The 56455-nt window shown below is 70.3% G+C and carries 53 protein-coding genes and 2 rRNA genes (1 of these 55 cut by a window edge); 20 read left to right on the top strand and 35 right to left on the bottom strand.

The genetic code is table 11. The annotated features are described in order from the left end of the window. From QSK21_RS16020 to QSK21_RS15955, 14 genes are all read right to left on the bottom strand, one after another. Nucleotides 1-908, bottom strand: partial view of a DUF4192 domain-containing protein gene (locus QSK21_RS16020; RefSeq protein WP_285696625.1) — the 5' portion only. 889 nt of this gene lie to the left of the window's left edge; 908 of the gene's 1797 nt are visible here — the first part of the coding sequence; its start codon is at nt 906-908; its stop codon lies beyond the left edge, outside the window. Between the two features lie 72 nt (nt 909-980). Further along, nucleotides 981-1514: a hypothetical protein gene (locus QSK21_RS16015; RefSeq protein WP_285696624.1), complete on the bottom strand. Its 534-nt coding sequence runs from the start codon at nt 1512-1514 to the stop codon at nt 981-983. Nucleotides 1515-1528: 14 nt separating this feature from the next. Continuing rightward, nucleotides 1529-2260 carry an Rv1363c family protein gene (locus tag QSK21_RS16010; protein WP_285696622.1) on the bottom strand — a complete coding sequence of 244 codons (732 nt, stop codon included), beginning with the start codon at nt 2258-2260 and terminating at the stop codon, nt 1529-1531. A gap of 10 nt (nt 2261-2270) precedes the next feature. Next, nucleotides 2271-2768, bottom strand: coding sequence for a hypothetical protein (locus tag QSK21_RS16005; protein ID WP_285696620.1), 498 nt, complete (start codon nt 2766-2768; stop codon nt 2271-2273). Nucleotides 2769-2776: 8 nt separating this feature from the next. Continuing rightward, nucleotides 2777-3361, bottom strand: coding sequence for an Rv1363c family protein (locus QSK21_RS16000; protein ID WP_285696619.1), 585 nt, complete (start codon nt 3359-3361; stop codon nt 2777-2779). After that, entirely contained in the window at nt 3358-4608 is a 1251-nt protein-coding gene (locus QSK21_RS15995; protein ID WP_285696617.1) for an MCE family protein, read from the bottom strand. The genes QSK21_RS16000 and QSK21_RS15995 overlap by 4 nt, the downstream gene beginning before the upstream one ends. Then, nucleotides 4608-5861 (bottom strand): MCE family protein, encoded by a 1254-nt coding sequence (locus QSK21_RS15990; RefSeq protein ID WP_285696615.1) that lies wholly within the window; start codon nt 5859-5861, stop codon nt 4608-4610. The genes QSK21_RS15995 and QSK21_RS15990 overlap by 1 nt, the downstream gene beginning before the upstream one ends. Further along, entirely contained in the window at nt 5858-7078 is a 1221-nt protein-coding gene (locus tag QSK21_RS15985) for an MCE family protein (RefSeq protein WP_285696614.1), read from the bottom strand. Before QSK21_RS15985 ends, QSK21_RS15990 begins: the two co-directional genes overlap by 4 nt. Nucleotides 7079-7089: 11 nt before the next feature. Next, nucleotides 7090-8214 (bottom strand): MCE family protein, encoded by a 1125-nt coding sequence (locus QSK21_RS15980; RefSeq protein ID WP_285696612.1) that lies wholly within the window; start codon nt 8212-8214, stop codon nt 7090-7092. Next, nucleotides 8211-9257 carry an MCE family protein gene (locus QSK21_RS15975; protein WP_285696804.1) on the bottom strand — a complete coding sequence of 349 codons (1047 nt, stop codon included), beginning with the start codon at nt 9255-9257 and terminating at the stop codon, nt 8211-8213. The genes QSK21_RS15980 and QSK21_RS15975 overlap by 4 nt, the downstream gene beginning before the upstream one ends. 2 nt (nt 9258-9259) lie before the next feature. After that, a complete protein-coding gene (locus QSK21_RS15970) occupies nt 9260-10519 on the bottom strand; it encodes an MCE family protein (RefSeq protein WP_285696611.1) in 1260 nt (419 codons plus the stop codon). Nucleotides 10520-10544: 25 nt separating this feature from the next. Beyond that, the gene (locus QSK21_RS15965) at nt 10545-11381 is read right to left on the bottom strand and encodes an MlaE family ABC transporter permease (protein ID WP_285696609.1); all 837 of its coding nucleotides are present in this window, start codon (nt 11379-11381) and stop codon (nt 10545-10547) included. Nucleotides 11382-11385: 4 nt separating this feature from the next. Then, nucleotides 11386-12177 (bottom strand): MlaE family ABC transporter permease, encoded by a 792-nt coding sequence (locus QSK21_RS15960; protein ID WP_502871567.1) that lies wholly within the window; start codon nt 12175-12177, stop codon nt 11386-11388. Beyond that, a complete protein-coding gene (locus QSK21_RS15955) occupies nt 12174-13154 on the bottom strand; it encodes an ABC transporter ATP-binding protein (RefSeq protein WP_285696607.1) in 981 nt (326 codons plus the stop codon). Before QSK21_RS15955 ends, QSK21_RS15960 begins: the two co-directional genes overlap by 4 nt. 528 nt (nt 13155-13682) lie before the next feature. Here QSK21_RS15955 and QSK21_RS15950 point away from each other — a divergent pair. After that, the gene (locus QSK21_RS15950) at nt 13683-14702 is read left to right on the top strand and encodes a methyltransferase domain-containing protein (protein ID WP_285696606.1); all 1020 of its coding nucleotides are present in this window, start codon (nt 13683-13685) and stop codon (nt 14700-14702) included. Here QSK21_RS15950 and QSK21_RS15945 read toward each other — a convergent pair. Beyond that, a complete protein-coding gene (locus QSK21_RS15945; protein ID WP_285696605.1) occupies nt 14673-15188 on the bottom strand; it encodes a GNAT family N-acetyltransferase in 516 nt (171 codons plus the stop codon). The two genes, QSK21_RS15950 and QSK21_RS15945, sit on opposite strands and share 30 nt — an antisense overlap. Next, nucleotides 15160-15387 (bottom strand): hypothetical protein, encoded by a 228-nt coding sequence (locus tag QSK21_RS15940; RefSeq protein ID WP_285696604.1) that lies wholly within the window; start codon nt 15385-15387, stop codon nt 15160-15162. Before QSK21_RS15940 ends, QSK21_RS15945 begins: the two co-directional genes overlap by 29 nt. A gap of 437 nt (nt 15388-15824) precedes the next feature. Here QSK21_RS15940 and QSK21_RS15935 point away from each other — a divergent pair, with 437 nt between their 5' ends. Next, nucleotides 15825-17234, top strand: coding sequence for a B12-binding domain-containing radical SAM protein (locus tag QSK21_RS15935; protein ID WP_285696603.1), 1410 nt, complete (start codon nt 15825-15827; stop codon nt 17232-17234). A gap of 62 nt (nt 17235-17296) precedes the next feature. After that, nucleotides 17297-17539: a hypothetical protein gene (locus tag QSK21_RS15930; protein ID WP_285696602.1), complete on the top strand. Its 243-nt coding sequence runs from the start codon at nt 17297-17299 to the stop codon at nt 17537-17539. Nucleotides 17540-17595: 56 nt separating this feature from the next. On the opposite strand, the gene QSK21_RS15925 is transcribed toward QSK21_RS15930, so the two are convergent. After that, on the bottom strand, nt 17596-18033 hold the full coding sequence (locus QSK21_RS15925) for a hypothetical protein (protein WP_285696601.1): 438 nt from the start codon (nt 18031-18033) through the stop codon (nt 17596-17598). Nucleotides 18034-18130: 97 nt separating this feature from the next. Then, entirely contained in the window at nt 18131-18577 is a 447-nt protein-coding gene (locus QSK21_RS15920) for an ATP-binding protein (protein WP_285696600.1), read from the bottom strand. 98 nt (nt 18578-18675) lie between these two features. Between QSK21_RS15920 and QSK21_RS15915 the strand changes: the two genes are divergently transcribed. The 8 genes from QSK21_RS15915 to QSK21_RS15880 all read left to right on the top strand — a co-directional run bounded on the left by QSK21_RS15915 (nt 18676) and on the right by QSK21_RS15880 (nt 22992). After that, nucleotides 18676-19491 (top strand): helix-turn-helix domain-containing protein, encoded by an 816-nt coding sequence (locus tag QSK21_RS15915; RefSeq protein WP_285696599.1) that lies wholly within the window; start codon nt 18676-18678, stop codon nt 19489-19491. Continuing rightward, a complete protein-coding gene (locus QSK21_RS15910; protein WP_285696598.1) occupies nt 19488-19679 on the top strand; it encodes a DUF397 domain-containing protein in 192 nt (63 codons plus the stop codon). The genes QSK21_RS15915 and QSK21_RS15910 overlap by 4 nt, the downstream gene beginning before the upstream one ends. Beyond that, nucleotides 19679-19864, top strand: coding sequence for a DUF397 domain-containing protein (locus QSK21_RS15905; protein WP_285696597.1), 186 nt, complete (start codon nt 19679-19681; stop codon nt 19862-19864). Before QSK21_RS15910 ends, QSK21_RS15905 begins: the two co-directional genes overlap by 1 nt. A 2-nt stretch (nt 19865-19866) precedes the next feature. Further along, entirely contained in the window at nt 19867-20061 is a 195-nt protein-coding gene (locus QSK21_RS15900) for a DUF397 domain-containing protein (RefSeq protein ID WP_285696596.1), read from the top strand. Beyond that, complete coding sequence (locus tag QSK21_RS15895) at nt 20058-20246, top strand: DUF397 domain-containing protein (protein ID WP_285696595.1); 189 nt, start codon at nt 20058-20060, stop codon at nt 20244-20246. Before QSK21_RS15900 ends, QSK21_RS15895 begins: the two co-directional genes overlap by 4 nt. Before the next feature lie 280 nt (nt 20247-20526). Continuing rightward, a complete protein-coding gene (locus tag QSK21_RS15890; RefSeq protein WP_285696594.1) occupies nt 20527-20826 on the top strand; it encodes a hypothetical protein in 300 nt (99 codons plus the stop codon). 946 nt (nt 20827-21772) lie between these two features. After that, nucleotides 21773-22189, top strand: a complete 417-nt coding sequence (locus QSK21_RS15885) for a hypothetical protein (protein ID WP_285696593.1) — start codon at nt 21773-21775, stop codon at nt 22187-22189. A 329-nt stretch (nt 22190-22518) separates the two neighbouring features. Continuing rightward, on the top strand, nt 22519-22992 hold the full coding sequence (locus QSK21_RS15880; RefSeq protein WP_285696592.1) for an SRPBCC family protein: 474 nt from the start codon (nt 22519-22521) through the stop codon (nt 22990-22992). An 18-nt stretch (nt 22993-23010) separates the two neighbouring features. On the opposite strand, the gene QSK21_RS15875 is transcribed toward QSK21_RS15880, so the two are convergent. Then, nucleotides 23011-23538: a DinB family protein gene (locus tag QSK21_RS15875; RefSeq protein ID WP_285696591.1), complete on the bottom strand. Its 528-nt coding sequence runs from the start codon at nt 23536-23538 to the stop codon at nt 23011-23013. Between the two features lie 557 nt (nt 23539-24095). Here QSK21_RS15875 and QSK21_RS15870 point away from each other — a divergent pair. Beyond that, nucleotides 24096-24737, top strand: a complete 642-nt coding sequence (locus QSK21_RS15870; RefSeq protein WP_285696589.1) for a hypothetical protein — start codon at nt 24096-24098, stop codon at nt 24735-24737. Nucleotides 24738-25143: 406 nt separating this feature from the next. Here QSK21_RS15870 and QSK21_RS15865 read toward each other — a convergent pair whose 3' ends face one another. The 5 genes from QSK21_RS15865 to QSK21_RS15845 all read right to left on the bottom strand — a co-directional run bounded on the left by QSK21_RS15865 (nt 25144) and on the right by QSK21_RS15845 (nt 32051). Beyond that, nucleotides 25144-25908: a sulfotransferase gene (locus tag QSK21_RS15865; protein WP_285696588.1), complete on the bottom strand. Its 765-nt coding sequence runs from the start codon at nt 25906-25908 to the stop codon at nt 25144-25146. Between the two features lie 122 nt (nt 25909-26030). Then, nucleotides 26031-27494, bottom strand: a complete 1464-nt coding sequence (locus tag QSK21_RS15860) for a sulfotransferase family protein (protein WP_285696587.1) — start codon at nt 27492-27494, stop codon at nt 26031-26033. A gap of 107 nt (nt 27495-27601) precedes the next feature. After that, nucleotides 27602-29695, bottom strand: a complete 2094-nt coding sequence (locus QSK21_RS15855) for a DUF6801 domain-containing protein (protein ID WP_285696585.1) — start codon at nt 29693-29695, stop codon at nt 27602-27604. Between the two features lie 453 nt (nt 29696-30148). Further along, nucleotides 30149-30595, bottom strand: a complete 447-nt coding sequence (locus QSK21_RS15850) for a hypothetical protein (RefSeq protein ID WP_285696583.1) — start codon at nt 30593-30595, stop codon at nt 30149-30151. An 802-nt stretch (nt 30596-31397) separates the two neighbouring features. Then, on the bottom strand, nt 31398-32051 hold the full coding sequence (locus tag QSK21_RS15845) for a hypothetical protein (RefSeq protein ID WP_285696581.1): 654 nt from the start codon (nt 32049-32051) through the stop codon (nt 31398-31400). A 778-nt stretch (nt 32052-32829) separates the two neighbouring features. Between QSK21_RS15845 and QSK21_RS15840 the strand changes: the two genes are divergently transcribed. From QSK21_RS15840 to QSK21_RS15825, 4 genes are all read left to right on the top strand, one after another. Continuing rightward, complete coding sequence (locus QSK21_RS15840; protein ID WP_285696580.1) at nt 32830-34074, top strand: PucR family transcriptional regulator; 1245 nt, start codon at nt 32830-32832, stop codon at nt 34072-34074. A gap of 217 nt (nt 34075-34291) precedes the next feature. Then, nucleotides 34292-35806, top strand: coding sequence for a PucR family transcriptional regulator (locus QSK21_RS15835; RefSeq protein ID WP_285696579.1), 1515 nt, complete (start codon nt 34292-34294; stop codon nt 35804-35806). A gap of 173 nt (nt 35807-35979) precedes the next feature. Next, nucleotides 35980-37092 (top strand): hypothetical protein, encoded by a 1113-nt coding sequence (locus tag QSK21_RS15830; protein ID WP_285696577.1) that lies wholly within the window; start codon nt 35980-35982, stop codon nt 37090-37092. 84 nt (nt 37093-37176) lie between these two features. Beyond that, nucleotides 37177-39306, top strand: a complete 2130-nt coding sequence (locus QSK21_RS15825) for an ATP-dependent DNA helicase (RefSeq protein ID WP_285696575.1) — start codon at nt 37177-37179, stop codon at nt 39304-39306. On the opposite strand, the gene QSK21_RS15820 is transcribed toward QSK21_RS15825, so the two are convergent. The 4 genes from QSK21_RS15820 to QSK21_RS15805 all read right to left on the bottom strand — a co-directional run bounded on the left by QSK21_RS15820 (nt 39303) and on the right by QSK21_RS15805 (nt 44514). After that, on the bottom strand, nt 39303-39761 hold the full coding sequence (locus QSK21_RS15820; protein WP_285696573.1) for a pyridoxamine 5'-phosphate oxidase family protein: 459 nt from the start codon (nt 39759-39761) through the stop codon (nt 39303-39305). The two genes, QSK21_RS15825 and QSK21_RS15820, sit on opposite strands and share 4 nt — an antisense overlap. 93 nt (nt 39762-39854) lie before the next feature. Next, entirely contained in the window at nt 39855-41066 is a 1212-nt protein-coding gene (locus tag QSK21_RS15815; protein WP_285696572.1) for a pyridoxal phosphate-dependent aminotransferase, read from the bottom strand. Nucleotides 41067-41185: 119 nt separating this feature from the next. Further along, the gene (locus QSK21_RS15810; protein WP_285696570.1) at nt 41186-43693 is read right to left on the bottom strand and encodes an ABC transporter permease; all 2508 of its coding nucleotides are present in this window, start codon (nt 43691-43693) and stop codon (nt 41186-41188) included. Beyond that, nucleotides 43690-44514 carry an ABC transporter ATP-binding protein gene (locus QSK21_RS15805; protein WP_285696568.1) on the bottom strand — a complete coding sequence of 275 codons (825 nt, stop codon included), beginning with the start codon at nt 44512-44514 and terminating at the stop codon, nt 43690-43692. The genes QSK21_RS15810 and QSK21_RS15805 overlap by 4 nt, the downstream gene beginning before the upstream one ends. 205 nt (nt 44515-44719) lie before the next feature. On the opposite strand from QSK21_RS15805, the gene QSK21_RS15800 reads away from it, so the two are divergent. Genes QSK21_RS15800 through QSK21_RS15790 form a run of 3 tightly spaced genes read left to right on the top strand, consistent with a single transcriptional unit; the run spans nt 44720 to nt 47294 of the window. Further along, nucleotides 44720-45436, top strand: coding sequence for a TetR/AcrR family transcriptional regulator (locus QSK21_RS15800; RefSeq protein ID WP_285696566.1), 717 nt, complete (start codon nt 44720-44722; stop codon nt 45434-45436). Next, nucleotides 45433-46470 (top strand): AurF N-oxygenase family protein, encoded by a 1038-nt coding sequence (locus tag QSK21_RS15795; protein WP_285696565.1) that lies wholly within the window; start codon nt 45433-45435, stop codon nt 46468-46470. Before QSK21_RS15800 ends, QSK21_RS15795 begins: the two co-directional genes overlap by 4 nt. After that, the gene (locus QSK21_RS15790; RefSeq protein WP_285696564.1) at nt 46467-47294 is read left to right on the top strand and encodes an SDR family NAD(P)-dependent oxidoreductase; all 828 of its coding nucleotides are present in this window, start codon (nt 46467-46469) and stop codon (nt 47292-47294) included. Before QSK21_RS15795 ends, QSK21_RS15790 begins: the two co-directional genes overlap by 4 nt. Here QSK21_RS15790 and QSK21_RS15785 read toward each other — a convergent pair. The 5 genes from QSK21_RS15785 to ctaD form a co-directional block, all read right to left on the bottom strand. Beyond that, nucleotides 47279-48604 carry an ABC transporter substrate-binding protein gene (locus QSK21_RS15785; protein WP_285696563.1) on the bottom strand — a complete coding sequence of 442 codons (1326 nt, stop codon included), beginning with the start codon at nt 48602-48604 and terminating at the stop codon, nt 47279-47281. The genes QSK21_RS15790 and QSK21_RS15785 overlap by 16 nt on opposite strands. Continuing rightward, entirely contained in the window at nt 48585-49007 is a 423-nt protein-coding gene (locus tag QSK21_RS15780) for a DUF742 domain-containing protein (protein ID WP_285696562.1), read from the bottom strand. Before QSK21_RS15780 ends, QSK21_RS15785 begins: the two co-directional genes overlap by 20 nt. After that, nucleotides 49007-51697: a sensor histidine kinase gene (locus QSK21_RS15775; protein ID WP_285696560.1), complete on the bottom strand. Its 2691-nt coding sequence runs from the start codon at nt 51695-51697 to the stop codon at nt 49007-49009. The genes QSK21_RS15780 and QSK21_RS15775 overlap by 1 nt, the downstream gene beginning before the upstream one ends. Nucleotides 51698-51932: 235 nt before the next feature. Continuing rightward, nucleotides 51933-53057, bottom strand: coding sequence for a PP2C family protein-serine/threonine phosphatase (locus tag QSK21_RS15770; RefSeq protein WP_285696559.1), 1125 nt, complete (start codon nt 53055-53057; stop codon nt 51933-51935). A gap of 532 nt (nt 53058-53589) precedes the next feature. Beyond that, nucleotides 53590-55233: an aa3-type cytochrome oxidase subunit I gene (ctaD, locus tag QSK21_RS15765; RefSeq protein WP_285696558.1), complete on the bottom strand. Its 1644-nt coding sequence runs from the start codon at nt 55231-55233 to the stop codon at nt 53590-53592. Between the two features lie 114 nt (nt 55234-55347). Here ctaD and QSK21_RS15760 point away from each other — a divergent pair, with 114 nt between their 5' ends. Continuing rightward, nucleotides 55348-55839: a 2-thiouracil desulfurase family protein gene (locus tag QSK21_RS15760; protein ID WP_285696556.1), complete on the top strand. Its 492-nt coding sequence runs from the start codon at nt 55348-55350 to the stop codon at nt 55837-55839. Between the two features lie 103 nt (nt 55840-55942). Here the strand turns inward: QSK21_RS15760 and rrf are convergent. Both rrf and QSK21_RS15750 read right to left on the bottom strand, forming a co-directional pair. Beyond that, nucleotides 55943-56059: ribosomal RNA gene (rrf, locus tag QSK21_RS15755) — 5S ribosomal RNA — on the bottom strand. Between the two features lie 162 nt (nt 56060-56221). Further along, nucleotides 56222-56455 (bottom strand): 23S ribosomal RNA (locus QSK21_RS15750); the annotation flags it as partial.

The raw sequence follows: 56455 nt of genomic DNA, 5'->3' as shown, positions 1-56455 counted from the left end.
TCACCGGCGCGGACCGACGGAGCGCCCGCAGGACCCGCGGTCGTTGCCGTGGCCGGGCGCTTCCCACCTGACTTCGCGATCTCCTGAGAATGCGCCTCAGCGGAATCGTTGGGCTCGGCGGCGCCCTCCAGGGCGGCCCCCGCGGCATCGACAGGATGCCGGTCGACAGGTACTACCTGAGCCGCCGCGTCAATGGCGCGGGCCGACGGAGGACTCGCGGTTGTTGTGTTGGTGGGGTGTTCTTGGGTGGGTTCGGTGGTGTGGGTTTGTGGGGGGTAGTTCAGCAGGGTGGCGAGGAGGGTTAGGCCTTTGTGGATGAGGTGGTGGCGGTATTGGGAGGTGGGGAGGGTTTCTTTCCAGGTTTTCAGGTGGTCCTCTATTTTTTGGGTGGCTTGTTGCATTGTGGTGTGGGGTGGGCCGGTTTGGGGGGCTACCGTTCGGCGGAGTTCGGAGCGGTCGGCCAGGGCCACGTGGCCTGAGTAGGTGGCCTGGGCGGCTACGACACTGGTGGAGATGTCGCAGGGGCGGCCGTCGGCGTCCGGGGCGGTGAGGGACCACCAGTGGCCGTCGGTCACCCGGGCCGCGTCCGTCACCGCCATGCCGTGGTGAAGGAGGCGGGCGCCTGTGGTGGCGGCGGCCCTGTCCACTCGATCTTTGGGGCCGTAGCCGACTATCAGGGATTGGCGGAAGTGGTTGTCGGCCAGCATGGCGGCCACCCGTTCCGCGGGCTCGTGCGGGTCTTCGGATGGGAGGTCGATGCGGATGGCGCAGGTGTTGTGCGGGCCGTCGTAGCCGATCACGACGAGGCTCTCGACCGGGTGGAAGCCGAAGAGGTAGGGAATGGCGGCGATGGCGTCGGCGATGTTGCGGATGACCATGGGGGTCCGGCCAGGCGGCAGTTCGTTCATGTGTTCGACTGTGGCGGGCCGGGCGTCCGGTCGAAAGGGGGGTGGGAGCCTGTGGATAAACGGGGCCGAGGGTTACCTCTGAAATGTATCGATATTTTCGATTTGCCAGCGGCCGTTGCGGTGGACGGCGCCCACGGAGAACATCGTGGCCGAGTAGGCGGTCTGGTTCTTGTCCGTGCGGGTGCTGCGCTGGTCCGCGAAGATCAGCAGGCGGGCCCTGTCGCCGGTCAGCATGCGCACGCCGCTGTCGGTGACCGTGGTGGTGAGGATGAGGCGCTGCTCCGGCGCCTGCTTGCGCACCAGGGCGATCATCTCGTTGTACTGCTTGACGGCCTTGCCGGTCAGGAGCGTCTGCGCGGCCCGCTCGGTCTTGCCGACATCGGTGTAGTTGTACGAGAAGACCGTGTTGATGATGTCGGTGACCTGGCCTTTGAGCTCACTGGTGCGGGCGGTGTCGGTCAGGGCGGTGTTGCGTGCGCTCGCGGAGTCGTTCAGCGTGTGCGCCTGGCGGGCCGACCAGGCGGCCACGCAGCCGAGGATGATGGTGAGGACGGCCAGGGCGGCGGGGAGCCGTGGGTGCCGCCACACCGTGCCGAGCTTGGTCATCGTCGTCCCGCCTTTCACCCGGTCGCCCCTGCCGGTGCCTGTGCCAGCGCGCTCAGCTTCCAGCCCGTCGCGGTACGGGTGAGCTCTCCCATCAGCCGCGTCTTCTTGACGACCGGCTCCCCCTTGGGCGGGGTGACGGTGATCTGGACGCCCACGATCACGCTCGCCTTGCCCGCGTGCTGGTCCAGTTCGGTCACGGCCGCGTCCAGCACCTTGGCGGACGTGATGGTCTTGGCCTTCTTGACCTCCCGCTCGAACGCCGCCCGGCCCTGCACGATCTGCTGGTACAGCTCGCTGGTGGACGAGTCCTGCCACAGCTTGAGCCCCGTGTTCAGGTCCCGGTAGTCGAGGGTGTTGAGGTTCAGGACGGCCTGCTCCCCGGCGCGGAGGACCTCGTCGCGGGTCTCGGAGAAGCGGAGTGACTCGTCGTGCGCCGCCCCGTACCACGACCAGCCGAACCACGCGGCGCTCAGCAGCGCCAGCACCGCCAGGACGAGCGCGGCGGTCCGTCTGCTCGTGGGTTGCTCCTCCGGCTCCGCCGCCTCAGGTTCTTCCGGTTCCGCCTCCTCCTCCGTGTCGGCGGTCTCGGACTTCTCACTGTCCTCGGTCTCGTCCGGGGCTTCGTCCTCGGATTCGCCCAAGGTTTCGTCCGGGGTTTCGCTCGGCGCCTCGGGGGTCTCGGAGTCTTCGGGTTCATGCGGCTCGTCGGCCGGGGCTTCGGGAGCGTTCACGGTGGTGGGTTCCATTGGGCGCCTCTCAGCTCGACCGGATCTCGGCGATGCGCCATTGGCCGTCGCGGAGGTGGGCGGTCACGACAAGCTGGGCGGCGGCGGTGCCGCCCGCGGGCCGGCCGTTGCGGGTGCTCTGCTGGTCCAGGAAGGCCAGGAGGGTCGCGCTGTCGCCGGTCAGGCGGGTGACGCCGATCCGGACGACGCGGGTGGACAGGTCCAGCTTCTGATTCGGGGCCTGCTGTTTGACCTGGGGGAACAGGCCGCGGTACTGCTGGGCGGCGCGGCCTTCCAGCAGTTGGGCCGCGGTCCGTTCGGTGGTGGCGACGTCGCCGTGCCGGTACGAGAAGATCTTCACCAGCGCGTTGCTGACATCGCCGGTGACCTTGGTGGTGGCCTCGGCGTCCAGGAGGGCGCGGTTGGCGGACGGGACGGTGTCCCGCTGCTGCGTGGTCAGGGCCAGGACGGCGGCGCCCGCGAGCGCGAGGACCACGGCGAGGACGAGGGGGCGCCGGTGCGCTGCCATGGAACTCCTCACCTGGTGCCCGCCGGGAGTGAGGTCAGCGACTTGAGCTTCCAGCCCTCGGCGGTACGGGTCAAGGCGGCATCGTAGCGCCGTCTCTGGACGGTCGCCGCGGCTCCGGGACGGGTGATCTCGATCCGGACGGTGGCGATGACCCGGGCGGTGCCGGCGCGGCGGTCCAGGGCGGTGAGGGCGGCGTCGGAGACGGTGCCGGTGGCGCTGGTGCCGGAGCGCTGCACGGTCCGGCGGCTCTCGTCACGGGTGCGTCTCAGCTCGTCGTGCAGCGGACCGGTGGACGCGTCGAGCCAGCTTTGCAGTCCCTGGTCGATGCGCTTGGCGTCCATGGTGTTGAGCGCCGCGATCTGCTGCTTGGCGGCGATCACGACGCGGTCGCGGTCGCGGGCCATGTCCTGGGTCTCGCCCTGACGCAGGTCCCAGTACGTCCAGCAGGACCAGCCGAGGAAGACCGCGGCGGCCAGCACCAGGGCCCAGGCGAGCCGTGTGCCCCGGCGGCTCGGCTCGGCGGCCTCCTGTTCCGGCTGTTCTGAACGCTCTTCGTCCACCTTGACGGGGGCTTCCGTGGAGTTGCCGGTCATCGGTCCGCTCCCAGGCCGAGAAGGTCGCCCATGTCGGGTTGCCGCGCGTCCACGCCGGGGAGGCCGAGCGCACCGGGGAGGCCGGTGTCCGGGGCGGAGGTGAGGCCCACCAAGCCGGGGCGGGCCGGCTCGGGGACGCCGCCGCGCGGGGCGTTGGCCGCGCCACGGACGTTGACGCCGCTGCTCGCCGGCATGGTACACCGCGCACCGGTGTTGAGCGGCGGCCCGGCGGAGGTGTTGAGCCCGTTTCGGTACGTGGTGCCGCCGTACCCCTGGGTGCAGGGCAGCGGGTCGAAGAAGGTGGTGACGAGCCCGAAGCGGATCTTGCCGTCGTTCACCACGGTGGAGCCGATGGCCGTCACCTGCGGTAGCCGCACCATCAGTTCCTCCAGTCCGTTCACCCGGGTGACGGTGAGGTCGGACACGGTGAGGAGGTTGGCGATGACGACGGCGAAGCTGGGGTCGAGGTCGCGCAGCAGTCCTGCGATCTCCGAGCTCGCCTGGGGGGAGACCGCGATGAGCCTGCGCAGGTCGGCGTCGGAGGTGCGCAGTTGTTGCGCGAGGAGCCTGGAGCCGTCGGCGAACGCCTTGAGCGCGGCGGCCTCCTGGTTCTGCGTGCGCAGGGCGAGTTCGCCGTCGTGGATGAGCGTGCTGGTGGGACGGATGTTGGCGTCGGCGGCGCGGATGAAGATGTTCTGCGCGTCCATCAGCGCCTGAAGGTACGGCCCTTGCCCGTTGAACGCCCGGTAGAACTCATCTACGACGATCCGCAGCGACTCCAGCGGTACGGAGCCGGTGAAGTCCTTGGCGGACTTGAGCAGGTCGGTGACGGGCGCGGGCGTGGTGGTGACCGAGCGCGGTATCACCGTTCCGTCGCGGAGGTACGGGCCGCGGTTGTGCGAGGGACGCAGGTCCACGTACTGCTCGCCGACGGCGGAGAGGTTGGCGACGACCGCGCGCAGGTTCGACGGGATGGGCGGCGCCGAGTCGTTGATCTTCAGGTCGGCGACCACGCCGTCGTCGGTGAGATGCAGGTCGCCGACCCGGCCGACGGAGACGCCCCGGTAGGTGATGTTGGAGCCGGGGAACAGCCCGCCGGTCTCGGCGAGTTCGAGCTTGGCGACGTAGTAGCCGCGCAGGCCGATGTACCGGCCGAGGTCGGCGTACCGGGACCCGATGAACGCGATCACCGTCACCGAGATGACGAGGAACGCGAGGGTCCTGAGCCGCGTGCCGAGGGTGATCATCAGCCGCCTCCCTGTCCCGGGGTGAGCTCCGGCAGGATCCCCGCGCCGCCGGACGGGGTGCCCGAGTCGGGCGCGGTCGGGCTCGCGGACGGCGAGGGCGTGCCGGGGACGATCGGCGGTTCCACGACCGACGGCGTGTCGGCCGGTGGCAGCGGCAGCGTCGGGACGCCCCGCGCGTTGGACGCCGCCTCCGGGGGAGGCTCCTCGGCGTCCGTGAGCGACGGGATGAGCTGGGTGCCGGGCACGGCCGTCACCGACAGGTACACGTTGAGGTAGTCACCCTTGACCGCGTTCAGCACCTCGTCGGTGAACGGGTAGGTGAACAGCACTTCGAGCGACCGCGGCAGGTCCTTTCCGGCGTCGGCGAGCTTGCGCAGGATGGGGGCGAGGGCGCGCAGGTCGGCGACGAAGTCCTCCTTGGACGCGTTGATGGTGCGCACCGCGACGTCCGACAGTTCGTCGAACTGGCGCAGCAGCCGGATGAGGGCGCCGCGCTGTTCCTCCAGCACCTTGAGCCCCGGGCTGAGGTCGGTCAGCACCGTGTTGATCTTCTGGCGGCGGGTGGACAGGGTGGCCGACAGCCGGTTGAGGCCGTCCAGCGCGGCGACGATGTCGCTCTTCCCGGCGTCCAGGCTGGAGGTCAGCTCGTTGAGGCGGGAGAGCAGCGACTTGATCTGGGGCTCGTTGCCGGCGAGCGCCGCGTTGATCTCCCGGGAGATGGTCCGCAACTGCGGCAGCCCTCCGCCGTTGAGCAGCAGCGACAGCGCGCCGAGCACCTCTTCGACCTCGACGTTGCGGCCGGTCCGGGACGCGGGGATGCGCGACCCGTCGCGCAGCGTGCCGACGGCGCCCTGGGACGGCGCGGCGAGCTGAATGTACTTCTCGCCGAGCAGGCTGGACTGCTCCAGCCGTGCCGTGGCGTTGGCGGGCAGCCGCACCTTCCCGTTGAGGACGATGGTGACCTGCGCGGTCCAGCTGTTCACGGGCAGCGACACCTTGGACACCCGTCCCACCGCGACGTCGTTCACCTTCACGGCGGCCTGCGGGACGAGGTCGAGCACGTTGGTGAACTCGGCGGTGACGGTGTACGGGTCGTCGCCGAGGTCGGCGCCGCCGGGGAGGGGAAGGTCCTGGATCCCGGTGAACCCGCCCCCGCACCCGCTGAGGAACACGGTGGCGGCCGTGGCGACCGCCATCGCCGACGCCACGGAACGCCGCGAACGGAAAACCTGCCCGCGCTCGCGATGGCTCATGACCGGTCCCCCTTCCCCTTGGCGGGGGGCGTCCCGAACGTGTCGCCGGAGGCCGGCAGGGGCAGCGGCGGCAGGATCCCGGTGGCCGACCCTTCCTCGACCGGGGCGAGCGTCCCGGCCCGCTGCTTGTCGCACAGCGCGCCGATCGTCGGGTCGGTCCTGGCGGCGGTGCCGCACACGGGGTTGCCGGTGCCCTGGGTGATCGCGTCCAGGGCCGAGCGCGCCGCGGACACCCCGGAGTCCGGGAACATGCTGATCTCGTTGAGGTTGCCGCGTCCCATCAGCGTGCGGGTGGCGGGGTCGTAGCTGTTGACGAGGTTGGTGGCGGTGAGCGGCAGCACGTCGAACGCCTCGGCCAGCGAGTGCCGCTGGTCGACCAGCACCTGGGTGATGGACGCGAGCCTGTCGATGTCGGTCTTGAGCAGCGTCCTGTGGTCCCGGATGAACGTGCGGACCTGGGCGAGCGCCGCGGCCAGCTCGCGCAGCGCGGCGCCCAGCTCGTCGCGGTCGGCGGCCAGGAACCCGGTGACGTCGGCGAGCTGCCGTTCGGCCATCCGCACCTGCGCGTCGTTGTTCTTGATCATTGTGGTGAACTTCTGCAGGTTGGAGATGGTCGCGAACAGGTCGTCGCTGGAGTCCGCCAGCGTCCGGCCGGCCTGGCCGAACTGCGCGATCGTGTCGTTGAGCGCTTCACCGTTGCCCTGCAAGTTGTCCGCCCCGACCTGCAACGCGCGGGACAGGGCGCCCTGGCGGTTGACCCCCTTGGGGCCGAGGTCCCCTGCGATGCGTTTGAGGCTGTCGTAGAGCTGGTCGAGTTCGACGGGCGTCTGCGTGCGCTCCACCGGGATCACGGCTCCGTCCCGCATCTGCGCTCCGCCGGTGTAGGCGGGGGCGAGCTGGACGTAGCGGTCGGCGACCACGCTGGGCGCGATCACGACGGCCCGCGCGTCGGCCGGCACGGGCACCTTCCGGTCCAGGACGAGCCGGGTGCGGACCCGGGTGCCGATCGGGGTGACCTCGGTGACGGTGCCGACCTTGACGCCGAGGACGCGCACGTCCGACCCCTTGTACAGGCCGACGGCCGCGGCGAAATGCGCCTCGACGCGCCTGCCGACCGGCCCTCCGGCGACCGCCCACAGGGCCACGGCCATCAGGACCAGGGCGAGCACCAGCGCGATGACGGTACGGCGGCGTTCGCGCCACACGCGCCTGCGCATGGACATCTCCATCATCGGCCTGCACCTCCGGAAGTGGTGCCGGGCCTGGGCGGCATGCAGCCGGTCTCAGGCTGCGCACCCGGTGCCGTGTACTCCTTGGGGACGACCCCGCACAGGTATCCGTCCATCCAGCGTCCGTTGCCGAGCGCGTTGCCGAGCAGGCGGTTGTAGGGGCCTGCCACCGCGAGGGCGCGGTTGAGGTTGTCCTGGTTGCGCTGGAGGACGTCGGCGACGCGTTCGAGGGACCGGAGTGCGGGGCCGAGCTGGGCCTGGTTGTCGGCGACCAGCCCGTTCAGTTCCCGTGCGAGTGACTGCGCCCCGACCAGCAGCCCGTGGATGGCCTCGCGGCGGCGTCGCAGCTCGGCCAGCAGCAGGTTGCCGTCCTGGAGCAGGCGGGCGAACTCCCCGCTCTGCTCGGCGAGGACGCTGGTGACGCGGCGGGCGTTGGCCAGCAGCCGCGCGAGCTGCGCGTCCCGGCTGGAGATGGTCCGTGACAGCGCGGACAGCCCGTCCAGGGCCTTGCGGACGTTGGGCGCGGTGTTGGTGAACGTGTCCGCGATCGTTTCCAGGCTTTGCGCGACCGTGACGGTGTCGAGCCGGTCGAGGGTGCCCGACAGCTCCTGGAACGCCTGCGTCACGTCGTACGGCGACACGGTACGGCCGACCGGGATGCGCTGGCCGGGGTCCTGCGCCGCGGGTCCCAGCGGGTCCACGGCCAGGTACTTGTCGCCCAGCAACGTCTTGATCATGATGGCGGCGGTGCTGCGGTTCCCGATCCAGGTGTCCCGGACCCGGAAGCTCACCTTGACCTTGTTGCCGTCGAGTTCCACGCCGGTGACCTCGCCGACCTTGACGCCGGCGACGCGCACCTCGTCGTCGGGACGCAGCCCGGCGGCCTCGCTGAAGTCGGCGGTGTAGGTGGTGCCGCCGCCGATCACCGGGAGGTCGTCGGCGCGGTAGGCCACCAGGGACAGCGCGAGGATGATCGCGAGTCCGACCACGGCGACGGCGATGGGGTTGCGTTCCCGGACCGGCTTGCGCAGCAGCGGCCCGCGCGTCCTGGTGCGCTTCGCGGCGGAGGGCTCCCGCGTGGCCTTCATGCCGGGAATGAGGCTCTGCTCGGGAGGTTCGGTCATTGCGGCCTCCCGCATCTCGCGATCGACTCGTCCTTGATCGGGACGCCGGTGGGCGGGTCGCTGCCGTCGTTGTAGGTGACGCCGTTGACCGTGGCCTGGCACATGTAGAGGTTCAGCCACGACCCGTACGAGCCGAGCCGGGCGATGGTGGTGCTCTTCTCCGGCAGGGTTCGCAGGAAGCGGTCCAGGGTCGGCGACTCTTCGGCCAGGTTGCCCGTCAGGCGGCCGAGGTTGGTGATGCTGTCCTTGAGCGGCGCGCGCCCCACCTTCAGCAGGTCGGCGGTGCTGTTGGTCAGCTCCGACATGGCCTGGATGGCCTGGCCGAGCGGTTCGCGGTCGGCGGCGAGCCCGGTGGTGAGCCTGCGCAGGGTGACGATGAGGTCGGCGAGCTGGTCGCTGCGCGCGTTGATGGTCTCCAGCACGTCGTTGAGGTTGTCGATGACCTGCCCGATGACCTGGTCGCGGCTGGCCAGGGTGCTGGTGAGGGACGCGACGGTGCGCAGCAGCGAGTCCATCGTGGGCCCCTCGCCCTGGAGCACCTGGATGATCTCACCGGCGAGCTGGTTGACGTCGGTGGGCGACAGCGCCTGGAACAGCGGCTTGAACCCGTTGAACAACTGGGTCAGGTTCAGCGCGGGCGTCGTCTGCCGGATCGGGATGGTGCCGCCGCGCGGCAGCACCTCGCCGGGCGGCCCGGTGCCGCGGTCCAGCTCGATGAACCGCTGCCCGACCAGGTTGAGGTACTTGATGGTGGCGGTGGTGGACGCCGGCAGCTTGCGCCCGGTCTGCACGGTGAACCGCACGCGCGCCTGCCGCCTGTTCACCACGTCGATGTCGGTGACCTGCCCGATCCGCACGCCCGCGATCCGGATGCTGTCGCCCTCGATCAGCCCGGTCACATCGGCGAAGATCGCGTTGTAGCGGTCGGCGCCGCCGACGCCGGTGTTGGCGACACTGATGGCCAGGACGGCGGTGGCGGTCACCGTCACGACGACGAACAGCGCCGACTTGATCAGGGGCCCGCCCAGGCCCTTGACGTTCATCCTCACTTGAGGTTCACCTCCGCCCCCCGGTAGATCGGGCCGACCAGGACGCTGCTCCAGTCGGGCAGCGCCGTCGGCACCTCCTGAAGGGACGGCGCCACCAGCTCGTTCACCAGCGTGTTCTCCTGCGGCGAGTTGGGCAGCCCCAGCCCGCCGGGCGGGACGGCGACCGGTGCGGTCTGGTCCGGCTGCGCGGCCAGGGGCCGCGTGCCACCCGAGGGGTCGAACGGAACCGGGTAGCAGCGCGGCCCGCCGGTCGCCGTGTAACGCGGCGTGTCACGTCCGGGGATGTAGCGTCCCTTGGACGGGACGACCTTGACGTCGACCCGCAGGCCGGGACGCCCCGTCCCCTTGCCGAGCAGCCGGTCCATCTCTGGCATGAAGTCGTTCAGCATCGAGAACACGCAGGGGAACTGCGGCGAGTACCGGGCCAGCACCTCCAGTGACGGCCTGCTCCGGTCGGACAGCCTGATGAGGTTGCCGGAGTTCTGCCGCAGGAACGTGGTCAGGTCCTCGGTGCCCGCCGTGACGGTGGAGTACAGCTCGCTGAGGTTGCGGCGCTGGTCGACGACGGTACGGCTGGTGTTGCTGAAGTCGTACAGCGCGTCGAGGATGTCGGGGGTGGCCTCGCTGTAGTGGTGGGTGAACGCGACCAGTTCGTGGATGTTGCGGTTGAGCGTGGGCAGGTCGGGGTTGAACTTCTTCAGGTAGGCGTCCAGCCGCACCAGGGTTTCGCCCAGGTCCTCTCCCCGTCCCTCCAGGGCCTGCGCCATCGCGGTGAGCGTCGCCGACAGCTTCGCCGGCTGGACGGAGTTGAGCAGCGGCAGGGTGTTGTTCAGGACCTCCTGGAGCTCCACCGCGTTGGCCGTACGGTCCTCGCTGATCACCGAGCCGGCGGTGAGGCGGGCCGGGGACGGTTGCGCGGGCGGGATCAGCGCGACGAACCGCTGCCCGAACAGCGTGGTCGGCAGCATCTGGGCGGTCACGTTCGCCGGGATCCGCGGCACGGACTCGGGTTTGAGCGCCAGCGTGAGCCGGGCGCCGGAGCCGTCCGCCTCGATCTCCCGCACCTCGCCGACGACCACGCCGCGCAGCTTGACGTCGGCCTGCGGGTGCATCTCGTTGCCGACCGAGCCGGTGCGCAGCGTGACCATGGCGGCCTCGGTGAACCGCTTCTGGTAGATCGCCACGGACAGCCACACCAGCAGGGCGGGGACCAGCAGGAACACCACGCCCTGCAGCCGCAGCAGCAGTGTCGCCATCGGGCCTTCGTGTCTCATCGCATGCTCACCCCGCGACCTTGACGGTGGTGGTGGCGCCCCAGATGGCCAGGCTGAGGAAGAAGTCGGTGACGCTGATCAGGACGATCGCGGTGCGCACCGCGCGGCCGACCGCGACGCCCACCCCCGCGGGGCCGCCGGACGCGCGGTAGCCGTAGTAGCAGTGCGCGAGGATCACCATCACGCTGAAGATCAGCACTTTGAGGAACGACAGCACCACGTCCGTCGGGGACAGGAACACGTTGAAGTAGTGGTCGTAGGTCCCCGCGGACTGCCCGTTCACCCAGATCGTCACCTGTCGGGAGGCGAGGTAGGAGCTGAGCAGCCCGACCCCGTACAGCGGGATGATCGCGGCGGTGCCGGCGATGATCCGGGTGGTGACCAGGTAGGGCAGCGACGGGACGCCCATGCCCTCCAGCGCGTCGACCTCCTCGTTGATCCGCATCGCGCCGAGCTGGGCGGTGAAGCCCGCGCCGACCGTGGCCGACAGCGCCAGCCCGGCCACCAGCGGGGCGATCTCGCGGGTGTTGAAGTAGGCCGAGACGAACCCGGTGAACGCCGAGGTGCCGATCTGGTTGAGCGCCGCGTACCCCTGGAGCCCGACGACGACGCCGGTGAACAGCGTCATCGCGAACATCACGCCGACCGTCCCGCCGATCACCGCGAGCGCGCCGGAGCCGAACGCGACCTCGCCGAGCAGCCGCTGCACCTCTTTGAGGTAGCGGCGTAGCGCGCGGGGCGTCCACAGCAGCGCGCGGACGTAGAAGCCGAGCTGGTCGCCGGGCTTGTCGAGCCAGGCGAACCAGGAGCCGGGACGGCGCAGCCTGGAGGAGGTGGAGGCCATCGCGTCACGACCCCTTCGGCGGCACGACCTGGAGGTAGATCGCGGTCAGCACCAGGTTGACGAAGAACAGCAGCAGGAAGGTGATCACCACGGACTGGTTGACCGCGTCCCCGACGCCCTTGGGCCCGCTGCCGGGGTTGAGGCCCCGGTAGGCCGCCACGACACCGGCGATGAAGCCGAAGATCAGCGCCTTCAGCTCGCTGATATAGAGGTCGGGCAGTTGTGCGAGCGCGGAGAACGAGGCCAGGTAGGCGCCGGGCGTGCCGCCCTGCATGACGACGTTGAAGAAGTAGCCGCCCATCACGCCGACCACCGAGACCAGGCCGTTGAGCAGCACGGCGACCAGCATGGCCGCCAGGACCCGGGGGACGATCAGCCGCTGGATCGGCGAGACGCTCATGACCTCCATGGCGTCCATCTCCTCGCGGATGGTCCGCGAGCCGATGTCGGCGCAGATCGCCGAGCCGCCCGCCCCGGAGATCAGCAGCGCCACGATGATCGGGCTGGCCTGCTGGATCACCGCGAGCACGCTGGCGCCGCCGGTGAACGACTGCGCGCCGAGCTGCCGTGCCAGCGACCCGACCTGCAACGCGATCACGGCGCCGAACGGGATGGACACCAGGGCGGTCGGCAGGATCGTCACCGAGGCGATGAACCAGAACTGCTCGATCAGCTCCCGGACCTGGAACGGGCGCCGGAACATCTGCCGCAGCACGGTGGCGCCGAGCGCGAACAGCCGGCCGGTCTCGCGCAGCGCGCCCGTGCCGGGGATCGGGGCGCTGGGCGGCGCGGTCACAGCGACGCCCCTCTGCGGCGTGGCAGCAGACTGGTCACGATCGCCTCCTGCGCGGGCGGCGGCAGCGTCGGCAGCATGGACATCACCCGTTCCCTGCGGCGCGCGACCGCCTTGCGCTCGGGCATTCCCGGGCTGGGTTCGAGCTGCGGGACGATCTCCGGGACGCGGGTGCGCGGGAGCTGGAGCGCGGCCTCGGCGGCGAGCGTGGCGGCGTCCTTCTCCTCGCTCATCCCGATCGGGCCCTGCCGGGAGCCCCGCAGGAACTGCGCGACCACCGGCTCGTCGCTGGTCAGCAGCACCTCCCTGGGCCCGAAGGTGACCAGGTCGCGGCGGAACAGCATGCCGATGTTGTCCGGGACGGTGGACGCGATCTCGATGTTGTGCGTGACGATCAGCATCGTCGCGTCGATCCGCGCGTTCAGGTCGATCAGCAGTTGTGACAGGTAGGCGGTGCGGACCGGGTCGAGGCCGGAGTCCGGCTCGTCGCACAGGATGATCTGCGGGTCCATCACCAGCGCGCGGGCCAGGCCGGCGCGCTTGCGCATGCCGCCGGAGATCTGGCCCGGGAGCTTGCGTTCCTGGCCGGCCAGACCCACCATCTCCATCCTTTCCAGGACGATCCGGCGGATCTCCGACTCCTTCTTGCGGGTGTGCTCGCGCAGCGGGAACGCGATGTTGTCGAACAGGTTCATCGACCCGAACAGCGCGCCGTCCTGGAACATCAGCCCGAACAGGCGGCGCGTCTCGTAGATCTTGCGCTCGGGGTCGTTGACCATGTCGACGCCGTTGATGAGCACCCGGCCGCGCTCGGGCTTGAGCAGCCCGATCAGTGACTTGAGGAAGACCGTCTTGCCGGTGCCGGACGGGCCGAGCAGCACGCTGACCTCACCGGCGGGCAGGGTCAGCGACACGTCCCGCCAGATGGTCTGCCGCCCGAAGGACTTGGTCAGCCCTTCGACGACGACTTCGAGTCCCATTCGACGAAATCCATTCCGCAGAAGCCGAACATCGATCTTTTGAAACCGGCCCTGAATAGCGACCGCCATCGAGGTTGCGACATCGGTCGCTACTGGCCGGTACGTTACTTCCGGCGCACAGCGGGGCGCAAGTAATCCACGCGGATGAATTCCCGCCCGAGGCATCGTTGTCACCGAATGACAATCGCTACCGAACGGTTTGTCTCCGAGTGCGCGTCCGGCGGTGGCACGGTGCATCTGCACAGGTCACGGGATGGTATCGGGAAATGCACAAAAGGACCTGTCAACCCCTTGACATGAATATGCCGTCATCGAATGCCGCCGCACAGAACGGTCCAGCGGCGGCTTTGATCGTTCCCTTAATGGATTGCCGAACGCCACGTCCCCCGCGTGCTGCTAGGATCATGCGCATGAACTTCTTCTTCCTGCGTTAGGGATCCGCCGGCGAGGCGAGGAGCCCCCGTCGCCGGCGATGCGGGACCGGCAGGCCGCCCGTCCCGGGTCCTGACGTGGGAGAAGAAGATCATCATGCGCATGGTGGCGCGTTGCGTCCGCGGGCTCGAATCCCTTCTGGCCACCGAGATCCTCCGGTACGAGGTCGGCACCGTCACCCGGATCGGGCATCGCGAGGTGCGGTTCCGCACCGGGTCGTCCCCGGCCGGCACGGCGGGGCTGCGCACGGCGGACGACGCCTTCCTGCTGGTCGCTCGCATGCCCGACATCGGCCCGTCCAGGGCGGCGGTCGCCGGGCTCACCGAACTTGCCGCCTCGGCCGACCTGCGCCACGTCCCCGCCACGCGGGGCGTGGAGGTGTCCGCATCCTTCCTGGGACGGCGCAGGTTCAACCGGTACGACGCAGAGGACGCCGTGGGCCGGGCCTTGGCGGCACGCCTGGGCGCCTCGTACCACTCACGGCGGGACGGCGGCCAGCCACCGCCGGGCTGTCAGGGGTGGCGGCTCACCTTGGACGGGACTCACGCCATCCTCATGCTGCGCGTCTCGGAGCGGCCCCTGCATCGCCGCCCGTACAAGCGCAGCACCATCCCTGGCACGCTGCACCCACCGGTGGCCGCCGCCATGGCACTGCTGGCCGACATCCAGCCAGGCCAGGTCGTGGCCGACCCATGCTGTGGTGCGGGCACACCCCTCATCGAGGCGGCCAGTCTGCACCCGGACGCTCGGTTCCAAGGCTTCGACACGGCAACCGTCGCGTTGCGAGCAGCACGCGAGAACGCGCGGGGGCTACCGATCGTCCTTCGCCGAGGGGACGCGGGCGGCCTTCCTCTTGGGGACGCGAGCGTGGACAGGGTCATCACCAACCCGCCCTGGGGCGCACAGGTCAATCCCTCCGGTCTGCTCGCCCGCAACCCGCACCGCTTCTGGACGGAGCTGCGCCGCGTCCTCGCGCCCAAGGGAGCCGCGGTCGTCCTCATCCCCGACCCGGGTGCTCTGGCGTCCGCGATACGCGAGGGTCTGACACCCGTCCACTTGCAGCAGATCAGGCTTGCGGGGACCCACTCACATCTCGTCCGGCTGCACCGGCCGTGAGGGGTGGGGCTGGTCGGGGTGCTTGCGGGTGTACGTCGGCTCGGGGTGCTCGGTGAAGCCGAGGGACCGGTAGAGCGGGATCCCGAACTCCGTGGCGTGCAGGTCGACGCGGTCGAGGCCACAAGCGTCGAACCAAGCCAGCAGATCCTTCATGATCGCGCGGGCGTGGCCGCGGTGCCGGTGGGCCGGGTCGGTGATGACGCCGAAGATGTAGCCGACGCGGCCCGTCCGGTTGTACGGGGACGGAAGGCGCTGGTCGATGACGCCCATCCCGCACGCGATGGGCCCGGCGGCGCCGTCGCCGACCACGGCGATCCGCGTGTCGTCCGCGGCGAGCCGTTCCTTGAGCGCGGCGGCGCAGGCGTCCCGCCACCCGTCCTCGAAGGGCGCCTCGCCGAAGTCGTTCCTCAGCTCGGCGAACATCTGCCCGCGAAGCCGCACCAGCCCGGGGATGTCCTCAACGGTCGCCTCTCGCACCTCCGACATGCCAACACCCTACGTCCGGCCTCCGGGCGACCGCCGCGCCGGAATACTCGGGCATGTCCCAGGTGGGCACGCCTTGCCGCGCGTGGCAGCCGACCGAGGAGACCGCGACCATCGTGGCGGCGCCGCCGAAGAAGAGCAGCGTCAGCATCGTCTCCGACCCCGCCAGTCCGGCGAGCACGGCCCACACGCTAACGATCACGATCAGGGACGCGAGGACGGTGGAGGGGCGCGCCTGCGCCACCACAGCGGCAGCGCCCGCCCGATGATCGCGGCCATGGCGAGGGCCGCCGGGCACGGCTGCCTGGGGAGGCGTCCCGCGCAGTACGGAAGCCGAGCAGCACGCAAGTCGTTGGAGGACGTTGACGTGGGGAGGCCGAGCAGACGGCGCCGGTCTTGCTGGACACGTCCGGAGCGGCGGCGTCGATGGCTGCGGGTCGCGGGCTTCGGCGTCGCGGGGGCCTGCGGGATGTCCATGGCGGTCGTGGCGGTCAGCCTGATGGGGAGGACCCGTCCGCCACCACAAGCACTCCGGACGCGCGACGCACGCTGCTGGGCCTCGGATGAGCACGCGGGATCTACCCCGGATCTCCACAGGACGGCCACCACTCGCGGCCGGTCGCCTGCGTCCAATGAGGCATGCGCGTGAAGATGATCCTTCCGGCACTGACCGAGGCGACCTCTCCGTTCTTCCGTCCGATCAAGTATTCGCTGTTCCCGCCGCTGGGACTGGCCACGCTCGCCGGCTACCTCGACCCCGACGACGAGGTCACGGTGACCGACGAGCACGTGCAGAAGGTCGACACCTCCGACGAGCCCGACCTGGTCGTGATCCAGGTCTACATCACCTCGGCGCGGCGCGCGTACGAGCTGGCCGACCTGTACCGGAGCCGCGGCGCGTACGTCTGCCTCGGCGGGCTGCACGTGACCTCGCTTCCGGACGAGGCGGCCCGGCACGCGGACACGATCTTCTGCGGTCCCGGCGAGGACACCTGGCCCCGCTTCCTCGCCGACTTCCGCGCGGGGCGTCCGGCGCCACGGTACGAGTCGTCCGAACGCACGCTCGCGGGCCTGCCGCCGATCCGCCGCGACCTCATCGCCCGCGAGCGGTACCTGGTGCCGAACTCGATCGTGGTGTCGCGCGGCTGCCCGCACGTGTGCGACTTCTGCTACAAGGAGGCGTTCTTCGAGGGCGGCAAGTCGTTCTACACGCAGACCGTCGACGCCGCGCTCGCCGAGATCGAACGGCTTCCGGGCCGCCATCTCTACTTCCTGGACGACCATCTGTTCGGCAACGCCCGCTTCGCGTCCGCCCTGTTCGACGGGATGCGCGGGATGGGACGGCTCTGGCAGGCCGCCGGGACGGTGCAGGCGGTGCTGCGACCCGGGCTCCTGGAGAAGGCCGTGGAGTCGGGGCTGCGCAGCCTGTTCGTCGGCTTCGAGACGGTCAACGCGGGCAACCTCACCGAGCAGCGCAAATGGCAGAACATCGACCGCGACTACGGCGCGGTCGTCCGCAGGCTGCACGACAACGGCGTGATGGTGAACGGCAGCTTCGTCTTCGGAATGGACGAGGACGACCCGGGCGTCTTCGACCGCACGGTCGAATGGGCGATCGGCCAGGGGATCGAGACCGCCACCTTCCACATCCTGACCCCGTACCCCGGCACGCGCCTCTATGACCGCATGGCGAAGGCGGACCGGATCCTGCATTCCGACTGGGACCGGTACGACACCCGGACCGTCGTCTTCAAACCCGCGAAGATGACCGCGCGCCAGTTGGAGGACGGATACTGGCGCGCGTACCGCGACTTCTACCGCTGGGGCTCGATATTCCGCGGCGCCGCGACCAAGCCGACGTTACGCGGAAAGGCGAGGCACGCCGCGTACGCGGGCGGCTGGAAGAAGTTCGAGCCCGCCTGGGACCTGGTCATCCGCGCCAAAAGAGCGGGCCGCGCCCTGCCGTTGCTGGAATCCATCCTGGCCGGGTTCGGCACATATCGCGCCGAACGTCGAGAACCAGCGAAAACGGCGAGCCCTGCTCTATAAGATCACTTACATGGGCCGCTCCTGCATCAAGCCCTTCGTGATCGTCACGGCCGCGGCCTGGCTTGCTGACACTTCTCCCGCCGATCCGGAAAAGCCACGGCGCCGGAAGCCTCCGCTGCGAGGATTTCGGCCCCGATGGGTTCTGCCCGACGGAACTGCTGGTGGACCGGCTGGCCGGTGCCGATGTCCTGGTCGCGGTCCTGATCGCGCCGACGCTGGTCCTGTTCGCCCTCGCCGGGGAAGGGCGGCGCTGGTCGATCGCGCGGGCCGCCTGGGTGGTCTTCCTCGGCCTGTACTGGCGGTGATCCTGATCATCGGGCTACTCACGTTGACGGCGGCGGATTACGTCGCCCGCTGACCGTCAGAGGTCATCGGTCGGGATGCCGCAAGCGTCCAGGAGGGCACTCGGAAGGTCCTGCTTCTTACTCCCGGGACTGATGTAGACGGCCCTTCCACCCGGCGGGAGCGCACTCAGCTTGGCGGCCATCTGATCGAGTTCGGCGGCGATCTCATTCGCCGCCCGCCGCCCGTACTGCGGGTCGCGACTCCAACTGGAGCCGTCGATGTCCTTGGCCGCGGCGCGGATCTCGGAGGCGGCGTTCCTGAACGCCTTCGCGTGGTCCGCGGAATACCGGCTGTGGCCGAGGCTCTTCTTCTCCAGCGAGCCCAGCTCGTGGCTGATACGCCCGCACGGATCCGCCGAGTACCTGAGGTCGGTGGCCAGACCGCACCCGGAGGAGGCGAGAAGCGCACCACAGATGGCGAGCGCACCGGCCGGCTTGGCGACAGAATCGATCATGAAGATCCTCTCCAGCCCCGCATCGCGATTCCCCGCCCTCCACAATGATCACTTTGACGCCCCATTCCGGCACGAGGTTCCCGTAATGGAGGCCGAATCAAGTCCCTTCCGAGCGGCCCATGGCGCACCGGGCCCACACCCACTTGCCGCCGTTGGGGTCGCGGGTCACCCCGCACGAGGTCGAGAGCGCCTGGACGAGCGCGAGCCCCCAGCCGCCGTTGTCGTCGAAGCTCTCCTCGGAAAGATTCAGGTCGTCGAGGCTGAGCTCGGCGACCGGCCGGGGCTCGGGCATGCGGGCGCTGGAGTCCCACACTGCGAAGAAGATCCCCTGTCCGTCCCGCCCGATCTGGAGGACGATCTTCTCGCCGGGGGTCACCTCGGCCGCGTTGGTGACCAGCTCGCTGACGATAAGAAGTGCATCGTTAAGAATGGCGGAATAGTCCCATTTGCGAAGCCGAGCGCCCGCAAGCGCCCGCGCCACCCCTATCACCGCAGGTGAACCCGGCATAGAGAAGATCAATTCATCAGCCTTCGTCGCACCCATGTCCTCTCCTGGCGCTGGTTCCGGGTTCTCGGCGATAAGGATCACTGCATCGCTCTAAACTTTCCCTGTACTCAGCCAAACTGGAAACAGGAGGAAACGTGCCCATCGTCCGCGAGCCCCTCGACCCGAAGATCTCCATGTGGCACTTCTTGGCTGTACTCATGCGCTTCTGGAGGGAGAAGACGGGGCTGTCACTCACCCAGTGCGGGGAGATCATCGGCGCAGCTCGATCCACTGTTTCCAACATGGAGGCAGGCAGGCGGCGCCCCAGCGACGATCAAGTACGTCTTCTCGATCGGACATATGGGACGGGCATCCTATTTCAGGTATTGCTCTGGTTTGCCCGAATGGCTCATGACCCTGATTGGGGCCGCCAGGTCGATCAATATGAGAAGGAAGCTCTCTCGATCAAGACCTACCACGGCCAAGTCGTGCCTCTGGCGCTGCAGACGGACGACTACACTCACGCCTGCATCAAAGCGAGCAAGTTCAAGGACGTGGAGGGTATTACGGCCCTTCGCCTCGCCAAGAAGCAGGCTTACTGGGAGAAGGAAGAGGAGCTGCTCACCTGGACGCTGATCGATGAGGCGGTGCTGGCCCGTCCGGTCGGAGGCAAGCAAGTCATGAGAAAGCAGCTGGAGCACCTGCTGGAGAAGGCCGCCCTCCCTCACGTGAGCCTCCGAGTGGTCCCCTTCTCCTCGGGCGAGCACGTGGGGGTCGATGGATCGGTCCAGATCCTCACGTTGGAAGACCGCGATGTCGCATACTCTGGCGCTCAGAACGGCGGACGCTTGATCGAGACACCTCGCGAAGTGCGCGAGTTGTCCCATATCTTGGACCGTATCGGCGTGAAGGCGGCATCCGAGGAAGCCTCACGCCAGATCATCGAACGATACTTGGAGACGTACTCATGATCGTGCAGTGGCGCAAGAGTTCGTACACCGGCGGTATCAACGACAATCAGTGCGTTGAGCTGGCTCCTCTCAAGCAGGGTGTCGGCATCCGGGACTCCAAAAACCCGGAGGCCGGCCACCTCACCCTCACACCCGCCGAGTTCGGCACCCTCCTGAACTGGATCAAGCGGCAAGTGGAGTCATCCTAATGACTGAGCGATGGCGGAAGAGCACACACAGCGGCGGTGTCGACGACCAGCACTGCGTTGAGCTGGCACGTCTTGAGCAGGGGGTCGGAGTCAGAGACTCCAAGCACCCGGAAACTGGGCACATCACCCTCACGTCCATGGAGTTCAGCGCCCTCGTGAGCTGGATCAGGCGCCAGGAACCGTAGGCATGACCGTCCAATGGCGGAAGAGCTCCTATAGCGGCGGCGCAAACGACGACGTATGCGTTGAGCTGGGTCGTCTTGCACAGGGAGTCGGGATCAGGGACTCCAAGGACCCAGATGCCGGGCATCTCACCCTCACGCCTTCCGCGTTCGGCACCCTGGTGAGCTGGATCAGGCAGCATCAGGAGTCATGGCGATGAACGTTCGGTGGCGGAAGAGCAGGTACAGCAGCGGTGTCAACGACCAGCACTGCGTTGAGCTGGGCCGTCTTGAGGAGGGCATCGGGGTGAGGGACTCCAAAGACCCGGATGCCGACCACCTCACCCTCACACCCGCCGAGTTCGCAACCCTCGTTCGTTCGATCAAGCGGCACGGGGAGCGGTAGCCATGACCGTCCAATGGCGGAAGAGAGGCTCGCATGCTCCTCGTCGTCCTGACGCCGGGCCAAGGACATGACCGTCAGGCGCAGGCGATCGTGGTGGCTCCGCGGAACGCTGACCACCGTCGGCCATGGTGCTCGCCCCACTCTGACCTGCATCGACGCGGTTGTCCGGTCGACGCCGGGGCGAACCGGAACCCGGAGCGATCCGTGTAGGCAGTGAATGGTCTGCCGGGTGCACCTTGCTCCCTGCCAGGGGCACGACCAGGAGAAAGGTGGTACCGACATGAGGTTGCGAGGACTACGGCCGAGAACCGTAAGCGCGTTCCTGGTGGCCGTGACCGCCGCCGCGGTCGTCTCTGTGGGCGCCCCCGCCGCGGCCGACGAGGTTCCGGTGTGGAACGGCTTCGGACGTGGCCTGACGGCCCAACGCGCCATCGAGAAGGCGATCGACGACGTCGAGATCATGGCCAGCTCGGAAGGGCTCTTCGACTGTGAGCTCGTGGCGGAGCCCATCGTCTGGCCGCCCGACCGCTCGAAGGGCGAGACCTCCTTCACCGCGGGCGTGGACATGATCTGCGTGTGACCTCAGACCGCGCGCCCCAGCCCAGCCGGGCTGGGGCGCGTTCCCATTTGGCGCCTGGGGCGGGTCGCCCGACTTGTCGTCCGGCGGCACAGCCTGAGTTGAGGTTGCGGCGGGCGGTCCAAGGCGTGTTCGCCACTGGGGAGGCAGCGCGAGAGCTGGCGCGAGCAAGCGCCCGCACCCGTGACGGGTGTGCTCACGTTCGCTGTCATTGGATTGCTCATCGGCGGCTGGCAGGCCCGCTCGGCCTGGGACGCGGTCATACGCACCCCATCGTCCCGTTCCGCTGGTCGCAACTACGTGTTACAGGTCAGCGGATTCGCTTCCTTCAGGTGTTCGCGGCCGGGGATACCGGCCCTCGACCTCCTCTTCTGGGCGTCGCTGGAGGTCATCGCCCAGGCGTGGGACAGGCGCGCGGCATCCGGACCGGAATGGTTGTCAGGAATGCCGACCACCTCTGCGCATTCATCCCGGCACCCGCCAGCGAACCTGATCCCGCACCCACGCCCAGTTCGGCATCGGCGACCGGTAATGAGGGCATGGTGTCCAACACCTTCAGCGGCGGGTTCGCCCAGGTGCCAGTGGTGATGGGACGCAACCCCCGATCACCTTTCTCCTCGCACCCCGCGCAGCAGCAAGATCACCGATTGGGTGTTGATCGATCCGGCGGTGCCAGGTCGTGACAGAAACATGGTGCTGCCCGCACACTGCCGCTGGCACTGCCGGCGGCCTTGCCCGACTCACATGCCGTGAACGAGTTTCTGCACCGCACACGCCTTGCCCATCCGATTCACCGTCCTTGCTCGTCAGGCCCGCCTTCGTGACTGCTCACTCGGTGACAATCACTCCTCGCAGGATTGCCACTTGTGAATATTGCCGTGGGTCGGCCCGATGAGTCAGGCTACGAAGGTCCAATCGGATTTTCGATGGAGTGAGGACGGCCCACCCCATGAAGTGCTCCAGCCATGCGGTCAAATGGGCGGTGGCGGCGGTCGCCGCGTGGCTGGTTCTGGTCTCCTGCGGCGGGTCCTCCGGCGAGGACGGCGCAGGTGCGGCGCCGCCGACGGCGTCGGGCACGCCGAACGCCGCCGTTTCGTCGCCCTCGGCCAGTCCCTCCGCTCAGCCGACGCCGGGCACTCCGGCCCCACGCAATGGGCGGCCTTCCGGTCAGTCGAGCCGCCCGGCTGCTCGGACCACTATCAAGAAGGTGCTGTCGGACTGCATGCGTGAGCATGGCGTCGTGCTGCCGACCGACGGATCGGTCTGGTCGCCGTCCCCTGGGGCCGACACCGCCAAGGCCCAGGCCGCGCTCAAGGAATGTCTGAAGAGCCTTGCCCCGATGTCGCGTGCTCAGCCGGGTAACTGAACGTCCGCTGGACGTGAGAATGGCGGAGTGACTTGGCGACGCTCCTCCAGTGGCGCAGAAGTTTCTCAAAGCCTGCGTCGAGCTGGGCGTCGTGAGCCAGGCATCGGGGTAAGGGACTCCAGGACCCGGAGGCGTACCCAGTTCAGGGAGTCGTTGTGATGAACGAGCGGCGGCGCAAAAGCACTCACAGCGGCGGTGTCAACGACCAGCGCTGCGTTGAGGCGCCTTGAGCGGAGCATCGGAGTGAGAGACTTCAAAGACCCGGATGCCGGGTACCTCACCCTCGCATCCGCCGAGTTCGTCGTGAGTCGGATCGAGCGCGGGGAGCCGTGACCATCGGCAGGGTCGACCGGGCCAGTCGGGTGATCGCGGCACCGCCGGAGGCCGTCTACGGCGCCCTTCTCGACCGGACGGCCCTTGAGTCCTGGCTGCCGCCGGACGGGATGAGCGGGCGCATCGAGCGGTGGGATCCCCGGCCCGGCGGCGGGTTCCGGATGGTGCTCACCTACCTCGACCCGACCGGGAGTCTTGGCAAGACCACGGATGCGACTGACGTCGTCGACGTGCGTTTCGCCGACCTGGTACCGGCGGAGCGCGTGGTGCAAAGGGCGGTGTTCGAGGCGGACGACCCCTCGTTCGCGGGCACCATGACGATGACCTGGCATCTGGCCGCCGCCGGTGACGGGACCGAGGTCACCGTCACCGCCACGGACGTGCCGCCCGGCATCGACCAGGCCGTCCACGAGACCGGCATCGCCTCCTCGCTGGCCAATCTCGCCTCGTACGTCGAGTCGGCCGACTGACATCCGGCCCGTGCCGTGTTACTGGCCGGTGCGGCCGTCGATGCGTTCGCGGAGCAGATCGGCGTGGCCGTTGTGCCGGGCGTACTCCTGGATCATCGAGGCGTAGACCCAGCGCAGGCTCATCTCATGCTCGCGGCGCGGATCGACATAGACCTCGTCGAGCGCACGGTCGGCGACCAGCCCCCGGATGACCTCGATCTCCGCCGTGTACGTGGCGAGATCGGCCTCGGCGTCGGCGTCCTCCACATCGAATTCGGCGTTGAGGTCTTCGTCGGTCACATACAGGTACGGCACCTGCTCGCCGGCAAACCTCGTCCGGAACCAGTCCCGTTCGACCTCGGCCATATGGCGGACCAGCCCGAGCAACGTCAGCTCGGAGGGCTCAACGGCACGCAGCTTCAACTGTTCGGCGGTCAGGCCACCACACTTCCATAAAAGCGTCTGCCGATGGTGGTCCAGCCACGCATCGGCCAGGGCGCGCTCATCCCCGGTCGGAACCTCCAGAAACCGCAACGAACGTTCGACTTCGGGCGCAGTCCACACCATCGGCCCAGCATGACACAAGGACCATCCCTACCGCTCGCGGACCTGGAGCGGCTCGAACGCCGGCCATCGTCGGCCATGACGGCCGCCCGACCTTGACCCGCGCCGACGTGGCCGTCTGGTCGAGGCCGGGGCCAATCAGGACCCGGAGTGATCCGTGTAGGCGGTGAACGCTCCGCCGGGTGCGCCTCGCTCCCTGCCAGGGGCACGACCAGGAGGAAAGGTGGTATCCGACATGAGGTCGCGAACCGCGAGCGCGTTCATCACCGGGAAACAAAGAACGGCGCCCTCTTATCCGATGGCGACAATGCCATCCGCCCATTCCGGCCATTTTCCTCCCTGCTCTTGTCACCTTTTCCAGGCGGCGTTAATCTACATTCGTCCAGCCATCCGAAGATATGTCGGCAACGACATTTCCCCCCTGTGTGCCCGGGCGAATCGACCTCGCCCGGTGGCGGCCGGTCGATGTCCGCCACACGTGATCGTCATCCGGAATCACCGGTCGTTCGCACCCGGATCCACCGTCCACGCCGCCGATCCCGCCCCTTCAGGAGGAGCTTATGGCGCGTACGAAGACCCGCCGGTCCAGAATCAGCAAGATCGCCGCACTGGCCACCGCGTCGACCGCGGCGGCCGCCGTTCTCTCGGTGCCGGGCGTCGCCCAGGCGGCTCCGTTCCTCAACGTGAGCTACCCATTCACCGGCACGAGCCACATCGCCGGGCCCGACGACGATCTGGCCCTCGGCCCCGGCACGCTGAGCGCGCGCCTCGACTTGGCCACGGGTGAAGCGACCGCGAGCGTCAACCTGCCTCCGGCGTCCGGTTCGTTCGAGCTGATCGGCTTCCTCCCCGTGTCCACGACCGTGACGTTCACCGAAGTGGGCCAGTCCACGGCCTTCGTCAACCCGCGCGGCGGCGCGACCGAGGCCAAGGCGAAGATGAACATCAAGCTCTCCAACGTCAAGATCGCCGGCATTCCGGCGCTGGTCGGGGACCACTGCCAGACCGAGACTCCCGTTGATCTGACGCTGAACTCCGGCCCCGACTGGGCCGTCCTGACCGGCGGCACGTTCACGGGCACCTACACCATCCCCAACTTCGAGAACTGCCTCCTGTCCACCTGGTTGATCAACCTGGTCATTCCGGGCGCCAACAACACGATCACGCTGAACCTGAGTCAACCCACGGTCACCCCCGGGTAACCGCGTAACCCGGGGCGGGTTCGGGACCTGACCATCAGCCTGCCTCCGACTCCCCCGCATCGAGGCCCGTCGTCGTCCACCACACAGACGGCGGGCCTCGATTCATGCCAGATCACCGGTCTCCCGGGTACCGCAAGCCATTGCCCTTCACCACGAACCCTCTCGCAGGCGCGACCGGCACGCGCCGACCGGCGACGGGTATGTACCGCCGCCGACGGCCGTTGCAGTGCGGTGGACCGGACTGGAGCCCACACCGAACGCGCGTCCGCCGCGACAAAAAGCGCAGAAGGGCGACGCGAGCGGTCCCGTACTCGGCTGATGGATGGAACAAGACGCGCCCGGCCTGCATGGTCACACTGGTCACCCATGCGCGGCGGCAGGGCGGTTCGGGCGGTTGATGGAGACGTCAGTCGGAAAGCCGGTCCAGCGGGGGATGGCCCAGCTTGCCTTGCAGGTCGTTGACCTGGGCCAGCAGTGCCGGGGGAAGCTGGTCGGCCGGAATGCCTTTCCCGCAGCCGGGAGCCATCGGGCCGGTGAAGTCCGGTAGCTCGTCGCCGCCCGGCAAGGACGGCAGCGACGCCACGCCCTCGTCCGGGCCGAGGAACTCCCGCAGATCTCGCTCCACCTGGTCCGGGACGGTCGCCAGGTCCTCGTACCGGACGCGCAGGCAGGATTCCGGATGGGCCTCTTCGAACGCGAGCAGCGGCCCGGCATGGGCGACCCAGTAGGCGGCAAGCGCGCTGACGGCGCTGTCCGGGTGGGCGGTGACGAACGACGCGAACGCCGGGCCGGACAGTCCCCACGGGTGGTTGGCCTGAAGGATCGAGTAGATCACGTCCGGGCAGGACCGGTGCAGGCACACGAACCGGGCCTTGGGGAACACCTGCAGGAACGCCTCGGCGGATCCCTGCTGCGCGACCGCCACCTCGCACCAGCGCGAACGGCCGGTCTTGAGCACAAGAGCGGTGATCATCCCCTTCATCAGGGAGCGGACGGAGGCGACGGCCATCGCGGAGGGGGGCGCTTGGGGACGTCTTCCTTCCACATGCCGCCATGTGGCGAGCGTCTGCTCGCACAACGGCAGCAGCCCGGTGCCCTGGGTGAACGCCAGGTCGGAGCGATCCGACAGCAGATTCCGCAGCCGCCACATCCCAGCCTGGGAGTAACTCATCAGGATGACCGGAGCGGTGCGGCCGCCCCCACCGGTATCGATGTCACCAGCCGGACGGACGGCCGGCCGGCCGTGGGCCCGGCCACCGGCCTTGGCATCCTTGGGACGCGACCTACCGAGCGTCATGGCCGCTCCCCCACCAGTGATGCATCCGGCGCGGCGCCCTGGTCCCGTTCCGTCTGCATGGGCCGGCCCCACGAGGTCAGGCCGAGCAACTCCGACAGCATGCCGACCCTGGCGACGGTGGCCACCCCGTCGGCGCCGCCTTCGGCGGTGTACCGGAGCTGGTAGCGGCGCAGCGCCACCGAAAGGTTGAGGGTGCCGTCTATCACCGACTCCCAGGTCTCGGCGGAACCGATGATGTCCCAGTCACTGTCATCGTCTTCGTCTTCGGCGTCTCCCTCAACGCCGGTGCCCTGCAGCGGGGTGACCGTACGCGCCTCCAGGTCGACCAGCCACCCGGAGCCGCCGCCGGGCGCCGCCTCGGAGGAAGGCGTGATCACCACGGTGAAGGAATCCTTGGAGTACGGGTCCCAGTCCCGGATGAACCGGTCGTCGATCCGCGACAGCGCGGCGTTGAGGCGCTCGACCAACCCTGGGACGGAGATGGCGGCCGGTGCGTCTCCGGCGTCGGCGGACGCCTTCACCGCCTGCCGGTCACCGATGTCGGCGCGCAGGTCGGCGGGCGCGTCGGCGGTGCCCCAGCCCTCATCCACGGGAACGTAGCCCAGCTTGCCCGCCAGCTCGTTCATCGTGGCGCGCACCTGGGCCGGAATCAGGCCCGCCGGGATGGACCATCCCCGGCCCACCGAGTCGGACGTGATCTTCGAGGTGTGCCAGATCTTGTAGTCCGCCGGCCCGAACCTCTCCCGTTCGGGCGAGAAGCAGTGCTCCGAGATGCCCGGTACCCGCGGTACTCCCAGGAAGTCGAAGATCCCCTGTGCGACGCTCTCCGGGTCGGCGACCAGGTCCTCGTACCGGACCGTGTGGCACCGGTCCGGGTACCGGTCCCGTGCGGCCAGGATCGTGGCCGCGTTGTCCACCCAGAACCGGGCCAGCGCGAACACCGAGTTGCCCGGGCTCTCCGCGCCATACCGGTCGAACCCGTACCCCTGCAGCCCCCACGGGCACGCCTCGATCCCGGACGCGATCACGTCCATCGGATGCCGGAAAAGGCACAGGAACTTCGACTCCGGCCACACCCGGCTCATGAGGTAGGCGAACCGGGCCGTGCCCAGGCTCTTGTCGCAGTACCGCCTCTTGCCTCGCCGGGCCAGGTACGACCCGACCATCCGTTCCATCGTCTCGCGGACCCCGGCGATCGCCGCATCCGGTATCTCCGGCGGCTCGTCGCCCCGGTTCTGTGACAGCGGTGCCCCCTCGATCAGCGACCACACCGTGGCCAGTTGCCCGCACAAGGTGGGCACATTGGTCTCCGGCGGGCACGCCAGGTCCGGGTGCGCGTCGAGCAGGAAACGCAGCAGCGTCGACCCTGACCTCGCCGCGCACAACACGAACACCGGCTCGGCGGACGCCCCCATCGGGAACATACCGGAGGACGCCACCTCGGCTACGGACTCCTGCATGATCACCAACCAATCTCGGGCCGCGGACCACCGAACGGCCTTTCGCCTGGACACTCGAAGCAACGATGACTAACCGCTTCCGACGTTCTTCTGCTTCTCGATGGAACTCAAGGTCCGGCGACCTCGGACGCAGGGGGGCTGGTGATGGTGATTTGCGAAGAGCCAAGGTCGAAAACGCCGCCGAACGTAACGGGAAGTGGCCTAGTACCGGGTACGGGCGCCGGGATATTAGGGCAGGTAGAGGCTTGGATACGGTTGCCAATATTGCCTCCAGTGCCCGTCAAGAGGGTCATCCTCGCGTTGGGAGGGTTGGTGTAGGACAGGCTTACGCTCCCGAAGGTTTCCGCCGTGCATGGCCCACTGGTTCCCGGGACGCCCGTCCCGGTCAGCTGCAGCCGTATACCAGTGATCTTGCCGTCCACCGTTCTCGTGCCGGCGTTGTAACTGGAGGCGACCAAGCCCGCCGTCCCACGCTGCACCACCTGCCACGTACTACCGCCGGGGCCGGTGCAGTTGCGGAAGGAGAAGCGCACGGTGCCGATGTTGCCGCGAGGAGGGCCCGTTGTATCGGGCACGGCACCTGACACGTCCGTGTCGCACGTTGCGATATTGTTGACTAGGTGTTTGAAATTCACAGAGCCGGAGCTACTGTAAGTGCCGCCATTACTGACGGTCCAGTACGGCACCTTCGTAGGATCCCCACCCTGCAAACCGTTCGTACAGTTGGCCGGTTGACTTAGCGCCATGCACAGCGGGCCGACGATGATTTTCATATAATTATCGGGACCGGCGACCGTGGCGTTGAGTAGCGGGGTGATATCCTCGCCGCTCGGAGTGACACACCCGGTGAGCCGGGGGATCGTAGCCATTCCCGCCGTTGCCCCGCCAAAACCGATGTTGGAGAATTCCGGCGTCGCGGCCCTGAAACCGGGGCCTCCGCCGAACAGCACCATCCGATCCGGACGGTAGGGACTACTCGGAGAGGTCAAATGCTCGCTGGTGCGGCAGTTGCCGCCCACGTCCAGCGGTACGCCGTTCACCCTCACATCCGACAGCCGTAGCGACAATCTCGCCGTCGCAACGAGCGAGAAGGGCTCCCCGACCGGAGTAAGCAGAGGCTGGAATACAAGGGACCGGATCGGTTCGTCTTCCACCTGGCTTATGTGGACGGTGGCGGTGACCGGCATGAATCCGAAACCCAGGAACGTTCCCTGCGCCGGGGGAAACTCCTTCCGTCCCTGATAGAGGAGGTCCGCCACGACCAGCGTGCAGTTATACCGTACCCCGTCCACGGGAAGCGCCTGCACAGCCCAGCCCCGAGCGTCGGGGTCGGTCGCAGGGCCAGGGTGATCCGCCTTGAGCAGCCCGGGAACCGGGTAGCCCACCCTTACCGCGCTCTTCAGCTTCGTGGCGTTGGCATGACCGGCCAGGTATCCGCTCGCCGCCAGGAACGTGGCTGTAGGCCAGTTCTCGATGTCCCCGCACACCTCACTGGCGCGGACATCGAGATCCTCGTAGACATCGATACCGGCCGAGGCCAGGTTGTCCGCGCCGGGTCCAGCGATGATCCCGCGGGGGCGACCGGCCTGCGTCGATGTCGTCTCCGGCGCGTTCGGCGCTGTCGGGGGCTCGGCGGGCGTGCTGCTCTCGGACACCGGAACGGTGACCAGATGACCGCCCTGGCCCGGGTTGAGGGTGCACGCCAGCGGCATGGTGGCAGGGTCGGCGGCCGAGCCGTCGGCCTTCTTCGGGGTGAGGGTGAGGCCGAGGAGACCTGCGGTGAACCTCACGTCACCGGGCGCCGTCACCGTCACCGGTGGCACCGGGCCGGAGGCCACGAGGGTGAGTCCACCGGTCTTCGGGAGCGGTGTGGCCGGCGCGGCCAGGCCGGTCCAGGCGGAATCGGACGACTTCCCGTTCTGTGCCACCGTGGTGCCGAGGTCGACGGCGCCGCCGACCGTCGCCACGCCCTGTCCGGCGAGTTCGGCGACCGTGGCGGGCGGGAACGCGACCCGCACGGTCACGTCCTTGGGCTGGATGGCCTGGCCTACCACTCCGGCGCCCGGGAAGGTCGCGTTGACCCGGATGCTCACCTGACGCGGCCCTGGTGCCAACTGGCAGCCATAGTCCAGCGTCACGTCCGCTTCCTGGGGGGCGATCTCAGCCCGGGCGGGAGGCATCAAGGCCACGAGCAGAACCATGCAGCACAACCCCGCGACCCGCGCCCACCTGCCAGCCAAGGCGCCGGAGGATCCGCCAATGGTCCATCTCATGCCGGTGTTCCTCTCCATCTCTCCGGCCGTCCGGCATACGCACGGCGAGACGAGATCGTCGAACCCGCTGGCGCCGGCCCACATCGCCACCCAGCGGTATTGCCACAACACAAGGAAAATCTTCGGACTACCGCTCGGTAGCGTATCGCCCGCATTTCCTCCGAACAACCTTCGAACCAGGTCACCGACCCAGGAACTGCACTTTTATACTTGGGTGACAATGGCCGCTGTCGCGATTATCAGCCGACTATATTCGGCCGTTGGCCGGTACCGTCACGCCGGACGGCCGTCCTTCGGCAGGTGGGTGGCGATGCGGGCCGTCCGCGGCCCCCTGCGGGGGATCGAATGACCCGGATCGCAGTGATGCCGAATCCCTTAACGCTATGACTCGTGGCTGATCGTCTGCACCGGGTCAACCTTGAAGTCGGCCTGGAAGCCCCAAGTGTCGCCGACTTGGAACAGGCCGAGACACCCGCTCACCGCGTCGATGTGCAACGTGCGCGCCACAGGGGTCCCCGGATTGACTCTCAGGATGCCGGTGCTGTTGGTGTAATCGCCGTCGATCTGCGAGCCCGTCAGATGCATGTTGCAGACGTTGTTAATGCCCGTGAAGGTGACGTTGATGTTGGGGCTCAGGCGGTTCGGCGTCACATCGCCCGAGGGGAAGCCGGTGGCTGTGAGCGGGGTGGCGTTGTCCAGCGTGGCGATGAAGCCGAGCCCGAACAGGCTGCAGGGGTCGTCCTCGGTGCCGAACGTGAGGGTGTCGATGGTGCCGAGCTGGACCGGGGGTGCCCCGTTGGTGTTTTCCAGGGTCGCCGTGGCGTCCACCGTGCTGGCGGGGCACACCAGTGAGAAGGGACCGCTGCTGAGGCGGCTCCAAGTGAGGAGGGCGTCGGTGGCGTTGTGACCCGCGATATTCGGCCCGCCGGGGGGTGATGGTCCAGTCCGACGGGGCGGCGGCGGCCGGCTGGACGCCCGCGCCGACCAGCGCGGTCGCCGCGGCACCGGTGAACATGACGCTCGCCACTTTCTTACGCTTACTCACGGGTTACGTCCCTTCCAGTTGGGTGTCGGAGCCGTCCCCGGCGGAACCATCGGGGGTGGCGCCGGTGACGATGTCGGGGCCGGTCAGGAGGCGACGGCCATCAGGCCGAGGCCAGCAGGAACGCGACCCGCGCGGTCACGTCCTTGGGCTGGATGGGCTGGCCCGCCACTCCGGCGCCCGGAAGGTCGCGTTGACCCGGACGCTTACCTGACGCGGCCCCGGAGCCAGATGGCAGCCACGGCGCCGGAGGATCCGCCAATGGTCCATCTCATGCCGGTGTTCCTCTCCATCTCTCCGGCCGTCCGGCAATCGCACGGCGAGACGAGATCATCGAACCCGCTGGCGCAAGCCCACATCGCCACCCAGCGGTATTGCCACAACACAAGAAATAATGTGGACTACCGTCCGGTAGCAATTATCAGCCGACTATATTCGGCCGTTGGCCGGTACCGTCACGCCGGACGGCCGTGCGGCTCGCAAGCCGCACGGCCGTCCTTCGGCAGACGGGTGGCGATCCGGGCCGTCCGCGGCCCCCTGCGGGGTGCCGAACGACCCGGATCGTAGTGATGCCGATTCCCGTGACGCCTATGATTCGTGGCTGATCGTCTGCTTCGGGTTGACGGTGAAGTCGGCCTGGAAGCCCGCGTTGTTGCTGACTTGGAACAGGCCGAGACACCCGCTCACGTCGTCGATGTGCAACGTGCGCGCCCCAGCCGGGTTGACTGCCAGGACGCCGGTGCCGTTGTTGTAATTGCCGGCGATCGTCGTGCCCGTCACGTGCATGTTGCAGACGAAGTTGGTGCCCGTGATGGTGGCGTTGATGTTGGGGCCCAGGCTTCCCTGCGTCACACCGCCCGAGGGGAAGGCGGTGGCGTTGAGCGGGATGGCGTTGTCCAGCGTGGCGACGACGCCGAGCCCGAACAGGCTGCAGGGGTTGTCCTCGGTGCCGAACGTGGCGGTGTCGATCGTGCCGAGCTGGACCGGGGGTGCCCCGTTGGTGTTTTCCAGGGTCGCCGTGGCGTCCACCGTGCTGGCGGGGCACACCAGTGAGATGGGACCGCCGGCGGTGTCGACGGTGAGGATCGCGTCGGTGGCGTTGTGACCTGCGATCCCCGACCCACCGGGGGTGATGGTCCAGTCCGACGGGGCGGCGGCGGCCGGCTGGACGCCCGCGCCGACCAGCGCGGTCGCCGCGGTACCGGTGAACATGATGCTCGCCACTTTCTTGCGCTTACTCACAGGGTACGTCCCTTCCAGTTGGGTGTCGGAGCCGTCGCCGGCGAAACCATCAGGGGTGGCGCCGGTGACGATGCTGGGGCCGGTCAGGAGGCGACGGCCATCAGGCCGAGGCCGGCGGCCACTGAGGCTTTCTCCACGGCCTTGCGCCTTGCCGACCCTTCCGGGGTGGGGGTCGCCCGGCGGTCGCCGGGATTCTTCGGACTCGTAGGGGTGGGGATCCGGGGGACGGATATCACGGTCCTTCTCTGGGCGGCTCCTTCGGCTGTAGAACTGGAGGCGGGCAGGATGGAACGGGAGTTTTCGCCCTATCGACGGCGGGCGGCAGCACCTTTCTGCTAGGCTGCGCCATTCCGCCGGGGCGGCTCTACCAGCGAGTAAACTAAGCTTAAAGTCCGTGGTCGACAAGCCCTGATTCCGGAAGATCTTCAAAATCTTGCGTTTCTTGTCACGTGATGATGAAACCGGAGCGAGATCTGTGCGGAAGTGAGTGCTCCGCCCCTCGCGTCCGACACTCCGCGTACACCATCAGCGCTGCTCAGTGGCCGATTGCAAGATCATTAACGAGCTCGGCCCATGATCGCCCCGGACCGGTGCACGGAGCCGCCGATTGGGTTACGTTTGACGCGCCTGAGATCACCCCCGGCCCCGATGAATGCTCTCGGGCCCGGGGCGTTATGCAACCGATATCGCTGGCAGCAATGGCCCCACCGCGGCCGGGACGCTCCCTGTCGCCGTCCGCGGCGGCACGCGGCAGCGGTGGCGGGAAGGAGCATCGACGATGGCGCGCCCCCTCGAATCCGGTAGAGCGGACCGGCCTCCAGGACGCCTTTCGCCGCAGGTTGCCGCCGTTCTGCGGCCCGAATTGGACTCGCTCGCCGAGGACATCATGGCGGAGATACGGCGCACCATTCCCGCGTACGCGCGGCTGCCGGAGAGGGGCGAGCGGCAGGAGCTGCGGCTGGGCGTGGAGCAGGTGCTGCGCACGTTCGTCGACCAGATCTCGGGCTCGGAGGAGTCGCGAGAGCAGCGCGACGAGCTGTGCCGATGGCTGGGGCGCGGCGAGGCGTACCGGGGGCGGAGCCTGGACGCGCTGCAGGCCGCCTACCGCATCGGCGTCCAGGTCGCCTGGCGGCGGGTCGCCGAGATCGGCCGGCGGCACGAGCTGTCGTCGGCGGTGATGTCGCAGTTGGCGGGGGCGCTGTTCGCCTACATCGACGAGCTGGCCTCGCTGTCGGTGGAGGGGTTCCAGGAGGCGCGGGCGCGGGTGGGCGACTCGCGCGCCGAGGCGAGGCGGCGGCTGCTGCGGCTGCTGGTGGGGCGGCCCCGTCCCACCAAGGCGGTGCTGGCGCGGGCGGCGGAGGCGGCGGGGTGGAGGGTGCCCGCCGAGGTCGTCCCGGTCGCCGTGCCGCCGAAGGCGCGGACGATGCCCGAGGCGCTGGACGCCGGTGTGCTGAGGGATCTCGACCGGGCCGAGCCGTATCTGATCGTCCCGGGGCCGCTGGACGAGGAGCGGCTGGCGAGGCTGACGGCGGCGCTGCCCGAGCGGCGCGGCGCGCTGGGGCCGTCCGTGCCGCCGACGGAGGCGACGGACTCGCTGCGCTGGGCGCGGCGGACGCTGACGCTGATGGACGCCGGAATCCTCACCGTCACCGGGCTGGCGAGGGCCGAGGACCATCTGCTGGAGCTGTGGCTGATGGCCGACGGGGCGCTGCTGGACCAGGTGGCGCGGCAGCGGCTGGCGGTGCTGTCCGGGATGGGCGACGGGCGGAGGCGGCGGCTCATCGAGACGCTGGGGGCCTGGCTGGAGAGCGAGGGGAACGCGGTGGAGACGGCCGACCGGCTCCAGGTGCATCCGCAGACCGTCCGGTACCGGTTGCGGCAGATCACCGACGTGTGCGGGGACCGGCTCGCCGACCCCGATTCCCGATTCGCGCTGGAAGCGGTATTACGGGCGGAACGTTTGAGGCGGGGCGGCCTTCCGGAACTTCCGAAAAGGGGGTCACCAGATGTTTCGGGGAGGTGACACAGTGCGGTTTTAATAATTCGTTACCTGACAACCGGGACCTCTGATCTACGTTCGGTGTGCTTCACGTCACAACCGGACTACCGAGGAGTGTGCAGGGGTCCCCCGCTCGGCGCGCTCCCGGGTGAGATGCCTTTCGCCGAGGCCGACAGTTCGCCGGCGACCCCGCCGGCGCGGGAAACACGCCCATGGCCTGGGCGAATTCGGAGGTGCAGTGATGACGCGTACGCTCCACCAGGGCAGGCCGGAGCTGTGCGCCCCCCTGCCAAGGCACCTGGCCGCCATGATGCGGCCCGAGCTGCCCAGTCTCGCAAAGGAGATCATCGAAGAGATCAGGCGCCAGATCCCGGAATACGGACGTCCCATTCGCGGCCCTTATGTGCAGGCGCTGCAAATCGGCGTCGAGCGCGCGCTCGCGCATTTCGTCGATCAGATCGACGACCCCGACGCGCCCCGCGAGCGGCACGAGGACACCTATCGCAGGCTGGGCCGTTTCGAGGCGCAGGAGGGCCGGACGCTGGACAACCTGCAGGCCGCGTTCAGGATCGGCGCGCAGGTCGCCTGGCGGCGGGTGATGCGGGTCGGGCCGCAGCGCAACCTCTCCTCGGTGGTGATGGCGCAGCTCGCGGACGCGCTGTTCGCCTACATCGACGAGCTGGCCTCGCTGGCCCTGAAGGGCTACCTGGAGGCGCTGCCCGCCGAGGAGCTGGAGGAGCACAGGCGGCGGCTGCTGCGGATGCTGCTGCGCCGTCCCAAGGCGTCCCGCCGCGCGATCGACGAGCTGGCCGAGCTGGCCGAGTGGACGGTGCCCGAGGAGGTCACGCTCGTCGCCGTGCCCGCCGGGTCGAGGGTGGTGCGCACGGCGCTGGACGCCGACGTGCTCGCCGACCTCACCGACGGCGAGCCTCGCCTGCTGGTCCCCGGCAGGATGACCGAGGAGCGTCTGCGGATGCTGGCCGAGGCGTGCCCCGAGGGGCGCGCGGTGTCGGGCGTGAGCGTCCCGCCGTCCGGCGCCGCCGACTCGCTGCGCTGGGCCCGCCAGGGGCTGGCGCTGGTGGACGCGGGGATCCTGGACGACGGCCCGGTGACCCGCTGCGAGGACCACCTGATCACGCTGTGGCTGCTGAACGATCCGGCGCTGCTCGACCAGATCGCCCGGCGCGCCCTGGCGGGGCTGGCGGGGCTGAACGAGGGGCAGCGCGAGCGGCTGCTGGAGACGCTGCGGATCTGGCTCACCACCCGTGGCACGGCCGCGGAGATCGCCGAGGAGCTGCACGTCCACCCGCAGACCGTCCGGTACCGCATGCGCAAGCTGGAGGGCCTGCTGGGCGAGCGCCTCACCGAGCCCGAGTCGCGGTTCGCGCTCGAGGTGGTGCTGCGGTCGATGTGGCTGCGGCGCCGCGCGGGCGTCCCGGACGGGCTCGGCGAGCCCGACGTGCCCGCCGCCCGGCCCGACGGCGCGGCCACGGCCGCGGACGAGCGGGACGGGCTCGGCCCCGACGACCGTCCCGGCGCCGTCCCGCGACCGCGGCGGCCGGGCGCCTCCGAGCGGGTGAAGGAGGCGCGGGCCGAGGCGGGGAAGGAGCCACGGAAGGTGGCCAAGCGGCCCGCCGTGAGCGCGTCGCGGGGCGGGACCGGACGGGCGGCGGACGCGGCCGGCGGCGGCGTCGCGGCGCTCGGCGTGCGCGCCCGTGACGGGGCCTCGGCGGAGGCCGGGATGCGCACCCGATGACAACCGCGCGGGAGGATCACGAACTTCCCGACAACGCGGTGGCGACGGGGTTGATCCGGGCGTCAGGTCCGTGCTCCCATGCGGTTCCGGGACGTTCTCACCGTCCCGACGGGACCTGACGACCGGACGCCTGGAGGTGCGTGGCGGTGCGCTCACGAGCGGGGGGTTCCCTCGTGGCCGGGCTCGGAATGGCGGCGATCCTGTCCGTGGCCACGGCGCCACCGGTGATCGCCGAACCCGATCCCTCCCCGACGCCGAGCGAGGAGACGACGGCGCCCGACCCCAGCGAGAACCCGACGCCCGACCCCAGCCAGGAGCCCACGCCGGATCCCAGCGAGGAGCCGACACCGGACCCGACCGAGGACCCGACCCCCGATCCCAGCGAGGACCCGACGCCCGACCCGAGCGAGGATCCGACGCCGGACCCCAGTGAGACGCCCACGCCCGACCCGACGGAGACCACGCCGGGGCCGGGCACGGGCGACCCGGGCGGCGGCGACCCGGCGCCCGCCAAGCCGGTGCTGGGCCTGTGGGTGTCGACCGACTCCTCCAGCATGAGGCCGGGCGGGTCGATCACCGCGACGCTCAAGGTGAGCTCGGCGAAGGCCACCGCGCACGGCACCGTGGTGCGGCTGTCGGCCTCGGGCGCCTCGGTGTCGCCCCCCGCGCAGGGGATGGGCAGCGTGGGCAGCGGCGGGCGGACGGCCAAGGCCACCATCACGGCCCCCGCGAACGCCAAGCCGGGCACGATCAAGCTCACCGCGACGGCGTCGGCGTCCGGCGCGGCCACCGTGACCAAGCGGTTCTCCCTGATCATCCTCACCCCGTCCGGCTCGCTGCCGCCGGGGATCTCGCTGTCGAGCCTGCCGCCCGACCTGCCGCCGCTGACGCCGCCGCCGTACGACCCGATGGCGCAGTTCCCCGCGTTCCCGCAGGTGACGTTGCCGCCGGTCGCCTCGCCGCAGATCGCGCCGAGCGTGCCCGTCCTCGGCCGCTCGTCGTCGGTGGCGCTGCGCGCGAACACCTACCAGGAGGGCTTCGGCGTCGACGACCTCGCGGCGATCCAGGCGGGATGGCTGGCGGCGCTGGCCACGTCCAGCGGGCTGCTGCTGGCCCGGGTGCGCCTGGTCCGGCGCGGGCGGCCGCTGCCCGCGTACGCGCGGCGCCGGCCGGCGGGACGGCCGCGGACCCAGGCGCGGCTCCGCACGATCCCGCCGCGGCCCGCGTCCGCCCCGGCCCGCGCGTTCTGGCTGCCGCTGAGCCCCAAGGGCGCCGTCCGGCTCTGAGCCCCCCGAGGGATCGGGCCGTGTCCGCGGCGCTCGCGGGCTTCGCCGCGCGATTGTCCCCGGCGGGCGGTAGCGTTGGCCGACGTGCCCGCCCCTGATCTGCTGACCGGCAGCGAAACCCAGATTCCGGACGTCGCGACGCTCCTCGAAGCCGCCGTGAAGGCCATCGGAGGGACGGAACGTCCCGGGCAGGTCGAGATGGCCCGCGCCGTCGAGCGGGCGATCGCCGAGGGCGAGCACCTGGCGGCGCAGGCCGGCACCGGCACCGGCAAGTCGCTGGCCTACCTCGTCCCCGCGATCCGGCACGCCCTCAGCGCGCGCACCACCGTCGTGGTGTCCACCGCGACGATCGCGCTGCAACGCCAGCTCGTCGACCGCGACCTGCCCCGGCTGGCCGAGGCGCTGGAGCCGCTGGTCGGGCAGGAGCCCAAGTTCGCGATCCTCAAGGGCCGCCGCAACTACCTCTGCCTGAACCGCGTCCAGACCGGCGCCCCCGACGACCCCGAGGACGAGGGGGCCTCGGGGCTGTTCGACCCGCAGCGGCTTTCCGCGCTGGGCCGCCAGGTCAAGCGGCTGAACGAGTGGGCGGAGGAGACCACCACCGGCGACCGCGACGAGCTCGTCCCCGGGGTGAGCGAGCAGGCGTGGCGGCAGGTGGCGGTGACCGCCAGGGAATGCCTGGGCGCCCAGCGCTGCCCGCAGGGCACCGAGTGCTTCTCGGAGCTGGCGCGGGCGCGGGCCGGCGAGGCGCACATCGTGGTCACCAACCACGCGCTGCTGGCCATCGACGCCCTGGAGGACTTCCAGGTCCTGCCCGAGCACGACGTGGTGATCGTGGACGAGGCGCACGAGCTGGTCGACCGGGTCACCTCGGTCGCCACCGGCGACCTGAGCGCGGCGGGCGTGGAGACGGCCGCGCGCCGCTGCGGACGGCTCATCGAGGACGGGGTGGCGGATCGGCTCAAGGAGGCCGCCGAGGGGCTGGGCCTGGTCCTGGAGGACCTGAACGACGGCCGTATGGACGTCCTGTCCCCCGCCCTCGGCACCACCCTCGCCGCCGTCCGGGACGCCGCGCACGGCTGCCTGACCGCGCTCGGCCCGGAGAAGAAGGACGCCGACCCGGCGGACATGGGCGCGCGCAAGGCCGCCCGCTCGGCGTTGGAGGAGCTGCACGACACGGCGGGCCGGATGCTGGAGTCGTTCCAGCCGGAGATCTCCGCCCGTTTCGAGGTGGTGTGGCTGGAGAAGCCGTTCGCCCAGGACGGGCGGCCCGCGCGCCCGCCCACGCTGCGCATCGCGCCGATCGGGGTCGGCGGGCTGCTGCGCACGACGCTGTTCGAGCGGCGCACCGCGATCCTCACCTCGGCCACCCTCACGCTGGGCGGCTCGTTCGAGCCGCTGGCCCGCCAGTGGGGGCTGCCGCCGCTGGACGGCCCGTCCGGGGATCAGGCGCCCAAGGACGCCCGCGCCGCCGCCGAAGGGCTGGCCCGCACCGCCACGAAGGAGGCGGGGGACGGCGACGGAGAGAAGCCGGTCACCTGGTCGGCGCTGGACGTCGGGTCCCCGTTCGACCACCCCAGGGCGGGCATCCTCTACGTCGCGCGCCATCTCCCCCAGCCGGGGCGGGACGGGCCGGCCGACGCCTACCTCACCGAGATCACCGAGCTGATCGAGGCCGCGGGGGGACGCACGCTCGGGCTGTTCTCGTCCATGCGGGCGGCGCGGCGCGCGGCCGACGAGCTCAAGGACCACCTGACCCACCCGCTGCTGTGCCAGGGCGACGACTCCACCGCCCTGCTGGTCAGGCAGTTCGCCGAGGACGAGCGGACCTCGCTGTTCGGCACCCTGTCGCTGTGGCAGGGCGTGGACGTCCCCGGGCCCTCCCTGCAACTGGTGATCATGGACAGGATCCCGTTCCCGCGTCCCGACGACCCGGTCTCCTCGGCGCGCTCCCGCGCGGTCGCGGCCAAGGGCGGCAACGGCTTCATGGCGGTCGCCGCCACCCATGCCGCGCTGCTGCTGGCCCAGGGCGCGGGACGGCTGCTGCGGTCGATGGACGACCGGGGCGTCGTGGCCGTCCTCGACCCGCGCCTGGCCACCGCCCGCTACGGCGGGTTCCTCAAGGCGTCGCTGCCCCCGTTCTGGCCGACGACCGACCCCGCCGTCGTGCGGGACGCCCTGCGCCGCCTGGACGCGGCGGCGGCCGGTGCCTAACCCGAACCGTCCCCTTCGGGCGGGCGCAGGCGGCGGCCCGAGACCTCGTGCGGCTCCAGCCGGATGTACACGGGGCGCTCGCCGCCGGGCCACGGCTCCACCGTCGGGAAACCGGGGCGCTCGTGGTCGGGAAGGTACTGCCCGCCGCCGCGCAGCAGCACGCTCCAGCCCGCGCGCTCCTCGGGCTTGATCTCGTCCACCTCGAACGCGATGCGGATCGCGGTGCCCGTCATCGCGGTCGCGAGGCTCTGGTTGAGGCGCCCCTCCAGGCTGGTGCGGAACACCACGGCGTCCCCGTCCATGGCGAAGTTCACCGGGATCACCGTCGGGCCCTCGCCGTCGTCGAAGCCGACCCTGCCGATCCCACCGCCGCGGATCAGCTCCAGGCACTCCTCACGGTCCAGCGACTCCAGAACCGAGTGGCCGGCCGTTCCCTCTCCCCCGGGTGTGCTCATGGTCCGACCCTTCCCCCTATCGCCGCCGTCAACGCGGCCCGAAGCGGACGGATCGCGCCCCGGCACCGGATCGCGCCCCGGACCGGGCCGACGTCAGCGGCGCCGGGTCTCCAGGAAGTCGCCGATCCGCCCGATCGCCTCCTCCAGGTCGTCGGCGTACTGAAGCGTCACCACCCGGAAGTGGTCGGTGGCGGGCCAGTTGAACCCGGTCCCCTGCACGACCAGGATCCGCTGCTGCTCCAGCAGGTCGAACGCGAACCGGACGTCGTCCTCGATCGGGTACATCTCCGGGTCGAGCCGCGGGAAGACGTACAGGGCGCCCTGCGGCTTGACGCAGGACACGCCGGGGAGCCCGTTCAGCAGCTTCCACGCCCGGTCGCGCTGCTCGCCCAGCCGCCCGGTGGGCAGCACCAGGTCGCCGATGCTCTGGTAGCCGCCGAGCGCCGCCTGGATGGCGTGCTGCCCGGGGACGTTGGGGCACAGCCGCATGTTCGCCAGGATCTCCAGGCCCTCGATGTAGGACTCGGCGCCGTCCATGGGCCCCGACAGGACGACCCAGCCGGAGCGGAAGCCCGCGACCCGGTAGTTCTTCGACAGCCCGCCGAAGGTGAGGCACAGCAGGTCGGGCGCCAGCGAGGCGATGGAGATGTGCTCGGCGTCGTCGTAGAGGATCCGGTCGTAGATCTCGTCCGCGAAGATGATCAGCCGGTGCCGGCGGGCCAGCTCCACGATCCGCTCCAGCACCGGGCGCGGGTAGACGGCGCCGGTCGGGTTGTTCGGATTGATGATCACGATCGCCTTGGTGCGGTCGGTGATCTTGGCCTCGATGTCGTCCAGCGCGGGCGCCCAGGCGGCGGCCTCGTCGCACAGGTAGTGGACGGGCGTGCCGCCGCACAGCGACACCGCGGCCGTCCACAGCGGGTAGTCGGGCGCCGGGATCAGCACCTGGTCGCCGTCGTCCAGCAGCGCCTGGAGCGTCATCACGATCAGCTCGGACACGCCGTTGCCCAGGTAGACGTCCTCCACGTCCACCCCGGCCACGCCCTGCTCGTGGTAGCGCTGCGCCACGGCGCGGCGGGCGGGCAGGATGCCCTTGGAGTCGCTGTAGCCGTGCGCCTCGGGCAGGTTGCGGACCATGTCCTGGAGCAGCTCGGGCGGGGCCTCGAACCCGAACGGCGCCGGGTTGCCGATATGCAGCTTGAGGATCTTCTGCCCCTCCGCCTCCAGCTGCCTGGCCCGCCTCAGCACCGGTCCCCTGATGTCGTAACAGACGTTGGTCAGCTTGGCCGACTGGATGACCTGCATGGATCCACCTTAGCCACGGACGATCAGCGTCGTCCGCCCGGCCCTGTGAAGCCCATGCCGGACTTTTACGGCGTGCCGCCCGTCCTCGGGGACCGGGCGGCACGCCGCGTGCCCGGCGCTCAGGGCGCCGCGATCGAGTCGAGGACGCCCCTCGCCGCGGCGCGGCGGGCCGGGCGGACGGACGCCAGGACCCCCGCCACCGCGCCCACCAGGACGATCGTCCCGAGCTGGACGGGCAGGGCCGCGAACGGATCGCCCATCGCGCGGGTGAGGCCCCAGCCGGCGAACAGCCCGAGCCCCGCGCCGCCGGCCGTGCCGAACAGCGCCACGATCACCGCTTCCCACCGCACCATCGACCGGACCTGGGGACGGGTCGCGCCGACGGCCCGCAGCAGCCCCAGCTCCCTGGTGCGCTCGTGGACGGAGAGCGACAGCGTGTTGGCGATGCCGAGCAGCGCGATCACGATCGCCAGCGCGAGCATCCCGTACACGATGCTCAGGAAGGTGCTCATGTCGGCGGTCTGCGCGGCCACGTAGCCGTCCCGGTCCTGGACGGGCGGCGCCCCGTGCGGGCGGGCCAGCGCGCTGATCGCGTCGCGCGCCTCGGCCTCGGAGGCACCCGGACGCAGCTTGACGAACGCCATGCCGTCCAGCGACCGCCCGTTGTGCGCGTTCCAGGCCGTCCGGGGGATGAGGTAGTCGCCCGCGACGTCGGCGTTCCGGTAGACGGCGCCGACCGTGAGGGTCTGCCGCGAACCGTCGGCGTACAGGACGGGCACCGGCGTCCCGACCCGCCAGCCGCGCTCGGCCGCCGCCTCCTCCGACACCGCCAGCGTGTCCGACAGCGCGCCCGCGGTCACGTCCAGGTCCAGGACCCGGCCGAGCCGTGCCGGGTCGGCCACGCGGACGCCCGCGTTCTCCCCGGCCAGCCGGGCGTTGCCGCGCCCGATCCCGGCGGCGGCCTCGACCTGCGGCAGCCGCGCCGCCGCGTCGGTCAGGTCCGTGCCGAACCCGCCCGTGTCGTTGGTGCCGCCGTTGATGATCAGCCCGTCGCGGAACGAGCCGGCGACGCCGTCCTCCACGGACGCGCGCAGCGACCCCGCGAACACCGTCATCAGGGTGACGACCCCGACGCCCACCATCAGCGCCGTCGCGGCGCCCGCCGTGCGGCGCGGGCCGCGGGCCGCGTTGTCGCGGGCCAGCCGTCCCGGCACCCCGCGCAGCCGCGCGGCGGGAGCGCCGGCCAGGGCCGCGGCGGGACGGGCGGCGACCGGGCCGAGCATCACCATGACCGCCAGCAGCATCACCGCGCCGCCGCCGGTCAGCGGCAGCGACCCGGCCAGCGCGCCCGCGACCACGGCGCCGAGCGCGACCGCCGCCAGCGTCACGCCGGCCACCGCCCGCGCCGCGGACGGGCGGACCGTGCGCTCGGTGGCGACCTCGCGCATCGCGGCCAGCGGCGCCACCCGGGACGCCCGCACCGCCGGGGACAGCGCCGCCAGCAGCGTCACCACCACCCCGACCAGCGCGGCGATCAGCAGGCCGGCCGGGGTGATCACCAGTCCCCGTACCGTCAGACCGGCGCCGCCCTCGGCGAGCAGCGTCTTCAGCAGTTGCGCGCAGCCGATGCCGCCCGCCAGCCCGGCCAGCGTCGCCACCACGCCCACCACCATGGCCTCGGCCGCCACCAGCGCCAGCACCTGGCGCCGCGAGGCGCCCACGGCCCGCAGCAGCGCCGACTCCCTCGTGCGCTGCGCCACCGTGATCGCGAAGGTGTTGTGGATGCTGAACGCCGCCACGAGCAGGGCCACCGCGCCGAACGCCGCCAGCGCCAGCCGGAACGCCGACAGGAAGCCCTTCTCGACCGTCTCCTGGCCCTCCCTGGCCAGCACCCGTCCCGTCACCGCCTCGGCGCCTTGAGGCAGGACAGGACGGATCCTGGCGGCCAGCTCCTCCTGGCTCACGCCCTCCGCCGCCCTGACCAGCACGCCGGTGATCCTGGACGGGTCGCGGCCGACGTGCCGCCGCGCGCCCTCCAGGGAGAAGGCCGTGAACTGGGCCTGGCCGAAGGCGTCCTGGTCCCCGAACCGGGTGATCCCGACCACCGTGACCGGCGTCCGGCGCGGCGTCAGGACCGCCGTCCGGTCCCCGACGCGCAGGTGGCCGTCGCGGGCGAACCTGCGGTCGATCACGACCTCGTCCGGGGTGCGCGGCGCCCGGCCTTCGACGACGCGGTACGGGTTCAGCGCCGGGTCGTCGATCCAGTTGCCCGCCGTGCGCGGACCGCGTGCGTTGATCACCGTCCCGTCCTTGGCCAGCAGTTGGCCGGAGCCCTGGATGACCGGCTGCACGTTCGCCGCGCCCGGCACCCGGGCGATCCGGTCCACCGCGGACGCGTCGATCTCACCGCGCAGCCGTCCCGGCGCGTTCGTCACCTGCGTCGCGTTCCGCACGCTCACATCGGTGTCGGCGTAGGCGCGGGCGAAGAACCCGTCGATGCTCCGCGACAGCGTGTCGCCCAGGACGAGCGTCCCGGTGAGGAACGCCACGCCCAGGAAGACCCCCACCAGGGCCGCCACCAGCCGACGGCGCCGCCCCCACAACTCCTTGATCGCCAGGCTTCTCATGACGTGAGACCTCGCATCCGGTCCAGGACTGTGGCCGGGGCCGGGTCGCGCATGACGTCGACCACCCGGCCGTCCGACAGGAAGACGACCGCGTCGGCGCGGGCCGCCGCGACCGGGTCGTGGGTGACCATGGTGACGGTCTGGCCCAGGTCGTCCACGGCGCCCCTGAGCAGGTCCAGCACCTCGGTGCCGGTTCGGGAGTCGAGGTTGCCGGTGGGCTCGTCCGCGAAGACGATCTCCGGGCGCGTGATCAGCGCGCGGGCCAGCGCGACGCGCTGCTGCTGGCCGCCGGACAGCTCGGCGGGACGGTGCGCCAGCCGGTCGCCGAGCCGCAGGATCCGCACCACCGTCTCCAGCCACTCCGCGTCGGGACGGCGGCCGGCGAGGGTGAGCGGCAGCGTGATGTTGTCCCTGGCGGTCAGCGTGGGGAGCAGGTTGAACGCCTGGAAGACGAACCCGATCCGCTCCCGCCGCAGCCGGGTCAGCGCCCGGTCCGACAGCGCGCCGAGCTCCTGGCCGCCGACGTAGACCTGCCCGGAGGTCGGGGCGTCCAGGCCCGCCACGCAGTGCATCAGCGTGGACTTCCCCGCCCCGGACGGCCCCATGATCGCGGTGAACCGTCCCTTCGGGAAGGTCACCGTGACCTCGTCGAGGGCGCGCACCGCCGTGTCGCCCGTCCCGTAGCTCTTGGTGAGGCGGACGGTGCGCGCCCCGCCCTCCTGGTGTGCCGCCGTCCCTTCCGGCGGCTCCTTCGTCGCGTTCCCTGCCTGTGCCTGTGCCTGTACCTGTGCCTGTGTTCGTGCCTGTGCCGTGCGTTCCATGGCCGTGATGGTCGCGGGACGGCATGCTCCCCGTCGTCGGGTGAGGAGCGTCACCCGGACTGCTCCTCCGGTCGCATGCGCGCGGGTTCCCCTACGTCAGCGGTCGTACGGCCGCGCTTTTATCAGACGTCGCGTCCAATCTGTGACCGGGGCAACATTACAAGCAGCCTTGCTTGTTTCTTGCCCCGCTCCTACCGTCGAAGACGTGTCAGCGAGCAAGCGGCCACGCCCCCACCGGCACCCGGGCGGGCGCCGCACCCAGGAGCAGCGCCGCGCCGAGACCCGCCGCCGGCTGATGGCGGCCACCGCGGACGCGCTGGCCGACGTCGGCTGGTCCGGCCTGTCCACCACCGAGGTCGCCCGGCGGGCCGGGGTGTCGCGCGGCGCGCAGCAGCACCACTACCCCACCAAGATGGCGCTGGTCGCGGCCGCGCTGGAGCACCTGCTCGACCGGCTGCGCGCCGAGTACGAGGAGGCGTTCGACGCGCTGCCCGCCGAACGGCGCGACGTCGCGGGCGCCATCGACCTGTTCTGGGACACCATCCGCACGCCCCCCGCCGTCGCGTTGCTGGAGCTGGCACTGGCCGGGCGCACCGACGAGGAGCTGCGCGGGCTCAGCGTCGACCTCAGCGAACGGGTGGTGCGGATCGTCAAGGAGGTCTTCCACGGGCTGTTCCCCGAGACGCTGCCCGAGGACCAGGTCGACACGCTGATCCGCGCCCTGTTCGCGCTGCTGGTCGGGCTGTCCCTGCAGAACTCGCTGGACGGCGATGCCTCCGGCCACCAGGCCGCGGTGCTCGCCAGGCTCAAGGACTTCGCCCGGCTGATCGTCCCCGAACCCGCAGCCCCGGCGGTACCGGTGGCCGAGAACCCGCCGGCATCCCGTACGCCCCATCAGCCAGCCAGGGAGCACGCGCAATGACCAAGGCACCGACCCGCCTCGCCGAGGAAGTCCGCGAGCAGGTCAAGGACCGCACGTCCTACTACGGCGTCATCGACCGGCTGAACAAGGCGTCGGTCGACAAGCACTGGGAAGCCTACGCCGACATCCCCTGGGACGACCCCGAGTACGCGATCGACCCCGAGGACCCGCGCTGGATCCTGACCGACGAGGACCACCTCGGCCGCACCGAGTGGTACCGGTCGCAGCCCCCCGAGGTCCAGGCGCGGATCGGGCTGTGGCGGGTCGCCACCGCCATGAAGATCGGCCTCCAGTTCGAGAACCTGCTCAAGCGCGGGCTGCTCAACTACGCCTACTGGCTGCCCAACGGGCGCCCGGAGTTCCGGTACGTGTACCACGAGACCACCGAGGAATGTCACCACGGGATGATGTTCCAGGAGTTCGTGAACCGCACCGGGCTGCCGATCCGCGGCATGCCCCGCGCGCTCACCGCGCTGGCGCAGGTCGTCCCCTGGATCCCGCTGGTCAGCACCGAGCTGTTCTTCGTCTTCGTGCTGGGCGGCGAGGACCCGATCGACTACAAGCAGCGGCAGTTGCTCAAGGGCGGGCACGTCAAGCACCCGCTCGAAGAGGCCATCATCAGGATCCACGTCGCGGAGGAGGCCCGCCACATCTCCTTCGCCAGGCACTACCTCAAGCACCGGGTGCCGAGCCTGTCCCGCCCCAAGCGCCAGATGATCGCCCTGCTCAGCCCGCTGATCCTGGGCCGGATGGCGCGGATCATGCTGTCACCGCCCGGACCGATGGTGCGGCACTTCGGCATCCCCAGGGACGTCGTGCGCGCCGCGTACCGGGGCGGCGACCACCGCGACGACCTCAGCGACTCGGTCGGCAAGGTCCGCGACCTGCTCGCCGAACTCGGCCTCGTCACCCCGGTCGGCAAGCGGCTGTGGAAGCTGATGGGCGTCTGGGACGAGCCCGGCGTCCGGCGCGGCCAGGCCGCCGGGCGACCCGCCCCGGGCGCGGCCTCCCCGGACGAGCGGGCGGCACGGTGAGCGTCGCCGTCGTGACCGGCGGCGCGTCCGGCATCGGCCGGGCGATCGCCACCGCGCTGGTGGCCCGCGGCGACACCGTCCTCGTCACCGACATCGACGCCGACGGCGCCCACAGGGTCGCCGACCGGCTCAACACCCTCGGCCGCGGCAAGGCCGCCGCCGCGGCGCTCGACGTCACCGACGCCGCCGCGGTGGCCGCGACCTACCAGGGCGTACGGGACGAGCACCGGCGGCTCGACCTGGTCTTCAACAACGCGGGGATCGCGGTCGGCGGGCTGGCCGAGGAACTGACCCTCGACCACTGGAACCGCGCCATCGACATCAACCTCAAGGGCGTGGTCCACGGCGTGCACGCCGCGTACCCGATCATGCTGGAGCAGGGGTCGGGGCACATCGTCAACACCGCGTCGCTGGCCGGGCTGGTGCCGATGCCGGCCGGCATCCCCTACACGGCGACCAAGCACGCCGTCGTCGGCCTGTCCCTCGGCCTGCGCGCCGAGGCGGCGGGACGCGGGGTCAAGGTCAGCGTGGTGTGCCCCGGCTTCGTTGACACCCCGCTGCTGGTCAACGTCAACCCCGGCCTTCCCGAGACCCGGCTGAGCGGGGACGCCAAGGCCGACATCGCCAGGGCGGCGCCCCGCCTCTACACCCCCGAGAAGCTGGCGCGCGACATCATGCGCGGCGTCCGCCGCAACCAGGCGCTCATCGTCGCGCCCGCCAACGGCCGCGCGGCCTGGCGGGCGGCCCGGCTCAACCCGGCCCTGGCGGTACGCGCCGCGCGGCTGTTCGTCGACCGCATGCGCGCCCGTCAGCCCGGGTTGTAGCAGGGCGACTCCAGGCGATGGGCCTTGGCGGTCGGCCCCGGCGCGAAGTCGGTGATCACCTTGGAGCCGGTGAACTCGCGGTCGTCGGGACGGGCGATCACCGACTCCCTGAACGCGGCCGCGTTCGGCGTGCCCGAGAAGTTGCCCGCGTGCCGGGGCAGCATCCCCTCGTAGTCCACGGTGGTGGTCTGGCTCAGCGCCTCGTACACGCCGTCGCGGGTCAGGTTGCCGTTCGCCGCCGCCCGCTCCAGCATGGCCTTCAACGGATAGGAGAGGACCCACCCCGAGGTGTAGGCGTCGTCCGGCAGCACCCGTCCCAGCGCCTGCCGCATCGCGGTGTGCCCCGGCGAGTCGTAGGCGAACGGCTTCCACGGCGACACCACCAGGTAGCGGGCCTTCATCGCGGGGGCCGCCGGGGTCCTCAGGATCGCCGCGGTATAGGTCGGGTTGTTGCCCATGAAGCGGCCCTGGAAGCCCGCCTCCACGGTCTTGCTGACGATCGCCGCCGTCTCGGCCGGGCCCGCCGTCACCACCACCAGGTCGGGCTTGCGGGTGAGGATCGTCTGGATCGCCTTCTCCTGCCGGCCCGCCCCCTGCGGGATCTCCAGCTCCGAGAAGCTCACCCCGCGCGCCTCCGCCCCGATCCGCGCGCCCGCCGCCGCGTCCCCGCCGTAGTCGCCCGGGTAGTGCACCGACAGCACGCTCTTGGCCTTGAACTGGTCGACCGCGTAGTCGACCGCGTTCATCGCCTCGAAGCAGTAGGACGCGCCCGACTCCAGGATCACGTCCTCGAACTCCCACTTGGACGGGTAGGAGGCCGGAACCGCGATCATCCGCGCCGAGCGCAGCTCGCCCAGGATCGCCTCGGTGGTCGGCGAGCCCAGGCTGTGCGCCAGCGCCAGCACCCGGCCCTTGATCTCCTGGAAGGCGCGGCGGTGCGTGGCCGGGTCGTACCTGTTGTCCCGGACGTAGGTGTGCACGTCCACGTCGTAGCCGCCGATGCCGCCCTGCCGGTTCACCCGGTCCCAGAACGCCTTCTGCGCGACCACCATCGGCGTGCCCAGGTCCGTGAAGGGACCCACGGTCAGGTCGGAGATGATGCCCAGGTAGATGCAGCCGTGCTCCTTGTTCACCGCCCGGGGGCACGGCTCCTCGGTCACCCCCGGGACCGGCGCGGCCGAGCCGCCGTCCGAACCGATGCCGCAGCCCGTCACCGCCGCCAGCAGCGCCGCCCCGGCGAGCGCGGCGCGCAGCGCCCTCCTCCTGGGCGGCCGTACGCGCCTCGGGCTGTCACAACGCGCGGAGTCCATCGATCACTTCCTTGAGAATGCGCACGTCGGGAGGGCCGGAGGCGACCGGCCGCTGCACTTCCACCAGGCCGCGCTCCAGCAGGTCGCCCAGCAGCACGCGGACGACGCCCACCGGAAGCCGCAGATCCGACGCCAGCTCGGCCACCGGCACGGGACGCAGGCAGCGCTCCAGGATCCGCTCGTCCTCGGGGGTGAGCAGCACCGGATCGGGCGGCGGCACCTCGGCCGTCACCACGACCGCGATGAGGTCGAGCTCGCCGCCGGGGCGCCGGCTGCGGGTACGGCCACGGGTCACCGCGAAGGGACGGACGACCGGCCCGGCCTCCTCGTCCACCCACAGGTCGTCATCCGGGCGGCGCCCCCGGCGCCGGTCCGGGTACCCGCCGGGGAGGTCACGCGACATCAGGCACCGCCGGAGCCGGGGGCGGTGTCCGTACCGTCCGTGCCGTCCGTGCCGCCCATGTCGTCCGCGCCGTCGGTGCGGTCGTCCGCCGCGGGCGGGTCCTCGGCGGCGCCGTCGTCCTCAGAGGCGGCGGAGGATCCGTTGCCGGACGACGAGGGGCGGGGGGCGAACCAGTCGGACTGGTCGGAGCCGCCGGACGCGCGTGCCGTGCCGTTCTCCGCGTCCCCGGTGGCGCGGCCCCGCTCCCACCCGCGCTGCATCGTCGACATCAGGTCGCGGGCAGCCTCCGGCGAACGCCCCTCACGCGGCTCCTCGGCATGGACGGTCGGGTCGCCGCCCCGCCCGGTCCCGTTGTCGCGGTCGCCCGCCGCCGAAGCACGGAGCTGCGGCGCCATATGCGTCTGGCGGCGCCGCGTGGGCAGCGGGAACCACTCCCCGTTCGGCTGTGCCCCGTTCCCGTCCGGCTCCTCGGCGTCGTCCGGCACCTCGCTGAACTCCGGCCGCCCTGCCGCCCGCGCCCCGGAGTAGGAGTCGCGCAGCGTCGTCACCGGGTCGGCACGGTCGGCGGGCGCGCCCGGCACGACCAGCGCGGGCGGCTCGCCCGGCCGGGACACGCCCCCGTCCCGCGCCGCCCGCTCGCCGCCGCCCGTGACCGCGTACGCCGCCGACCGTTCCGGCGGCTCCACCACCAGCTCGTGCGGGATCAGCGCGATCGCGATGATCCCCCCGTACGGCGACGGGCGCAGCGTGACCTTGATGCCGTGCCTGGCCGCCAGCCTCGCCACGACGAACAGGCCCAGCCGCGCGCTGTCGTCCAGGTTCAGCTCGGGATCGGTGGCCAGCAGCCGGTTCAGCTCGGCCAGCGTGTCGGGCGCCAGGCCCAGGCCCCGGTCCTCGACCTCCAGCGCGAAACCGTGCGCGACCTCCTGCCCCGTCACCCGGATCGGGGTGCTCGGCGGGGAGAACGCCGCCGCGTTCTCGATCAGCTCCGCCATCAGGTGGATGGTGTCGGCGACCGCGGGACCGACCAGCGCCGTCCGTCCCATCGGCACCACCTCGACCCGGGCGTAGTCCTCCACCTCGGCCGCCGCGGCGCGCGCCACGTCCACCAGCCGCACCGGATCGCGCCACGTCCGCCCCGACGGGCGGCCCGACAGGATCACCAGGCCCTCGGCGTGCCGCCGCATCCGCGTCGCCAGCGAGTCCAGCTCGAACAGCCGTTGCAGCTCGTCGGGGTCCTCGGTGCTGCGCTGCATGCCCTCCAGCATCCGCAGCAGCCGCTGGAGCAGCGACTGGTTGCGCCGCGCCAGCGTCACGAACACCTCGTTCAGCCGCCGGTGCGCGCCCGCCTCCGACTCCGCCGCGCGCACCACGGCCGCCCGCGCCTCGGTGAACGCCCGGTCGATCTGCGCGACCTCGGTGACCCGGTACCGTCCTCCCCGCGAGCTCAGCGGGTCGTCCAGCGGGACCTCCTCGCCGCGCCGCGCCCGCTCGCTGATCAGCGGCAGCCGATGCTGCGCGAACTCGGTCACGGACGCGGCCATGTCGCGGCTCTCCACGATCAGGCGGCGGCCCGCGCGGATCGCGATCAGGACGGCCGCCACCACGGCCAGCAGCCCGAGCCCGCCGGTCAGCCCGAGCCGCATCAGCACCGCGCTCGCCTCGTCCCTGGCCCGCCGCGTGTTCTCCGCGCGGATCTGCGACGACAGCGCGGCGAGCTGCGCGTCCGCCGCCTCGGTCGAGGTGTGCCACGCGCCGATGTCCACGTCGGGACGCCCGGACGTGGCGCCGTCGCGCATCAGGCGCTCCTGGAGGTTCTGGAAGCGGCGGAACTCCGGGCCCGTGACGATCCGCTCGTACCGCGCCCGCCAGGCCGCCGGAAGGCCGCGCGACGCGTCGGAGTACAGGAACCGGTGCGCCCCCGCGAACTGCACCAGTTGCAGGTGCTCGTCCTCGCTCAGCCGGCCCGCCGCCAGCGCGCCGGTCACCAGCGCGTCCTCACGGGCCAGGTTCTCCCTGGCACGATCCAGCGTGCGCAGGATCCGGCTCTGCCGCACGAGCTGCGGGTCCATCGAATGGACCTCGTCGTAGATCTCGGCCGCCAGCTCGATGTACTCGGTGTAGCGCGACAGCGCCTCGGCGCGGTTCAGGCCACGGCTGTCCACGGCCGCGCGCAACCCCTCAAGGCCGCCCAGCGCGGCCGCGAACCGCACCATCCGCTGACGGGTCGCGGGACGCGTCGCGCCCGCGATGTCGTCGTCGGCCGCGGACGCGCGGAACCGCTGGCGCGCCCGGTCGGTCGCCGCCCGCTGCGCCTCGAACCCGGCCCGCCCGATCGTCGCGTCGTCCCCCAGGGCCGACAGCGACATCCGCCGCTCGTCCTGCAACGCCGCGATGACCTGGTCGGTGGGCTCCAGCACCTTCTGGGTGAACGTGCGCGCCCGCGTCTGCCGCAGGCTGTCCTGAAGCGAGGTGGTCGCCGCGACACCCCACAACACCACCAGCGCGGTGACGGGCGGGACCAGCAGCAGCACGATCCTGGACCGGACCGACCTGGCCCTGCCCCGCAGCAGCGCGGGCCTTCTCGCCGAGATCAGGCTCGGGCGGCTCGGGTGGCGGTCCGGGCCGCCGGGGCCGTCTGGGCCGCCGGAAGGGCTCCGCCACCCTCGCGGCCGGAAACGCCGGGCCATCACGCCTCCAGGCGACTGGCACGGACAACGCTCATGACGACCCCCGCCATTATGTGAGCCAGCTCACTCGGTAGCCCGGAACGCTACTGCATCATCCCGAGACACTTGGGCCAAATGACTCACGCGCCCGAATCGTTACCTATGTGTAACTTGGGCTCTGACCTTGATCAACGGCTCGATCGCCGTCCGTACGGGCACGCATCCGGAGAGCGTCGTGCGGGGCGGTTCCCTCGGCTCACGCCCACCCGTCCCGCCGGCCCGGAGGCCCTGTGGGCACCGAGGCTGCGGGAGAGGCACGACCGGTGACCGAGGACGCCGCCGGATCGGGATTCAACCTGACCAGCAGCAGCGCGGCGTCGTCGCGGAGCCGCCCGTCCACATGGGCGCGCAGGCCCGCCTCCAGCGCCGCCGGCAGCGCTTCGAGATCACCGTTGTTCGCGGCGGAGACATGCTCGACGAGCGGGAAGAACCGGCCGTCCGCGTCACGGGCCTCGCTGACCCCGTCGGTGTAGAGGAGCAGCCGGTCGCCCGGGACGAACGGAACCTCGAACACCGCGTCGGCCGGGTCCGGGCCGCCCACCACACGGTGCAGGCCCAGCGGCGGCGCGCAGACGGCCCCCGGCGGCTCCGCGAAGGTCACCGCCCCGCCGGAGAGCACGAGGGGAGGCGGGTGCCCGCAGTTCACCACCCTGGCGCCACCGCCCCCGGCCGGAATCTCGACCAGCACCGCCGTGACGAACTCCTCCTCGTGTCCCTGCGCCGCGAGGAACGCGTCCAGCCGCGCCGCCACGCCCGCCAGCGTCGCCTCGTTCCATGCCAGCCCGCGGAAGGCGCCGAGCACGTCGGCGGCCTTCTCGACCGCGCCCAGCCCCTTGCCCATCGCATCGCCCATGATCATGCGGATGCCGTAGGGGCTGTTCACGATGCCGTACAGGTCGCCGCCGACACTGGCCTGCGCGTCCGCCGCCAGATAGCGCTCCACCGCGTCCACCGGCCCGACCCGGCGCGGCACCGGGCGCAGCACCGCACGCTGCGCCGCCTCCGCCACCCGGCGCAGCCCGTCCTGGACGTCCACGCCCCGCTCAAGACGGCGGAACGCGACCCACACCATCGCGGTCGTCACCGCAGTCCCCAGCAGGCTCGTGGTCACCGCCACCGGCCGTTCCGCCCAGTGCAAGAGGCCCAACGGCGCCGCCACACCCAGCGTGGCCAGCGCGACCCCCGCCAGCAGCCGCGTCCCCGCCGGACGCAGAACCGCCGTCGCGGGAACCACGGCCAGCAGCGCCATCAGCGTGGTGGGGTCCGGCAGGAGCAGATCCAGCGCACCGATCAGCGCCAGCGCGGTCAGCGGCACGAGCACGGCCTTCAGCGCTCTCCTGGGCTCGTCGGTTGAGGGGAGGTCCGACCGGAGCATGGTGGTTCGCCGATCTTCTCGGACGGCGTCAGCACGCCGCCGGACGATGCCAGTGGCCGAGTGTAGTCGACCCGATACGAAACGAATCCGGCTTCGATGAACCGGTTCGCCGGGGACGTCCTCTGCTGCCGACGAACGTGAACACGCGCACCCCCGGCCGCGTCCAGACGACAGCCGCGTCCCGCGCCGCCTGGTCGCGCTGGTCGCCCGGCAGGTCACGCCCCTGTGCCGCGCATATGCTCACCATCCGGATCGGCCCGGGACCCGCCCAGTCGAGCGACTCCCGGATATATCGCTGGACGACCGCCAGCCGCCGGGACTGGGCCGAGCCGGGATCGTCGTAGGCGTCATGCCAGGCGTTCCGATCACGCACGCCCCGCGCGGCTCGCTCCATGCGGTGACCTTATGGCGCCAGGTAGCGGCAATAGGGATGGTCGCCGCCACCTGACCGCACCCGGACGGCGCCCTTGCGGAACGGTCACCTACGTTCGCTGGACAGCGCCGGGTAATGCAGGTCGAAGGCAGGACGTTCCGACCTGATCCGGGGGATCGACCTGAAGTTGTGCCGGGGAGGCGGCGACGACGTCGCCCATTCCAGCGAGTTGCCGGACCCCCACGGGTCGTCGGCCTCCACCCGGGTGCCGTGCCGCGTCGTCCGGTAGACGTTGTAGAGGAAGAACAACGTCGACACGCCCAGGATGAACGCCCCGATGCTCGACACCCGGTTCAGCGCGGTGAACTCCGCGGGATAGTCGGCGTACCTTCGCGGCATTCCCTCCACGCCCAGCCAGTGATGCACCAGGAACGTCATGTGGAAGCCGATGAACAAGAACCAGAAGTGCAGCCTCCCCAGGGTGTCGTTCAACAACTTCCCGGTCATCTTCGGCCACCAGAAATAGAAGCCGGAGAACATCGCGAACACCACGGTGCCGAACACCACGTAATGGAAGTGCCCCACCACGAAATAGGAGTCGTGCGCCTGGAAGTCCAGCGGCGGCGAAGCCAGGATGATCCCGGTCAGCCCGCCGAACAGGAACGTCACCAGGAACCCCACCGCGAACAGCATCGGCGACTCGAAACTCAGCCTGCCGCGCCACATCGTCCCCACCCAGTTGAAGAACTTCACCCCGGTGGGCACCGCGATCAGGAACGTCATGAACGAGAAGAACGGCAGCAGCACCCGCCCGGTGGGGAACATGTGGTGCGCCCACACCGTCATCGACAGCCCCGCGATCGCGATCGTCGCCGCCACCATCCCGATGTAGCCGAACAGCGGCTTGCGGCTGAACACCGGAATGACCTCGGTGATGATGCCGAAGAACGGCAGCGCGATGATGTAGACCTCGGGATGCCCGAAGAACCAGAACAGATGCTGCCACAGCAGCGCACCGCCCAGCGACGGGTCGTACACGTGCGCGCCGAGCCTGCGGTCCGCCTCCAGCGCCAGCAGCGCCGCCGCCAGGACCGGGAAGGCCAGCAGCACCATCAGGCTGGTCAGCAACACGTTCCACGTGAAGATCGGCATCCGGAACATCGTCATGCCCGGTGCCCGCATACCGATGATCGTGGTGATGAAGTTGACCCCACCCAGAATCGTCCCGAAACCGGACAGCGCCAGGCCCATCACCCACAGGTCGCCGCCCACGCCGGGCGACCGTACGAAGTCGGTCAGGGGCGTGTACGCGGTCCACCCGAAACTGGCGGCACCATCCGGAGTGATGAACGAGGCGAAGACGATAAGGCCGCCGAACAGGAACAGCCAATAGCTGAACATGTTGATCCGGGGGAACGCCACGTCGGGCGACCCGATCTGCAACGGCATGATCACGTTCGCGAACCCGATGAACAGCGGTGTCGCGAACAGCAGCAGCATCACCGTCCCATGGATGGTGAACATCTGGTTGTACTGCTCGTTGCTCAGGAACTGCCGGCCCGGCTCGGCCAGCTCCGCCCGGATCGCGATGGCCATCAGCCCGGCCAGCAGAAAGAACACGAACGAGGTGATCAGGTACATATATCCGATCACCTTGTGGTCGGTGGTGGTGATCCAGGAGACGAAGACCGAGCCCCGGGTGCGCCGTAGGGGCGGGGCCTCCGGGATAGGGCGACCGAGCAGGGTCATGCCGGACTCCAATGACGGAAGTGCGCCACGTCGGAAGGTCCCTCCCAACTATTCGCCAGTGCTCTTGGCGGTGCAAGGGAGGTTCCAGGCGCTTATGGACATAGGCTGGAAGTCGTGGAACGAATTTTGGTGAGCTCTTGCCTGCTCGGTAGCCCCGTCCGCTACGACGGCGCCGCCAAGCCCGTCCACGCCACCATCGTCGACCGCTGGCGCGCCGAGGGCCGGCTTGTCCCGTTCTGCCCGGAGGTCGCCGGCGGCCTCACCGTCCCCCGCGAACCGGCCGAGCTGACCGGCCCGGCCGCCGCGGTCCTGGACGGCACCGCCCGCATCCTCACCATCTCAGGCGCCGACGTGACCAGCGAATTCGTCCATGGCGCCCACCGCGCACTGGAGGCCGCGAAACGATCGGGTGCCCGCATGGCCATCCTCAAGGAAGGCAGCCCGTCCTGCGCCACCACCCGCGTCTACGACGGCTCGTTCACGGGCACCCGCGTTCCAGGCACCGGCGTCACCGCCGCTCTCCTGGAACGCCACGGCATCCGAGTCTTCCCCGAAACCGCCCTGGACGCCGCAGCCGCCCACCTCACCACTCTGGAATCCGCCTAGGCCCCGCTCGCCGGGTCGCCCTTCCACAGAGTGAACGCACAAAAAGAGAGGGGGAGGACCCCGCCGAGATCACCTCGGCGGAACCCTCCCCCTCACACAACAAGTCCGGCGGCGTCCTACTCTCCCACACAGTCTCCCATGCAGTACCATCGGCGCTGGAGAGCTTAACTACCGGGTTCGGAATGGGACCGGGTGTTTCCCCTCCGCCAAAACCACCGAACGACCCACACACACCCACCCCCACAAGGGAGGCCGGTGGCAAACTCGTTCACCAGCCAGCCACGGCCGGATCAACTTATCAAACCACGAGCAGGTTCCCGTTTTGTTGCCTGAGAACCACACAGGGACGCGAACACCACACAACAAGCGACCACAACACGTGTGTGTCAAGCCGCTCGGCCTATTAGTACCGGTCAACTCCACACCTCACAGTGCTTCCATCTCCGGCCTATCAACCCGATCATCTACCGGGGGCCTTACCCCACCCCAAACAGGGCAGGAGGGAGAACTCATCTCGAGGAAGGCTTCCCGCTTAGATGCTTTCAGCGGTTATCCCGACCGAACGTAGCCAACCAGCCATGCCCCTGGCGGGACAACTGGCACACCAGAGGTCCGT

It is taken from the genome of Actinomadura sp. NBRC 104412 (assembly GCF_030269515.1).
Lineage (GTDB): Bacteria > Actinomycetota > Actinomycetes > Streptosporangiales > Streptosporangiaceae > Spirillospora.
This window is presented reverse-complemented; position numbering and strand designations above follow the sequence as displayed.

Excerpts from the sequence above, each read along its gene's own strand:
- QSK21_RS16015 (WP_285696624.1), bottom strand. The coding sequence starts at position 1,514 with ATGACCAAGCTCGGCACGGTGTGGCGGCACCCACGGCTCCCCGCCGCC.
- QSK21_RS16010 (WP_285696622.1), bottom strand. The coding sequence starts at position 2,260 with ATGGAACCCACCACCGTGAACGCTCCCGAAGCCCCGGCCGACGAGCCG.
- QSK21_RS16005 (WP_285696620.1), bottom strand. The coding sequence starts at position 2,768 with ATGGCAGCGCACCGGCGCCCCCTCGTCCTCGCCGTGGTCCTCGCGCTC.
- QSK21_RS16000 (WP_285696619.1), bottom strand. The coding sequence starts at position 3,361 with ATGACCGGCAACTCCACGGAAGCCCCCGTCAAGGTGGACGAAGAGCGT.
- QSK21_RS15995 (WP_285696617.1), bottom strand. The coding sequence starts at position 4,608 with ATGATCACCCTCGGCACGCGGCTCAGGACCCTCGCGTTCCTCGTCATC.
- QSK21_RS15990 (WP_285696615.1), bottom strand. The coding sequence starts at position 5,861 with ATGAGCCATCGCGAGCGCGGGCAGGTTTTCCGTTCGCGGCGTTCCGTG.
- QSK21_RS15985 (WP_285696614.1), bottom strand. The coding sequence starts at position 7,078 with ATGCGCAGGCGCGTGTGGCGCGAACGCCGCCGTACCGTCATCGCGCTG.
- QSK21_RS15980 (WP_285696612.1), bottom strand. The coding sequence starts at position 8,214 with ATGACCGAACCTCCCGAGCAGAGCCTCATTCCCGGCATGAAGGCCACG.
- QSK21_RS15975 (WP_285696804.1), bottom strand. The coding sequence starts at position 9,257 with ATGAACGTCAAGGGCCTGGGCGGGCCCCTGATCAAGTCGGCGCTGTTC.
- QSK21_RS15970 (WP_285696611.1), bottom strand. The coding sequence starts at position 10,519 with ATGGCGACACTGCTGCTGCGGCTGCAGGGCGTGGTGTTCCTGCTGGTC.
- QSK21_RS15965 (WP_285696609.1), bottom strand. The coding sequence starts at position 11,381 with ATGGCCTCCACCTCCTCCAGGCTGCGCCGTCCCGGCTCCTGGTTCGCC.
- QSK21_RS15955 (WP_285696607.1), bottom strand. The coding sequence starts at position 13,154 with ATGGGACTCGAAGTCGTCGTCGAAGGGCTGACCAAGTCCTTCGGGCGG.
- QSK21_RS15950 (WP_285696606.1), top strand. The coding sequence starts at position 13,683 with ATGCGCATGGTGGCGCGTTGCGTCCGCGGGCTCGAATCCCTTCTGGCC.
- QSK21_RS15945 (WP_285696605.1), bottom strand. The coding sequence starts at position 15,188 with ATGTCGGAGGTGCGAGAGGCGACCGTTGAGGACATCCCCGGGCTGGTG.
- QSK21_RS15935 (WP_285696603.1), top strand. The coding sequence starts at position 15,825 with ATGCGCGTGAAGATGATCCTTCCGGCACTGACCGAGGCGACCTCTCCG.
- QSK21_RS15925 (WP_285696601.1), bottom strand. The coding sequence starts at position 18,033 with ATGATCGATTCTGTCGCCAAGCCGGCCGGTGCGCTCGCCATCTGTGGT.
- QSK21_RS15920 (WP_285696600.1), bottom strand. The coding sequence starts at position 18,577 with ATGGGTGCGACGAAGGCTGATGAATTGATCTTCTCTATGCCGGGTTCA.
- QSK21_RS15910 (WP_285696598.1), top strand. The coding sequence starts at position 19,488 with ATGATCGTGCAGTGGCGCAAGAGTTCGTACACCGGCGGTATCAACGAC.
- QSK21_RS15905 (WP_285696597.1), top strand. The coding sequence starts at position 19,679 with ATGACTGAGCGATGGCGGAAGAGCACACACAGCGGCGGTGTCGACGAC.
- QSK21_RS15900 (WP_285696596.1), top strand. The coding sequence starts at position 19,867 with ATGACCGTCCAATGGCGGAAGAGCTCCTATAGCGGCGGCGCAAACGAC.
- QSK21_RS15895 (WP_285696595.1), top strand. The coding sequence starts at position 20,058 with ATGAACGTTCGGTGGCGGAAGAGCAGGTACAGCAGCGGTGTCAACGAC.
- QSK21_RS15890 (WP_285696594.1), top strand. The coding sequence starts at position 20,527 with ATGAGGTTGCGAGGACTACGGCCGAGAACCGTAAGCGCGTTCCTGGTG.
- QSK21_RS15885 (WP_285696593.1), top strand. The coding sequence starts at position 21,773 with ATGAAGTGCTCCAGCCATGCGGTCAAATGGGCGGTGGCGGCGGTCGCC.
- QSK21_RS15875 (WP_285696591.1), bottom strand. The coding sequence starts at position 23,538 with ATGGTGTGGACTGCGCCCGAAGTCGAACGTTCGTTGCGGTTTCTGGAG.
- QSK21_RS15870 (WP_285696589.1), top strand. The coding sequence starts at position 24,096 with ATGGCGCGTACGAAGACCCGCCGGTCCAGAATCAGCAAGATCGCCGCA.
- QSK21_RS15865 (WP_285696588.1), bottom strand. The coding sequence starts at position 25,908 with ATGAGTTACTCCCAGGCTGGGATGTGGCGGCTGCGGAATCTGCTGTCG.
- QSK21_RS15860 (WP_285696587.1), bottom strand. The coding sequence starts at position 27,494 with ATGCAGGAGTCCGTAGCCGAGGTGGCGTCCTCCGGTATGTTCCCGATG.
- QSK21_RS15855 (WP_285696585.1), bottom strand. The coding sequence starts at position 29,695 with ATGGTTCTGCTCGTGGCCTTGATGCCTCCCGCCCGGGCTGAGATCGCC.
- QSK21_RS15840 (WP_285696580.1), top strand. The coding sequence starts at position 32,830 with ATGGCGCGCCCCCTCGAATCCGGTAGAGCGGACCGGCCTCCAGGACGC.
- QSK21_RS15835 (WP_285696579.1), top strand. The coding sequence starts at position 34,292 with ATGACGCGTACGCTCCACCAGGGCAGGCCGGAGCTGTGCGCCCCCCTG.
- QSK21_RS15820 (WP_285696573.1), bottom strand. The coding sequence starts at position 39,761 with ATGAGCACACCCGGGGGAGAGGGAACGGCCGGCCACTCGGTTCTGGAG.
- QSK21_RS15815 (WP_285696572.1), bottom strand. The coding sequence starts at position 41,066 with ATGCAGGTCATCCAGTCGGCCAAGCTGACCAACGTCTGTTACGACATC.
- QSK21_RS15810 (WP_285696570.1), bottom strand. The coding sequence starts at position 43,693 with ATGAGAAGCCTGGCGATCAAGGAGTTGTGGGGGCGGCGCCGTCGGCTG.
- QSK21_RS15805 (WP_285696568.1), bottom strand. The coding sequence starts at position 44,514 with ATGGAACGCACGGCACAGGCACGAACACAGGCACAGGTACAGGCACAG.
- QSK21_RS15795 (WP_285696565.1), top strand. The coding sequence starts at position 45,433 with ATGACCAAGGCACCGACCCGCCTCGCCGAGGAAGTCCGCGAGCAGGTC.
- QSK21_RS15785 (WP_285696563.1), bottom strand. The coding sequence starts at position 48,604 with ATGGACTCCGCGCGTTGTGACAGCCCGAGGCGCGTACGGCCGCCCAGG.
- QSK21_RS15780 (WP_285696562.1), bottom strand. The coding sequence starts at position 49,007 with ATGTCGCGTGACCTCCCCGGCGGGTACCCGGACCGGCGCCGGGGGCGC.
- QSK21_RS15775 (WP_285696560.1), bottom strand. The coding sequence starts at position 51,697 with ATGGCCCGGCGTTTCCGGCCGCGAGGGTGGCGGAGCCCTTCCGGCGGC.
- ctaD (WP_285696558.1), bottom strand. The coding sequence starts at position 55,233 with ATGACCCTGCTCGGTCGCCCTATCCCGGAGGCCCCGCCCCTACGGCGC.